The organism is Bacillus sp. AR13-1 (assembly GCF_008042285.1).
GTDB lineage: Bacteria > Bacillota > Bacilli > Bacillales > Bacillaceae_G > Bacillus_A > Bacillus_A mycoides.
In genome coordinates this window covers 57,672-115,342 of sequence record NZ_QNUA01000034.1, presented here as the reverse complement: position 1 = coordinate 115,342, position 57,671 = coordinate 57,672, and the positions used below count along the sequence as shown (strand labels likewise).

The 57,671-nt window shown below is 31.9% G+C and carries 58 protein-coding genes, 4 pseudogenes, 1 riboswitch and 1 other annotated feature (1 of these 64 only partly in view); of the genes and pseudogenes, 50 read left to right on the top strand and 12 right to left on the bottom strand.

Annotated elements, in window-relative coordinates; all coding sequences use genetic code 11:
• Nucleotides 1–10 precede the first annotated feature (10 nt).
• From DN408_RS22240 to DN408_RS31595, 3 genes are all read left to right on the top strand, one after another.
• Nucleotides 11–778, top strand: coding sequence for a DUF3959 family protein (locus tag DN408_RS22240; RefSeq protein WP_002013140.1), 768 nt, complete (start codon nt 11–13; stop codon nt 776–778).
• A gap of 1,097 nt (nt 779–1,875) precedes the next feature.
• Complete coding sequence (locus tag DN408_RS22235; protein ID WP_033708104.1) at nt 1,876–2,058, top strand: hypothetical protein; 183 nt, start codon at nt 1,876–1,878, stop codon at nt 2,056–2,058.
• 39 nt (nt 2,059–2,097) lie between these two features.
• On the top strand, nt 2,098–2,235 hold the full coding sequence (locus DN408_RS31595; RefSeq protein ID WP_002127659.1) for a hypothetical protein: 138 nt from the start codon (nt 2,098–2,100) through the stop codon (nt 2,233–2,235).
• A gap of 38 nt (nt 2,236–2,273) precedes the next feature.
• On the opposite strand, the gene DN408_RS32195 is transcribed toward DN408_RS31595, so the two are convergent.
• The 3 genes from DN408_RS32195 to DN408_RS22220 form a co-directional block, all read right to left on the bottom strand.
• Nucleotides 2,274–2,465 (bottom strand): hypothetical protein, encoded by a 192-nt coding sequence (locus DN408_RS32195; RefSeq protein ID WP_000369808.1) that lies wholly within the window; start codon nt 2,463–2,465, stop codon nt 2,274–2,276.
• 171 nt (nt 2,466–2,636) lie between these two features.
• Nucleotides 2,637–3,092, bottom strand: a complete 456-nt coding sequence (locus DN408_RS22225; protein WP_078179265.1) for a MarR family winged helix-turn-helix transcriptional regulator — start codon at nt 3,090–3,092, stop codon at nt 2,637–2,639.
• A gap of 237 nt (nt 3,093–3,329) precedes the next feature.
• A complete protein-coding gene (locus DN408_RS22220) occupies nt 3,330–3,542 on the bottom strand; it encodes a hypothetical protein (RefSeq protein ID WP_002127657.1) in 213 nt (70 codons plus the stop codon).
• A gap of 286 nt (nt 3,543–3,828) precedes the next feature.
• On the opposite strand from DN408_RS22220, the gene DN408_RS22215 reads away from it, so the two are divergent.
• From DN408_RS22215 to DN408_RS22185, 6 genes are all read left to right on the top strand, one after another.
• On the top strand, nt 3,829–4,833 hold the full coding sequence (locus DN408_RS22215; RefSeq protein ID WP_078179124.1) for a DUF1835 domain-containing protein: 1,005 nt from the start codon (nt 3,829–3,831) through the stop codon (nt 4,831–4,833).
• A gap of 155 nt (nt 4,834–4,988) precedes the next feature.
• Complete coding sequence (locus DN408_RS22210) at nt 4,989–5,393, top strand: hypothetical protein (RefSeq protein ID WP_002127656.1); 405 nt, start codon at nt 4,989–4,991, stop codon at nt 5,391–5,393.
• A gap of 160 nt (nt 5,394–5,553) precedes the next feature.
• Complete coding sequence (locus DN408_RS22205; protein WP_078179123.1) at nt 5,554–6,789, top strand: cytochrome P450 family protein; 1,236 nt, start codon at nt 5,554–5,556, stop codon at nt 6,787–6,789.
• 267 nt (nt 6,790–7,056) lie between these two features.
• Complete coding sequence (locus DN408_RS22195; RefSeq protein ID WP_078179122.1) at nt 7,057–8,340, top strand: MFS transporter; 1,284 nt, start codon at nt 7,057–7,059, stop codon at nt 8,338–8,340.
• Nucleotides 8,330–8,959, top strand: a complete 630-nt coding sequence (locus tag DN408_RS22190) for a Vat family streptogramin A O-acetyltransferase (protein WP_078179121.1) — start codon at nt 8,330–8,332, stop codon at nt 8,957–8,959. Before DN408_RS22195 ends, DN408_RS22190 begins: the two co-directional genes overlap by 11 nt.
• 73 nt (nt 8,960–9,032) lie before the next feature.
• The gene (locus DN408_RS22185; protein WP_000046089.1) at nt 9,033–9,188 is read left to right on the top strand and encodes a DUF1540 domain-containing protein; all 156 of its coding nucleotides are present in this window, start codon (nt 9,033–9,035) and stop codon (nt 9,186–9,188) included.
• 102 nt (nt 9,189–9,290) lie between these two features.
• Here DN408_RS22185 and DN408_RS22180 read toward each other — a convergent pair whose 3' ends face one another.
• Together DN408_RS22180 and DN408_RS22175 are read right to left on the bottom strand one after the other, a co-directional pair.
• Complete coding sequence (locus DN408_RS22180; protein WP_087946218.1) at nt 9,291–9,695, bottom strand: PadR family transcriptional regulator; 405 nt, start codon at nt 9,693–9,695, stop codon at nt 9,291–9,293.
• A gap of 218 nt (nt 9,696–9,913) precedes the next feature.
• Entirely contained in the window at nt 9,914–10,435 is a 522-nt protein-coding gene (locus DN408_RS22175) for a DinB family protein (RefSeq protein ID WP_000568385.1), read from the bottom strand.
• Nucleotides 10,436–10,692: 257 nt separating this feature from the next.
• Between DN408_RS22175 and DN408_RS22170 the strand changes: the two genes are divergently transcribed.
• The 8 genes and pseudogenes from DN408_RS22170 (at nt 10,693) to DN408_RS22135 (ending at nt 20,207) form a co-directional block, all read left to right on the top strand.
• Entirely contained in the window at nt 10,693–10,995 is a 303-nt protein-coding gene (locus DN408_RS22170) for a hypothetical protein (protein WP_000717614.1), read from the top strand.
• 93 nt (nt 10,996–11,088) lie between these two features.
• Nucleotides 11,089–11,955 (top strand): annotated as a pseudogene (locus DN408_RS22165) (cytochrome P450); the annotation flags it as partial.
• A 114-nt stretch (nt 11,956–12,069) separates the two neighbouring features.
• Nucleotides 12,070–12,648 carry a cysteine dioxygenase family protein gene (locus tag DN408_RS22160; protein ID WP_078179279.1) on the top strand — a complete coding sequence of 193 codons (579 nt, stop codon included), beginning with the start codon at nt 12,070–12,072 and terminating at the stop codon, nt 12,646–12,648.
• Between the two features lie 177 nt (nt 12,649–12,825).
• Complete coding sequence (locus DN408_RS22155; RefSeq protein ID WP_033729352.1) at nt 12,826–13,677, top strand: Cof-type HAD-IIB family hydrolase; 852 nt, start codon at nt 12,826–12,828, stop codon at nt 13,675–13,677.
• Between the two features lie 353 nt (nt 13,678–14,030).
• Nucleotides 14,031–15,818 carry a PAS domain-containing sensor histidine kinase gene (locus DN408_RS22150; RefSeq protein WP_002127645.1) on the top strand — a complete coding sequence of 596 codons (1,788 nt, stop codon included), beginning with the start codon at nt 14,031–14,033 and terminating at the stop codon, nt 15,816–15,818.
• Between the two features lie 219 nt (nt 15,819–16,037).
• Nucleotides 16,038–18,164: a peptidoglycan D,D-transpeptidase FtsI family protein gene (locus tag DN408_RS22145; RefSeq protein WP_003189518.1), complete on the top strand. Its 2,127-nt coding sequence runs from the start codon at nt 16,038–16,040 to the stop codon at nt 18,162–18,164.
• Between the two features lie 77 nt (nt 18,165–18,241).
• Entirely contained in the window at nt 18,242–18,772 is a 531-nt protein-coding gene (gene lepB, locus DN408_RS22140; RefSeq protein ID WP_003189520.1) for a signal peptidase I, read from the top strand.
• 256 nt (nt 18,773–19,028) lie between these two features.
• Nucleotides 19,029–20,207, top strand: a complete 1,179-nt coding sequence (locus DN408_RS22135; RefSeq protein ID WP_002168270.1) for a macrolide family glycosyltransferase — start codon at nt 19,029–19,031, stop codon at nt 20,205–20,207.
• 49 nt (nt 20,208–20,256) lie between these two features.
• On the opposite strand, the gene DN408_RS22130 is transcribed toward DN408_RS22135, so the two are convergent.
• Entirely contained in the window at nt 20,257–20,940 is a 684-nt protein-coding gene (locus tag DN408_RS22130) for an aspartate/glutamate racemase family protein (protein ID WP_078179126.1), read from the bottom strand.
• 150 nt (nt 20,941–21,090) lie between these two features.
• Nucleotides 21,091–21,206, top strand: a riboswitch (SAM riboswitch).
• A gap of 139 nt (nt 21,207–21,345) precedes the next feature.
• On the opposite strand from DN408_RS22130, the gene DN408_RS22125 reads away from it, so the two are divergent.
• The 4 genes from DN408_RS22125 (at nt 21,346) to DN408_RS22110 (ending at nt 24,632) form a co-directional block, all read left to right on the top strand.
• Nucleotides 21,346–21,894 (top strand): ECF-type riboflavin transporter substrate-binding protein, encoded by a 549-nt coding sequence (locus DN408_RS22125; protein ID WP_002168272.1) that lies wholly within the window; start codon nt 21,346–21,348, stop codon nt 21,892–21,894.
• 10 nt (nt 21,895–21,904) lie between these two features.
• Nucleotides 21,905–23,605: an ABC transporter ATP-binding protein gene (locus DN408_RS22120; protein ID WP_002168273.1), complete on the top strand. Its 1,701-nt coding sequence runs from the start codon at nt 21,905–21,907 to the stop codon at nt 23,603–23,605.
• Nucleotides 23,598–24,398 (top strand): energy-coupling factor transporter transmembrane component T family protein, encoded by an 801-nt coding sequence (locus tag DN408_RS22115; protein WP_078179268.1) that lies wholly within the window; start codon nt 23,598–23,600, stop codon nt 24,396–24,398. Before DN408_RS22120 ends, DN408_RS22115 begins: the two co-directional genes overlap by 8 nt.
• A gap of 135 nt (nt 24,399–24,533) precedes the next feature.
• The gene (locus DN408_RS22110; protein ID WP_000007808.1) at nt 24,534–24,632 is read left to right on the top strand and encodes a YjcZ family sporulation protein; all 99 of its coding nucleotides are present in this window, start codon (nt 24,534–24,536) and stop codon (nt 24,630–24,632) included.
• A gap of 99 nt (nt 24,633–24,731) precedes the next feature.
• Here the strand turns inward: DN408_RS22110 and DN408_RS22105 are convergent, their stop codons facing one another.
• Together DN408_RS22105 and DN408_RS22100 are read right to left on the bottom strand one after the other, a co-directional pair.
• Entirely contained in the window at nt 24,732–26,051 is a 1,320-nt protein-coding gene (locus DN408_RS22105; protein WP_002127637.1) for a sensor histidine kinase, read from the bottom strand.
• Between the two features lie 46 nt (nt 26,052–26,097).
• A complete protein-coding gene (locus DN408_RS22100) occupies nt 26,098–26,979 on the bottom strand; it encodes a protein kinase family protein (RefSeq protein WP_147740399.1) in 882 nt (293 codons plus the stop codon).
• A 126-nt stretch (nt 26,980–27,105) separates the two neighbouring features.
• Between DN408_RS22100 and DN408_RS22095 the strand changes: the two genes are divergently transcribed.
• The 15 genes and pseudogenes from DN408_RS22095 to DN408_RS22025 all read left to right on the top strand — a co-directional run bounded on the left by DN408_RS22095 (nt 27,106) and on the right by DN408_RS22025 (nt 42,840).
• The gene (locus tag DN408_RS22095; protein WP_003189540.1) at nt 27,106–27,615 is read left to right on the top strand and encodes a GrpB family protein; all 510 of its coding nucleotides are present in this window, start codon (nt 27,106–27,108) and stop codon (nt 27,613–27,615) included.
• A 119-nt stretch (nt 27,616–27,734) separates the two neighbouring features.
• Nucleotides 27,735–28,265, top strand: coding sequence for a hypothetical protein (locus DN408_RS22090; protein ID WP_147740398.1), 531 nt, complete (start codon nt 27,735–27,737; stop codon nt 28,263–28,265).
• A gap of 12 nt (nt 28,266–28,277) precedes the next feature.
• The gene (locus DN408_RS22085; protein ID WP_002032425.1) at nt 28,278–28,952 is read left to right on the top strand and encodes a response regulator transcription factor; all 675 of its coding nucleotides are present in this window, start codon (nt 28,278–28,280) and stop codon (nt 28,950–28,952) included.
• On the top strand, nt 28,949–30,367 hold the full coding sequence (locus tag DN408_RS22080; RefSeq protein WP_033729364.1) for a HAMP domain-containing histidine kinase: 1,419 nt from the start codon (nt 28,949–28,951) through the stop codon (nt 30,365–30,367). The genes DN408_RS22085 and DN408_RS22080 overlap by 4 nt, the downstream gene beginning before the upstream one ends.
• Nucleotides 30,368–30,511: 144 nt before the next feature.
• On the top strand, nt 30,512–31,501 hold the full coding sequence (locus tag DN408_RS22075) for a zinc-binding dehydrogenase (protein WP_002168276.1): 990 nt from the start codon (nt 30,512–30,514) through the stop codon (nt 31,499–31,501).
• Nucleotides 31,502–31,774: 273 nt separating this feature from the next.
• Complete coding sequence (locus DN408_RS22070) at nt 31,775–32,374, top strand: undecaprenyl-diphosphatase (protein WP_002168277.1); 600 nt, start codon at nt 31,775–31,777, stop codon at nt 32,372–32,374.
• A 237-nt stretch (nt 32,375–32,611) separates the two neighbouring features.
• Entirely contained in the window at nt 32,612–34,750 is a 2,139-nt protein-coding gene (locus DN408_RS22065) for a penicillin-binding protein (RefSeq protein WP_147740397.1), read from the top strand.
• 190 nt (nt 34,751–34,940) lie between these two features.
• Nucleotides 34,941–35,198 (top strand) — a binding site (T-box leader).
• A 65-nt stretch (nt 35,199–35,263) separates the two neighbouring features.
• Nucleotides 35,264–36,502 (top strand): MFS transporter, encoded by a 1,239-nt coding sequence (locus DN408_RS22060; protein ID WP_033734007.1) that lies wholly within the window; start codon nt 35,264–35,266, stop codon nt 36,500–36,502.
• 111 nt (nt 36,503–36,613) lie between these two features.
• Entirely contained in the window at nt 36,614–37,639 is a 1,026-nt protein-coding gene (locus DN408_RS22055; protein ID WP_033734008.1) for a serine hydrolase domain-containing protein, read from the top strand.
• Between the two features lie 68 nt (nt 37,640–37,707).
• Nucleotides 37,708–37,833, top strand: a pseudogene (locus tag DN408_RS22050) (GNAT family acetyltransferase); the annotation flags it as partial.
• A 143-nt stretch (nt 37,834–37,976) separates the two neighbouring features.
• Nucleotides 37,977–38,444 carry a DUF1453 family protein gene (locus tag DN408_RS22045; protein ID WP_003189557.1) on the top strand — a complete coding sequence of 156 codons (468 nt, stop codon included), beginning with the start codon at nt 37,977–37,979 and terminating at the stop codon, nt 38,442–38,444.
• A gap of 79 nt (nt 38,445–38,523) precedes the next feature.
• Nucleotides 38,524–39,030 (top strand): DUF3189 family protein, encoded by a 507-nt coding sequence (locus tag DN408_RS22040; protein WP_003189561.1) that lies wholly within the window; start codon nt 38,524–38,526, stop codon nt 39,028–39,030.
• A gap of 197 nt (nt 39,031–39,227) precedes the next feature.
• The gene (locus DN408_RS22035) at nt 39,228–40,034 is read left to right on the top strand and encodes a DegV family protein (protein WP_002127627.1); all 807 of its coding nucleotides are present in this window, start codon (nt 39,228–39,230) and stop codon (nt 40,032–40,034) included.
• A gap of 164 nt (nt 40,035–40,198) precedes the next feature.
• Nucleotides 40,199–41,422 (top strand): methyltransferase domain-containing protein, encoded by a 1,224-nt coding sequence (locus tag DN408_RS22030; protein ID WP_003189564.1) that lies wholly within the window; start codon nt 40,199–40,201, stop codon nt 41,420–41,422.
• A 113-nt stretch (nt 41,423–41,535) separates the two neighbouring features.
• Nucleotides 41,536–42,840 carry an MFS transporter gene (locus DN408_RS22025; RefSeq protein WP_002168282.1) on the top strand — a complete coding sequence of 435 codons (1,305 nt, stop codon included), beginning with the start codon at nt 41,536–41,538 and terminating at the stop codon, nt 42,838–42,840.
• A gap of 50 nt (nt 42,841–42,890) precedes the next feature.
• Here the strand turns inward: DN408_RS22025 and DN408_RS22020 are convergent, their stop codons facing one another.
• Nucleotides 42,891–43,589 (bottom strand): hypothetical protein, encoded by a 699-nt coding sequence (locus DN408_RS22020; protein ID WP_002168283.1) that lies wholly within the window; start codon nt 43,587–43,589, stop codon nt 42,891–42,893.
• 505 nt (nt 43,590–44,094) lie between these two features.
• Here DN408_RS22020 and DN408_RS22015 point away from each other — a divergent pair.
• Together DN408_RS22015 and DN408_RS22010 are read left to right on the top strand one after the other, a co-directional pair.
• Nucleotides 44,095–44,895 (top strand): annotated as a pseudogene (locus tag DN408_RS22015) (GNAT family N-acetyltransferase).
• Nucleotides 44,896–44,941: 46 nt separating this feature from the next.
• Nucleotides 44,942–45,817 (top strand): glycerophosphodiester phosphodiesterase, encoded by an 876-nt coding sequence (locus DN408_RS22010; RefSeq protein ID WP_078179277.1) that lies wholly within the window; start codon nt 44,942–44,944, stop codon nt 45,815–45,817.
• A 133-nt stretch (nt 45,818–45,950) separates the two neighbouring features.
• Here DN408_RS22010 and DN408_RS22005 read toward each other — a convergent pair whose 3' ends face one another.
• From DN408_RS22005 to pdxR, 3 genes are all read right to left on the bottom strand, one after another.
• Nucleotides 45,951–46,364: a magnetosome magnetite crystal formation protein family gene (locus DN408_RS22005; protein WP_002141962.1), complete on the bottom strand. Its 414-nt coding sequence runs from the start codon at nt 46,362–46,364 to the stop codon at nt 45,951–45,953.
• 144 nt (nt 46,365–46,508) lie between these two features.
• The gene (locus tag DN408_RS22000) at nt 46,509–46,976 is read right to left on the bottom strand and encodes a hypothetical protein (protein ID WP_016120287.1); all 468 of its coding nucleotides are present in this window, start codon (nt 46,974–46,976) and stop codon (nt 46,509–46,511) included.
• A 207-nt stretch (nt 46,977–47,183) separates the two neighbouring features.
• Nucleotides 47,184–48,617, bottom strand: a complete 1,434-nt coding sequence (gene pdxR, locus DN408_RS21995; RefSeq protein ID WP_078179192.1) for a MocR-like pyridoxine biosynthesis transcription factor PdxR — start codon at nt 48,615–48,617, stop codon at nt 47,184–47,186.
• A gap of 152 nt (nt 48,618–48,769) precedes the next feature.
• On the opposite strand from pdxR, the gene DN408_RS21990 reads away from it, so the two are divergent.
• From DN408_RS21990 to dnaN, 12 genes and pseudogenes are all read left to right on the top strand, one after another.
• Nucleotides 48,770–49,681 (top strand): DMT family transporter, encoded by a 912-nt coding sequence (locus tag DN408_RS21990; protein ID WP_002185732.1) that lies wholly within the window; start codon nt 48,770–48,772, stop codon nt 49,679–49,681.
• A 283-nt stretch (nt 49,682–49,964) separates the two neighbouring features.
• Entirely contained in the window at nt 49,965–50,888 is a 924-nt protein-coding gene (locus DN408_RS21985) for a nucleoside hydrolase (RefSeq protein WP_002127616.1), read from the top strand.
• Between the two features lie 76 nt (nt 50,889–50,964).
• Nucleotides 50,965–51,429 carry a GNAT family N-acetyltransferase gene (locus DN408_RS21980; protein ID WP_002168287.1) on the top strand — a complete coding sequence of 155 codons (465 nt, stop codon included), beginning with the start codon at nt 50,965–50,967 and terminating at the stop codon, nt 51,427–51,429.
• A 183-nt stretch (nt 51,430–51,612) separates the two neighbouring features.
• On the top strand, nt 51,613–52,182 hold the full coding sequence (locus tag DN408_RS21975; protein ID WP_078179191.1) for a DUF4256 domain-containing protein: 570 nt from the start codon (nt 51,613–51,615) through the stop codon (nt 52,180–52,182).
• 372 nt (nt 52,183–52,554) lie between these two features.
• Nucleotides 52,555–52,910, top strand: a pseudogene (locus DN408_RS21970) (NUDIX domain-containing protein).
• Between the two features lie 199 nt (nt 52,911–53,109).
• Nucleotides 53,110–53,385 carry a heterocycloanthracin/sonorensin family bacteriocin gene (locus DN408_RS21965; protein WP_001001869.1) on the top strand — a complete coding sequence of 92 codons (276 nt, stop codon included), beginning with the start codon at nt 53,110–53,112 and terminating at the stop codon, nt 53,383–53,385.
• 113 nt (nt 53,386–53,498) lie between these two features.
• Nucleotides 53,499–54,527, top strand: a complete 1,029-nt coding sequence (locus tag DN408_RS21960) for a serine hydrolase domain-containing protein (RefSeq protein ID WP_002127614.1) — start codon at nt 53,499–53,501, stop codon at nt 54,525–54,527.
• Nucleotides 54,528–54,558: 31 nt separating this feature from the next.
• Entirely contained in the window at nt 54,559–54,702 is a 144-nt protein-coding gene (locus tag DN408_RS31590) for a hypothetical protein (protein WP_002013225.1), read from the top strand.
• Nucleotides 54,703–54,980: 278 nt separating this feature from the next.
• Nucleotides 54,981–56,189, top strand: coding sequence for an L-lactate MFS transporter (locus tag DN408_RS21955; protein ID WP_078179189.1), 1,209 nt, complete (start codon nt 54,981–54,983; stop codon nt 56,187–56,189).
• A gap of 180 nt (nt 56,190–56,369) precedes the next feature.
• On the top strand, nt 56,370–56,786 hold the full coding sequence (locus tag DN408_RS21950; RefSeq protein ID WP_002085307.1) for a GNAT family N-acetyltransferase: 417 nt from the start codon (nt 56,370–56,372) through the stop codon (nt 56,784–56,786).
• Nucleotides 56,787–56,970: 184 nt separating this feature from the next.
• The gene (locus tag DN408_RS21945) at nt 56,971–57,414 is read left to right on the top strand and encodes an NUDIX hydrolase (protein WP_002085308.1); all 444 of its coding nucleotides are present in this window, start codon (nt 56,971–56,973) and stop codon (nt 57,412–57,414) included.
• Nucleotides 57,415–57,444: 30 nt separating this feature from the next.
• A protein-coding gene (gene dnaN, locus DN408_RS21940; protein WP_078179169.1) for a DNA polymerase III subunit beta crosses the window boundary here: on the top strand, nt 57,445–57,671 show its 5' portion. It continues 904 nt past the right edge of the window; the window shows 227 of its 1,131 coding nt (coding positions 1–227); it begins with the start codon at nt 57,445–57,447; its stop codon lies off the right edge, out of view.

Sequence of the window (57,671 nt, the reverse complement as noted above, 5' to 3'; positions counted from 1 at the left end):
ATGGGGAATTGTGAAGAAATTAGATGTATTATTAATGCTACTGAGCGGCCTCTTTCCAATTGCAGGAATGTTAAAGCAAATCCCTCTTGAACAATCTTTATTTATTGGAGGACTTTTATTTTTTACTAGTTTCGGTAGTTACTTTGCGAAAAAGATATATTCACGTATATGTAGCTGGATAGCGTATGCACCATTTATAACATTACTGTTAGTCATTTGGAATCAGGATATTTCAATAAGTTCAATAATAGCGAACGCGAAAATCGCCGCTTGCATTGCGTTAATTCCGTGTTTATTCCGGTTTCGTACATACGGGCTTACTTTGGGCTTATTCTCATTATGGACCGCCTTACTATGGGATATAAAAGAAGTACAGTCGTTAGTCATACTTGAGCGTATGACTAGTTTAATGACAAGCCATTACTTATATATTCTCCTTTTAGTTGGAGGACTTATATTAGGTGGATTACTTGCGATGTTATTACATCGAAAAGAAAAAGATAATAAAGTTGAAAATACAAATATATTTAAACAAAAAAAGAAACGCAACAAACCAACATTTAAAATTCGTATTCCTAGATTACCAAAGTTTAAGATAAAATTATTAAAGTTTGGTGGGAAATCTTCTAAACGAAAAACACCAGAAACAATTTATGAGCGTAATTATGATGAACCGGCTCAATCAAATCAAATGATAGAGCAAGAACCGCAATATAAAGTAGAAGCTATCCAAGGACAAACAAGGATGGAACGTCGAAGAAATAGGCATAATGCATAGTAAAATTAGTTAACCCCTTAATGATTTATCGTAGAATTGATAAATCATTAAGGGGTTTTATATATTCCTCTGTGTGCTTTTTTATCTCTCACATGTTTATTAGCAATTATCCAGTGAAATATATAAACTACTAGTAGTTACATAATACATTTTAGTAATGAGAAGAAATTAATACTTAACAAATCTTTATGGCGGTTTCTGGGTAATCAGAAACTGCCTATTTTATATGGTTGCAAACATCGACTATTTGGAAAATCCCTTTGTTTTATTTGATGGAGATATAGTACCGCATATTGGTCATTCTTATTTAGGGCTATTTATTTCGATGAAGAGGATAGAGTGATTCGAAGCAGTCAAAAAAGAGCGTATGAAATATAAATAAAAAAGGACAAGCAGTCGTACCTACTGTCCATTAAAGGAGAAACACATTTTGGTTTAGAACTACGAATAAACAGAAAATCTGCTTGTAATTATTGTTAACCTAAGTGTATTTATCTATACAATAAAAAAGGGATAAGTAAAATATACTTATCCCAAGAAAGGAAATTCAAAACACCAAAATGGCTCGTATTGGTCTACAGGTTCAAAACTAGTATATGTAAAATATAAAATCTCATACACAAAGCAGACAGCAATTTTAGTTGTCTGCCAGTTAGTCGAATGAGTTAGTCAATTGTGATAATTTGCTTTCCCATTACAAGAAGAGTGAAGTTGATAGTTCAAACAGCTTGTAGGTAGTGTTTACGATGTTTTTAAAAATATACAGAGAAAGCAGATAAGTGAAGAACCTATCTGCTTCGCTGTAACAAAAGAAAGAAGTACCAGCCGTGGATACAGCGGCTTGAAAATAGTATGTATTGTTTTTTTGAAAAGTATTCAAGGAGTGAAGTCTCGTGGAATATATTCTATATGGTGTATATGAAATCACTCAGTTAATCAGTGAAGCAAAGGGGAAAAAAATAATGAATATCACACAATTACGTGGAATATAAAAGAGGCTAACTAATCGAAAGCACTAAATATGGCGATCAAGGTAGCCTTGTAGATGAATGATATGAGACTAATAAAAGAATAAAGAACTCAAGTCACATACGAAATTGACGATATCATCGAGCGAAAAGATAGACGTTGTTATTACAGTCATTCAGCTAATGAATAAAGCGTGCCCAACTGGTGAAGAGTTACACCAGTTGGATAGATCCCTTGATATACAGCCGAAAAAAAGAGGTGGACAAGAAAAAATACCGATTTGGGAAGATAAAGAAGAAGTGGACAAGTGAAGGGAAACGGTATGAGAGAAATTAAATAGGATGAAGAAAATGCCTGAAACCGTTGACGTGAAAGTTATGTCGGATGATGAGTTTCTAAAGAAATATAAGGGCACATTTAAAAAGGAAAGACACCAATTCAAAAACTACTATAAAGATTGCAAACAGAAACATAACGGTTTGTTATAGAAATTTCATTTTGGTCAGATAGATTTTTGTTTGGAGTTTTAAGACTGTTGCATTTTTTTTATTTTTTTTGTTCCCAAAACACAACTAATAATTGCAAGTAATGCACTTGAGGAGATGAAATTTACGGTCCAATAAATTCCTGTTCCAGTAATTAAGTCGATAATTACAAATTTTTTAATTGCCGAACTTTTTATTGTATGAAAAACAAATTGATTGTTATTGTTATCCAATGTTGTCACGTCCCTTATCTTTTTTAAAACATATGACAAGGTATGCTTGTTCTAGTCATTTAATCTCAAGAGAATGATAAAGAACCATAAAAAGAACAGCTAGCAAAAGCTAGCTGTTTCATAAATCAAAAACAAAAAATCAGATTGGTTTTGAAAAATGATTGAGACGAATTATTTAAAATGTTGTAGAGAATTTAGTAAGTCATTATGGATACGTAATAAGGTTTGGATATCTTCTTCAGACAGTTGTTCTAGTGCTAGTTCCATTGCTTTATAAGAAGTAGAGTTTTCAATGGATCTCTTAGATATTTCTTGTCCTTTTGTTGTTACTTTTAATTGTATTTCTCTACGATCTTCATGTGATTGTTTTCGCTCAATTAATCCTAAATTAACTAACTCATCTACATTTACACTCGTTGTGCTTTTAGGAACTGAAAGGCGTTCTGAGATATCTTTAAGAGTAGTATTAGGAGTTGCATAAATTGAATTTAAGATGCCCATTTGTTGAACTGTTAATCCTAACGTAGAAGCGTTTTGATGAGTAAACTTTATAATTTCTTTGTTTATTTTTACAAATGAATGGACAATTTCACTGGCTTGTTTGATACCTTGTTTATGTAGACTCAAAGTAATAACTTCCTTTCATTTTAAAATAATTCAACTCGAAATTGTTCATTGCTGAACTATTTTATTTTGAATCAAATTGTAGGGAAAGTCAATAAACGATATTGATAAAAAACCTAATAAAAAATTCATTTTGTAGAAATAAAAAAAGGTGATGAACGTCGCATCACCTTTTGATAAAGCAGAGCACTTTCAAAAATAAAGTATTCAAAATTAAAACAGAAGTTATCATAAATTTCTTTAATCTTTGACTTGAAACTTATCTTTAATATTAATAAATAATAAAAATAATATTATGGCAGATATTAAATTAGACAAGTAGAAATCTTGGTGGAACAGTAGTTCAAAGATGACATCGAAAGTGTATAATAAAGCAACAGCAGGTAATATGCAAATGAACATAAATCTCCAATTTTTTAAATAATGTTTGTAATAAGTATGTACTTTCTCCATAGATATTGCTCCTGTAATTTTTATTTTCTATATAAATATACATTTAAATAAAAGAATTTACAAAGCGTTTTAAAAATAAATAAAAAATATCGTGAAAGTGATGTGTAATAGAAGAAGTGTACTGAAATGTTAACATCTATACGAAATAAACATAAATTAACGCTAATATATCACTGTACTAATATGAAATTATAATTAGATATAATCTATAAAAAACTTTAAAATACCGTTACTAAAATGATACACTATAATCTACGTTATTTTAGTAATGAATAGAGGGATTTACATGATAGATAAAATCAAAAATGTTGTAGAGGATATGTACGAAGATGAAGCAAAACATTTACTGCAAAGCATTCTTATACAATTAGATTTATTAGAAGAGAACTATAGTGAAGATACGATTAAACACTTGATAAGTATACCTAAGCAACTAACGAGTAATACATCTTATAAAAAGAATGTAAAAGAAAGTACACACATTCATATCGCTTTTGATGATTCAACAACTGGGTGTTTAAAATATATGTTAAGTCAAGAAGAACTATTTGAGGAGAGTGTTGTTGCATTCTCTGAATTCTTTTCAATTGGACCGATTAATCAATTACATACGAATAAAGGGCAACTCGCAAGACAGCAATGGTTATTAAACAACTTAACTTCTTATGATAGTTATTTTGAAGAAGAATATTTACCAAAATTTATGGAAACTTTAGAAGAGCTACATTCTATTCCTAATGAAACACCGATTACCATTTGGAAGGCAGATAACGCACATGAACATGTAGGCCTTTGTTTTGTAATGGCGAAATTAAAAGGTAAGAAAAATATTCGAATCATTAATACATCTGAAATGAGTAGAGAAATATTAAACCAAGAGTATGATATACGTGGAACGGGAGAATTATCGCCCGAAAGTTTAGCTACTTTCCAAAATAGTTTTGCAGAATCACCGTTTTTAACTAAAAAAAGTAGAGTGAATCTTGAACACGAGTGGGATAGTTTATCGAATAGCATGGAATTTTTAAGAGTTTGGAAAGACAATGAAGTGCATTCTGTACAAGAAGAATATTTTGACCAATTCATTATTGAGTGTGCGAAAAAAGTAGGTGCTGATAAAGACTTCCTTAAAGCTCCGAGAGTAATTGGTGAAGCGCTTGGCCTTGTAGAGCAATTAGTTGGGGATACTTTCTTAGAGTATCGCTTGAAAGTATTAATTAAACAAGAGGTATTTGAATTTGAAGGTTTATTAGAGGAAATGCGTTTTTATAGTGTGAAGTTGAAAAAATAATAATATATTCCGTTTATAAAAAAGCTCGTATTTTTGAAAAAAAGATACGAGCTTTATTTTTTTAGTTTAATTTGGGCTATACATAAGCTTCCGATAGGTGTCATATCACATATGAATGTTAAAGGTAATGAATGAAAAGAAGGTGATTTGTTAATATGTATAACGAACAAAATTATCCATATGATCAAACGATGTATTATAATCCACAACAATACGGATATGAACCTGATATCGAAGTTAGAGAGGTTGAACTAGAAGATTATAGACCAGATGATGCGGAAGATGCTCCAACGTCACCACCACCGTCACAAGCTCCGTCTTTACCATCCACATTTGCTTCTCCAGCACAAGCAGGGAATATGAAATCATGGATGTGTAACTGTCTAGGAAGATGGGGCTATTTACGTTTGCATCGTCCTGGACCTTTCGGAAGAGACTTATGGTTTTTTCCGACAGAAGTAAGAAGAAGTGGGGTATCCGGCTACACTTGGCAAGCTGGTCGCCGCCGTAAAGTAAGTTATCGATATCAACAAATTAGTAATTTTATGTGCTTTGCATAATGGGAAGTGAGAGGGTAGAATGATTTTACTCTCTCACTTTTTTATTTTTCAATATTAGAAGTAAGATTTTAATTGAAAATTTACAATTTTTCAGTTCTTATTGAAGTATAATTCAAATATTGGGTTGATTTTTAAAAATAATTGAGAGTGAGGGAATGTAATGTCAATTAAAAATAAGGTTGGCCGAAAAATAGAAGATGGCATTAATTTAGCTTCTGCTCAGTTTAAAGAAGATGCATATGAAATTTATAAAGAGTCACGAAAAATGCAACCTATATTATTTGTAAATGAAGTTGAAATCGGTAAAGAATGGCTCATTACAAGATATGAAGATGCTCTGCCACTTTTAAAAGATAATCGTTTAAAAAAAGATATGGCAAATGTGTTTTCTCAAGATACAAAGAACATGTATCTTTCTGTTGACAATAGTGATCATTTAACAACGCACATGTTAAATTCAGATCCACCTAATCACAGTCGTTTACGATCTTTAGTTCAAAAAGCTTTTACACCGAAGATGATTACACAATTAGACGGAAGAATTCAGAGAATAGCGGATGATTTAATAAGTGAGATAGAGCGAAAAGGTACATTAAATCTTGTGAATGATTATTCATTCCCATTACCAATCATTGTAATAAGTGATATGCTTGGCATTCCAAAAGAGGATCAAGCAAAATTTAGAATTTGGTCTCATGCTGTCATTGCATCGCCAGAAACACATGAAGAAATAGAAGAAACCGAAAAACAACTATCTGAGTTTATTACATATCTTCAATATATAGTTGATGTAAAACGAAAAGATCCAAAAGAAGATTTGGTTAGTGCGCTAATCCTTGCGGAAAATGAAGGGCATAAACTTAGTGCTCCAGAGCTATATTCAATGATAATGTTACTAATCGTAGCAGGACATGAGACAACAGTGAATTTAATTACGAATACGGTATTAGCACTTCTTGAAAATCCAAATCAATTACAGTTATTAAAAGATAATCCAAAATTAATTGATTCTGCAATTGAAGAAGGATTGCGTTATTATTCTCCAGTTGAGGTTACAACTGCAAGATGGGCAGCTGAGCCTTTTCAAATTCACGAACAAACAATCCAAAAAGGGGATATGATTGTCATTGCATTAGCTTCGGCAAACCGCGATGAAACAGTATTTGAAAACCCAGAAGTATTTGATATTACTCGGGAGAATAATCGTCATATTGCCTTTGGACATGGTAGCCATTTCTGCTTAGGCGCTCCACTTGCTAGGTTAGAAGCAAAGATAGCTATTACTACGCTGTTAAAACGCATGCCTGAACTACAAATAAAAGGCAATCGTCAAGACATTAAATGGCAAGGTAATTATTTAATGCGTTCTTTAGAGGAATTACCATTAACATTCTAGAATATTTATTTTTAGACATGCATACATAGAAAATGATTTACATAGAGTATGTATGTGTTATTTAAATTCGAAACGGAAGGGTGAAAACATCCCAATGATCAACTAATTCTATTTGTAAGAGATCTTCGTTAAAAAACGAAATATTCTTCTGAATAGGATTAGTATGTGCATGTATAGAAAAGGGATGTGTTTCGCACTGCGAATATATAGTCTTTTCATATGATTTGTGCTGCCTCCTGTTCAGAACACGAAATAGGAGGTTTTTTTATGTCGACGACTACAGAAACGAAACAAAATCATGGGGTATCACAAGTATTAAAAAATCGATTTGTGCAAGGGATTCTAGCATCAGCATTATTTTTACAAATTGGAATATGGGTTCGAAACTTTGCGGTATTACTGTATGTAATGGAAATGACGAAAGGTGATGCTTTTGCTATTTCAATGATTTCGGTTGCTGAATTTGCTCCAATTTTTATTTTTTCCTTTATTGGAGGAACTTTTGCTGATAGGTGGAAGCCAAAGAGGACAATGATATGGTGTGAAACGTTAAGTTCTTTATCTGTGTTCGTAGTATTAATTACTCTTATGTTTGGTACGTGGAAAATCGTGTTTTTTGTTACGCTCATTTCGGCAATTCTTTCACAGTTTTCCCAACCATCCGGAATGAAATTATTTAAACAACATTTATCGACAGAACAAATTCAATTAGCGATGTCATTATATCAAACGATATTTGCAATATTTATGGTGTTAGGACCGATTATTGGAACATTTATCTTTCACAGTTTTGGAATCTATATTTCAATAATAATTACTGGTATCGCATTTTTACTTGCTGCAGGTGTATTGTTATTTCTTCCGAAAGATCTTGAAAACGAAGCAGAAAAGAAAGATATCACTCTGTTGCAGGAAATGAAGGATGGTATTAAATACGTCAAAAAGAAAAAAGCATTAACTTTGCTTGGATTATGTTTTATGGCAGCAGGACTAGGTATAGGCTTAATTCAGCCACTAGGTATATTTATTGTGACTGAGCAGTTAGGGTTATCAAAAGAGAGTTTACAATGGTTACTAACAGTAAATGGTGCGGGGATGATTGTTGGCGGAGCTCTAGCGATGGTATTTGCGAAAAACGTTGCTCCGCAAAAAATGTTAATTGTAGGTATGCTTGGTCAGGCAATTGGAATTGGTATTATAGGCTACTCTACAAATTTATGGGTGACACTTACAGCACAACTTTTCAGTGGTTTAGCCCTACCTTGTATTCAAATAGGGATAAATACACTTATTATACAAAATAGTGATACGGATTTTATTGGTAGAGTAAATGGCATTTTAAGTCCACTATTCACCGGTTCAATGGTAGTAACGATGAGTATAGCTGGTTCATTAAAGGAGATGTTTTCATTAGGTACGATGTATGAGGGGACGGCTCTACTATTTGTTATTGGATTATTGTTTATTTTGCCTATATACAATTTAAAGCCAGTAATAGCAGTAGAAAGTGAAATGAATGGTAAAGGAAGTGCTGTGCAACATGAATCCTAATCCAAATGTTAAATACCCTATTGAAGGAAATCAAAACGTTCATTTTATAAAAAATACAATAACGAAATCTAATATATTTGTTGGTGACTATTCTTATTATGATGCGAAAGATGGAGAAACATTTGAAGATCGAGTATTACATCATTATGAATTTATTGGAGATCGTCTTACCATTGGAAAGTTTTGTTGCATTGCAAATGGAGTTACCTTTATTATGAACGGAGCGAATCATCGGATGGATGGATTTTCGGCATATCCATTTAATATATTTGGAAATGGGTGGGAGAAGTATACACCTAGTTTGTCTGATTTACCTTACAAAGGTGATACAGTTATAGGAAATGACGTTTGGATTGGTATGGATACAACTATTATGCCCGGAATAAAAATAGGGGATGGTGCAATCATTGCAGCTAAATCTGTTGTGACTAGAGATGTCGTACCATATACAATTGTTGGCGGAAACCCTGCAAATAAAATAAAGGAACGATTCACAAATACAATAATAGAAGAATTATTGCAAATTCAATGGTGGCATTTTGACATTGAAAAAATAACCGAAAATATAGATGCTATTGTACAAGGAGATATTGAACCATTAAGAAAGTTAAAAAGGTAATAAAAAATGCATGACAAAGAGTATCATACCTCCGAATTTTGTTAATGATAATAGAACAAGGAGGTGTGATACTATGGCACAAGACGTTTTATGTGAAGTAAACAACTGTAAATTTTGGGCTAACGGCAATAAATGTAGTGCAGATGCAATTTATGTAGTAAGTCATAAAGGTAAACATGCATCTACAACTGAAGAAACAGATTGCAAAACTTTTGATCCAGAAGTATAAATTTTTGAAGGGTAGCCAAATCGTGGTTGCCCTTTTATTAATTATAGTATTGATAATAAATCTCATTTTCATTCATTGTTTTTAACTTTTCTTTTTATTTTTTCATATTTTCTTCATAAGTGATGCAATCCAGAGCAATTCATGTTCAATACGTGATTTACTAAATTCAATGACTTCTGTAATAAAAGGTGAGCTAACATGCAAAGATTGAATAGCAGTAAGTTGTTTATGTAGTACGTCTTGGCGTATTGTTAAAATTTCTTTTCTAGCTTCGTAATCAAGTTTTTCAAATAGCGCGATACGCACAAGGAACTCAGCGTTATTTGTCGCAATCTTTTCGGGAAACTCTCTTAACATTTCAGAAAAAATTTCTTCTCCTGTTTCAGTTATGTCGTACATATTTCGGTTTGGCTTTCCGACTTGTTTATGTATTTTTTTCGTTATAGCACCCATATTTTCGAAGCGCCGAAGAGCGGGATAAAGTGTATTATGGGGTTCAGCCGAGATACGTGTAAAAACGGGTCATAAGCTGTAATATATTTCCATTATTGGTTTTTTAGTTAAAAATATCTACCTCATGATTAACAAAAAGCTGATTACCTATGCGCTATAAATGAACTGCCCCCAATTGTTAAACAAAACCTAGCAATTGGGGGCAGTTCATAGTTATCATTTGACTCTTCTAGTGACTTTCTCAAGTAAAGCACCCTTTGGTTGAATAAGATTTATTTATTCATTCCCATCAATCGCTTAATTGTTCTTATTTGTCCACGATGATTAATTTCGTCTTCCATAACGTGAAACCACAAGTAGTAATTATTATAAGGCACACCATTATCCCACTTGTTTTCCTCGAATAACCAGCTATCTTGTTTTGATTTCAGATATGTTAGTGTATTTTCTCTAACTTGTGATAATTCATTCAAATAATAATCTAAAGATTGCTTTTTTATTCCTTCCCTTGCTTTGTCTCCAAGTTCTAAAGAAATTCGCCACTTTAGATATTCACTTTCAGTTAAATCTCTTTTTTCAAACGAGATAACTTGATGAACAAACTCCATCGCTGCAATATGTGATAAGAGAGAACCAATAGTGTTTGAACTACCGTTTGGTAAGAAATCTAAATCACTTTGGTTTAAATTGGAGATTTCGCTCAATGTAACATCTCTTGTATGTTCAAGCATTGTTACAAGCTCTCCAATCTTATTTGAATAGTTTTCTCTTGAAATTATTCTATAATCTATCATATATATCCCTCCAATTCATGCTAAGCATAAGTTTACCAATAAAATAAAAAAAACAAAGTCTGAAAATTCATGTAAAATAATGATATAATTTAATTGAATATAAAGAAAAAGGAAACCTGTTTTTATCAGTGTTACCTTATCCAAGACTAAATTTTACCCATACATCATTTTTTTGATGTAGCTCTTGAAGATAAAAACTATTTAATTTTCAAGGAACAGTTATTAACTTAAAACTTATTATACGAGGAGGGTGTATCATGAAAAAAATATGCTTTGTATTAATTGTCGACGCTGGTATAAATTATGGTTCAATATTTTCTCTACCATTTTTAAGGAATCAGGATGATTTGAAGGAATATTTTTCTAAGTATTATGATGTTTCAATTAATTATATTAGGGATAAAAACTCAGTTGACTATTTGGTAGTTCCCAAACCGTGTCCACCTTTTGATAATGAAAATAATCTTCCAATAATTGAAGTACCAGCAATCTTATTTATGGAAAAGGATTTTGAAAAAATAAAGACTTATATAGACAATTATTTTTCTAATAACTCATAAAGAAAATAAAAGTACAGTAAAAAGAAGTCCGATAAAAAACGAGTGGCGTAGAATATTTCTATTAATCATTCGTTTTTTATTATATTTACATATCAGTCTATCGCAAATGAACTTGTACAACATATCGGAAAATATAGTGAGGTTAATATCGTTGAAGAGTTTGCTGTAGCTTTACCTGTTACCGTCATATCCGATTTATTAGGAGTACCAACAACGGATCGTAAAAAAATTAAAGAATGGTCTGATATTTTATTTATGCCGTATAGTAAAGAAAAATTTAACGATTTGGATGTAGAAAAAGGAATTGCGTTAAATGAATTTAAAACATACCTTCTTCCAATTGTCCAAGAGAAAAGATATCATTTATCCGACGATATTATTTCGGATTTAATACGAGCTGAATATGAAGGCGAAAGATTAACCGATGAAGAAATTGTCACTTTTTCATTAGGACTATTAGCTGCCGGTAATGAAACGACTACTAATTTAATTATTAATAGCTTTTATTGTTTTTTAGTGGATGCGCCTGGAACATATAAAGAATTACGAGAAAAACCGAATTTGATTTCAAAAGCGATAGAGGAAGTATTACGATATCGCTTTCCTGTTACATTAGCTCGTCGTATAACTGAAGATACGAATATCTTTGGACCTTTTATGAAAAAGGATCAAATGATTGTTGCGTGGGTTAGTGCAGCAAATTTAGATGAGAAAAAGTTCTTACAAGCTTCTAAATTTAATTTACACAGAATAGGAAATGAAAAGCATTTAACCTTTGGTAAAGGTCCTCATTTTTGCTTAGGGGCGCCACTTGCACGTTTAGAAGCTGAGATTGCATTAACTACCTTTATAAATGCCTTTGAAAAAATAGAGTTATCTCCATCGTTCAATTTAGAAAAATGTATATTAGAAAATGAACAAACATTAAAATACTTACCTATTCTTTTGAAAACTAGGTAAAACGTTCAGCAAGGTACAAAATTACTGTACCTTGTTTTTTTATTTCTCAATTGTAAATTTTTAGTAGTCTATTTAGTATGGAAGTGTGTGAAAGAAGAGTGGAGGAGGATGCTTATGTTAACGTGTAATGGAAGTAAAACGTTTCAAACATTTATTAAAGCTGTAACGGATTTAATTGATAGTAATTTATTAGAAGATCAAATTGTTTGTGCGATTGAAAAATTACTAGAAGAACTTTTAGAAAAAAAAACATGGCTTCCGCTAGAAAAACAGAAGGCGAATTCGGCTCAATATGCACGACACTTGTTATATGAAGATCCTTTAAAGCGATTTGAAGTATTAGCTCTTGTATGGAAAGATGGACAATCTACACCTTTACATGATCATGATGGTACATGGGGAGTAGAAGGCGTTTTTTCAGGAAGGATAATGGTGCAGAACTTTATACAAACTAAGCAGCTTGAAAATTCACTTGTTTATTTAACCCATACAGGAAATCTTTATTTGGGAGAAGGAGAAACAGATAAAGTCATTCCACCAGCTGATTGTCATATTCTTAAAATAGCTGAATGCGAAAGCGTTGTCACGATTCATATTTACGGAAAACGTTTAGAAAAGTTTAAAGTATATTTCCCAACTGAAGAAAAGAATGTGTATATGTGTGAGGCAAAATATATTAGTTATAGTTCATAGTTTAAAATCAAAAGCTTTTCTTTAAAGAGAAAAGCTTTTGATTTTATTTTTAATTATTTCTTGACCTGAAACGCTTTTCATAAATTATAAATAAGAAGTACTTAACGAGCTCAATATGAAAACGATACCTTTTCGTTAAATAAATCTCGTGTATTTATAGAAAGTGGTGAAGAAATAATGAAATTAATAGCAATTGACTTAGATGGAACCCTTCTTTCCGGTAATAAAATGATAAGTAAAGAAAATGCAGAAGCAATTCAAAAATGTCAGGAAGCAGGCCATGTTGTAGCTATTTGTACAGGGCGTTCTATCGTTGATATTGAACGATTATTGTTAGAAGTTAATTTAGAGTGTCCAATTATTGCGGAAAATGGTGCCCTTATTTATAAAGATAAGAAAATGATGAAGAGATATCCAATTCAAAATATGCAGGCACTTGAGATTGTAGAATATCTTGAAGAGAATGGCTTGTATTATCAGCTTTATACTAATAAAGGTGTGTATGTACCGGATTATGGCGTAGAGAGTGTACGAAATGAAATCGAGTATGTAAAGAATTCAAAAGAAAATTTCAACTTGAAAGAGTTAGAAACGATTGCTGCATTATACCTTGAGCATACAGCATTTCATAGTACAGAAAGTTGTAAACCAATTGTAGAAATGGATATACATGTGCATAAACTTTTACCGTTTTCTTATGACATAGAGAAATTAAAAAAATTAAAAGAAACATTTCTGCATAATACGGATTTAGCTATTACATCTTCCTATTGGCATAATTTAGAGATTAATCATCGAGATGCTCAAAAAGGAAATGGATTATATACTTTAGCAGAACATCTTAATATTCCAGTTGAAAACACTGTAGCAATAGGCGATGGCTTAAACGATGTTTCTATGATGGAGAAAGCAAATATATCAATTGCAATGGGAAATGCAGTTGAAGAAATAAAAGTGATGTGTCAATACGAAACGTTAACAAATGAAGAACATGGTGTCGCACATGCTTTATATAAATATGTAATGTAATAAAAAAAGAAAAAAAGAATCCAAATAGATTCTTTTTTTCTTTTTATTAGGGGTAAGGTATTCTATGAGATTCATAGAAGCCTTATTACAACTCATTATATAGAATATATTGGAATAAATGTTTATATTTTTCATGAAAGTTGTGAAACTTTTGTGAATTTTACGGTTATTGTATTTTTATACTGCTACTAGCAGCGCGTAACAATCCCATATTATTTTCTGTTTTTAATTGAAAAATAGAATTTGTTTGAATAATTATTCGACAGCTATATACCTAGGGGCACTTTCTTCGTATAATGAAGAAGTATGAATTTTGAATTTGTATAAATTTTACATATCGAGGTGAAAAAGGAATGAATGCGCGGCTAATGGAACTTATTGATGTGAGTACAATAGAAACCATGGCAGAACAATTTTATAAATTAACCAACATATCACATCAACTTCTTGATGCTGAAAACGAATGTATATTTTCATTTGGAATTAATGAAATGAAAGTATGTAAACTTCCCAAAATCGAAATCCCCCTTTTCTTATACAATCAATATTTAGGATCTTTTGTTGTATGGTCCAAACGAAGCGAAATTTTCAATTGCCAAAAATATTTTGAAATGCTTTCTAACCTCATTATAGCTGGGGTGAAAAAAGCAGTTCAAAGTAAAAATACATCGTTACTTTCTCGAAAAGAGGAAGAACTACATACGATCTTACAAAACATGCCTGTTATGGTTGATGCGCTTGACTATAATGGAGATTTTGTTTTGTGGAATCGAGAATGCGAGATTGTAACAGGTTATACTGCTGAAGAAATAATTGGGAATCCAAACGCTCTTCAATTACTGTATCCTGACCATAATTATCGCCATCAAATACAAAATAAATTTTTGACTCGTGGAAAAAATTTTAGAGATTGGGAAATGAGTTTAACATGTAAAAATGGTGAAATTAAAACGATAATGTGGTCCAATATATCTGAGCAGTTTCCTGTAACAGGATTTAGTTACTGGGCTGTTGGGGTAGATATTACACATTTAAAAACGATAGAAGGGCAATTAAAACAACAAACCTCTGAATTAGAATTAATTTTTAAAGCTTTACCAGATTTATGTTTTTTAACAGAAGACGATGGGACAATTATAGATTATAAAGCAGGATCTCCTACAAAATTTTACGTACCCGCAGAAGCTTTTATGGGAAAAAAGTTTTACGAAATATTACCGTCTCCAGTAGCACAGCAATTTCAAGAAGCAATTCGCCAATTGAAAGAAGAAGGAAAGAATGTAATTGTAGAATATCCTCTAACAATTAATGGAAGTATCGATTTCTTTGAAGCTAGATGTTTACCATTATTACAAGATAAAATTATGATCATTGTCCGCGATATTACAGAGCGGAAAAAGGCAGAAGAATTGCTAAATAAATCAGATACACTTGCGGCAATTGGTCAATTAGCAGCCGGTGTAGCTCATGAAGTGAGAAACCCATTAACGGTAATTAAAGGATTTATACAGTTATTCCAAATTAATAAAGAAGATCAAGAAAAATATTTTGACCTTATGCTTTCCGAAATAGAAAGAATAGAAGCAATCCTCCAAGAGTTTTTGTCGATTGCTAAAACTGATGAAATAAATACAGAAAAGAAAAATATTTATCAAATTTTTAAAAATGTCGTATCATTAATTAATACAAAAGCAATCATGACAAATATTCAAGTTGAACTATTTACAGATTCCAAAGAGATAATCATTGAATGCTCAGAAAATCAATTGAAACAAGTATTTATTAATATTTTGCAAAATTCAATTGAAGCAATGCTAAATGGGGGGGGAATTTCAATCCATATAAAAGAAATACATAAAAATGGTGTCGTTATTAGTGTAATAGATGAAGGAATAGGAATACCTGAAGAAAGAATTAAAAGATTAGGTGAACCTTTTTATAGTACGAAAGAAAAAGGTACCGGTATTGGATTGATGTTAAGTTATAAAATTATTGAAAGTCATCAAGGAACAATAAGTATAATGAGTGAGGTTGGTGTCGGGACAACTGTAACGATGTACTTGCCGAAAATTCAGAGTAAACAATCTCTATCAAATTGTGATGATAGATGTATTTCAATACGTTCTAATATTAATTCCTAAAATACCTAATACCCAATAACAAAGCTAAGCTTTTGTTATTGGGTATTTTTATATTTAATTTAGTAAACTTTACTTTTTCTTTATATTTGTTTTAATTTCTATTAAGTTTTAAACGTTATATTAATATACGTACAAAGTAATGTGTGGAAATTGTACATTACTTTTAATATAGAGAGCTAAAAAATATTTAAAATGTTGTAAGGAGGAGATTATGACAAGGTGAAAAAGAAAGAGAAAAAGAGTGGTAGAGCACTACCTATACGGTTAAATATTTTATTCTTTTGCGTATTTTTATTATTTTCTGGAATTATAATCCAGTTAGGTAAAGTACAAATTTTCGATGGAGAAACATATAAGAATGAAGTAGAAAAAAGAGAGAATGCAACTGTTAGTCTTACAGTACCACGCGGCAAAATTTATGACCGTGAAGGGAATCCAGTAGTGGACAATAAGTCTTTACGTACGATTACATATACAAAGGTGAAAGGTGTAAAATCGGAAGAAATGCTAAAAACTGCAAGACAACTTGCAGAAATAATTGAAATGCCGCAAGAAGATATAGATAAGTTAACCGAGACGGATAAGAAAGATTTTTGGATGCAGTTAAATCCAAAACTTACTCAAGATTTAGTATCTAAAAAGGAAATAGATAAGTTTAGAGAAAAGGATATTAACGGAAAAGAGTTAGACAGAAAAATAGAAGAGTTAAAAAGAAAGCGAGTTACAGAAAAAAATCTTCAAGAATTAACAGCAAAAGACATAGAAGTGTTAGCTATTAAAAGTAAAATGACTTCAGGTTATCAAATGGCACCTCAAATTATTAAAAAAGATGTTAGTGAAAAGGAATATACTGTGATTAGTGAAAATTTAGCAAATCTCCCAGGTGTAGACGCATCAGTTGATTGGGAAAGGCTCTATGTAAATGATGGCTTATTCCGTTCAGTTCTTGGAAATGTTTCGAATGCTGATGAAGGATTACCACGTGAACGATTAGATTATTATTTAGTGCGTGAGTATAGCCGGAATGATCGTGTTGGGAAAAGTTACATCGAACAGCAATACGAAGATGTACTTCATGGTACGAAAAAAGAAGTAAGAAGTATTGCTGATAAACAAGGTGATACAATTAGAACAGAAACAGTTTCTGAAGGGAAAAGCGGCAAGAATTTAACTTTAACAATTGATATGGAATTACAGAAAAAAGTAGAAGAGAGCATAGAAAAAATATTAAAGGCCTATAAAGGTTCAGAATCGATGTTGGACCGTGCTTTTGTTGTAATGATGAATCCGAAAAACGGCCAAGTATTATCGATGGCTGGGAAAAGACTTGTAGAAAAAGACGGAAAAATGGAAGTAGAAGATTACGCTTTAGGTACGCTGACAAGTTCATATGAGCTTGGATCAACTGTTAAAGGTGCTACAGTATTAACCGGATTTGAAACAAAAGCTATAACACCGGGAACACATTTTTATGATGCACCTATGAAGTTTAAAGGAACTAAGGAGAAAAAGTCATGGAAAGATTTTGGAGATATAGATGACCTAAGAGCTTTACAAGTTTCCTCTAACGTTTATATGTTTAACACAGCATTAAAAATTGCTGGTGTGGATTATGTAAAGAACAGTTCACTAGATATTAAACAAGAATACTTTGATAAGATGAGATATTATTTCAGACAATTTGGTTTAGGTGTTCCAACAGGCATTGATTTACCGAATGAAACAGCGGGGCAAATTGGGAGAAAAGATAATCAGCCAGGTTTCTTATTAGACTTTTCCATTGGCCAGTATGATACGTATACACCACTTCAGCTTGCACAATATATTTCAACTATTGCAAATGGCGGGTATCGTATGAAACCACAAATTCTTCAAGAAATTAGAGAACAAACCGTTCAAAAAGATGAGGTCGGTAAAGTAGTACAATCAATAGAACCCGTTGTTTTAAATAGAATTGATATGAAAGAAGAATATATCAATCAAGTAAAAGAAGGCTTTAGGAAAGTATTCCAAGAAGGGGATGGAACGGGAGTAAAGGCGTTCCAAAAAGCACCCTATAAACCAGCTGGAAAAACAGGAACTGCACAGACTGTATACGGTGGAGAAAGTGATATTGGGAGAAATGAGAAAGGCGACCGTAGAGAATGCTATAATTTAACATTAGCAGGATATGCGCCATATGACGATCCAGAAGTAGCATTTTCTGTTGTTGTGCCATGGGTTATAAATGATAAATCAGGTATTAACTCTGATATTGGAAAAGATGTTTTAGATGCTTATTTTGATTTGAAAAATAAGCGATTAACTGGCGAAGCACCAAAAATAGATGACTCTAAAGAGAATTAAAATATACGAAACGTCTCTAGCAATTATATGAACTAGAGACGTTTTTTACATACGAATAGATTAGAAATGAGGTATCTATGAAGCAATTGATTCTAAAAGATTGGAGAAAAATATGTAGCTATATTTTAATTATAATAGGAATTATTTTTATTAATAAGTTATTTTTATTTTGTATGGTAGAAGGAATTTCGATGCAACCTACTTTGAATGAGAATAATCGCATACTAGTTAATAGGGCTAGCATCTATTTTTCTTCTTTTCATCATGGTGATGTTGTAATAATAAAAAAAGAAGACTCGCCTACATACTACGTGATACGAATTATTGGATTACCAGGGAATAACATACAATTAAGAGACGATGAGGTATATATTAACGGTAAAAAGCGTGATGAGTCGTATATACAGTTAGATATGTCACAAGTATCAAATCGTTTTTCAAACTGTAGAGAAATGAAAGTTCCCACGCATAAATTATTTGTGTTAGGTGATAATCGAAATCATAGTAAAGATGGTAGGAATACGCTTGGACTAATTGATGAGTCAAATATAATAGGTAAAGTGAAAATGGTATATTATCCATTTGATCAAATAAAATGGATAATATAATTCTATTAGATTTGCACGTTTTATAAAATAAATCATATATTGATAGCATAGGACAAGCAGAAAAGCTTATCCTAACCTCACAGAACACTCCTTATCACAGTTAGGCATCTACATTTTATGTAGATGCCTTTTTCAATGTCTGATAATTATTTATCAACCTAAAGTAGTAAGTATATTGGGACTATTAAGGGAAGGTTGCTTGTAATAATAACAGTACGATTAATAAGAAGATTGAATTGTAAGGAGTGAGAAATAAGTGATGAATATTTTAATAGTTAATTTCCCTGCAGAGGGACATGTAAATCCTACATTAAGTTTAGTAAAGGCCTTTACTGAAAGAGGTGATAACGTACACTATATTACAACGGAAAGCTTTAAGGAAAGGCTTGAAGTTTTGGGAGCCATTGTACATACTCATCCGGATTTATTAAAGGAGATTTCTATTGATAATGAAACTTCATATGGATTAAAATCTTTCTTTCATGTACATGTTCAAACTTCTTTATACATATTAGAAATTACGAAACGATTATGTAAAAGCATTAATTTTGATTTCGTAGTTTATGATATATTTGGTGCTGGAGAGTTAGTAAAGGAATATTTACAAGTTCCAGGCATAGTTTCCTCTCCTATATTTTTAATTCCACCAGTATTATTGGAAACCTTGCCTTTTCATCCAAATGCAGAAATACAATTCCAACCCGATGAACTCTCTGAAAAGTTACTGTATCAAATGGAACATGAATTTGGAGTAAAGCCCAAAAATAATCTTCAATTTATGCATAATAAGGGAGATATTAGTCTCGTGTATACAAGTCGTTATTTTCAACCTAATAGCGATTCGTTCGGAGAAAACAATGTTTTTATTGGACCGAGTATTATAAAGCGCAAAACAAATGTAAAGTTTCCACTTGAATTGCTTTCAAAAAAGAAAGTTATTTATATTTCAATGGGAACACTTCTCGAAGGGCTCGAACCATTTTTTAATACTTGTATTGATGCTTTTTCAAATTTCGAAGGGATTGTAGTAATGGCGATTGGTGATAGAAATGATATTTCAAAAATTAAGCAAGCGCCAGACAACTTTATTATAACCCCTTACGTACCTCAATCAGAAATATTAAGTGAAGCAGATGTTTTTATTACACATGGTGGAATGAATAGTGTGCACGATGCAATCCATTATAATGTCCCATTTGTGATAATACCGCATGATAAAGATCAACCTATGATAGCGCAAAGATTAACTGAGCTGGAGGCAGCACATAGATTATTGAAAGAGCATGTTAATGTGCAAACTTTAAAAAAGGCGGTAACAGACGTTCTTTCAAATGAAAAGTATAAACATGGCATTCGAAAACTGAATGAAAGTTTTTTAGAGTGTGGTGGTTCCAAAAGAGCCATTGCAGTTATTGATGCTCTTTTAAATAAATAGTTCGGATAATATAAAAGCATAGAGGCTCTACCTGTATGCTTTTATATTATTATCCAGCAAATTGTACAGCAGTATTCGCATGTAAATAAGCAGTATCAAAAACAGGAACAGATAGATCATTTTGGGAAATGAGCAAAGGAATTTCCGTACAGCCAAGTAGAATTCCTTCAGCCCCATTATTAATTAATGAATTGGTAATTTGTATTAGTTTTTCTTTTGATGTTTCTGAAATAATTCCTCTACTTAATTCATTTAATATGACGTGATGGATAAAAGTTCTTTCTTCGTCATTTGGGATAATTGTCTCAATGTTATATTTTGCTAGTCGTGATGTATAAAAATCTTCTTCCATTGTTTGTTTCGTTCCTAATAATCCGATCCGTTTTATATTCTGTTCTACCATTTCTTTAGCACTTACATCACCGATATGAAGAAGTGGGATTGATATTGCTTGTTCTACTTCCTCAGCAAATAGATGTACAGTATTAGAACACATTAGTAAACATTCAGCTCCAGAGTATTCTACTTTTTTTGCTACTGCGACTAATTCATTTTTCACTTCTTCATATTGATGATTTTGTAATAATGTAGTTACTTCACCAAAGTCCATACTATATAAAACAAGCTTCGCATTTTGATCATATTGAGAGAGAGTTAGTGTATTAATATGTTTATAATATAACGATGTTGATTCCCAACTTAGTCCGCCAATTAAGCCAATTACTTTCATCATGCATTCCTCCCGTAACAATTTTGAATTCATTATTTCATAATTCCGATAAGAATACAATGATTTAGTTGAACTATTTATCGAAAAATAAAAATAGTAAGAAAAGTATTGAAATTATTTATTGTAAGTGCCATAATACAGATTACAAATACATACTTATCCAGAGAGGTAGAGGGAACGGCCCTATGAAACCTCAGCAACCCCTATGTAATTACATAGGAAGGTGCTAATTCCGCAGAGGACACTATGTGTCTTTTGAAAGATAAGGGGATTCTTGTACGTGAAAGAAAATGACCTCTTATTAAAGAGGTCATTTTTTGTTGTATAGAAAGGAAGTGTCGATGCATAATTCATTTTCAAAATAAATATAGAGTATTAAAAGTTGAATAATACGAGAGGGGAATTGTAATGAACAAATTAACGACAAAGCTAGTAGTAGCTATTGGAATTGGAGCAGCTCTATACGGGGTATTAGGGCTTTGGGGATTTTCTATCGCACCGAATACATTTATTAAACCCGCATTGGCTATTTTAACAGTTTTTGGAGCGTTATTTGGCCCGGTAGCAGGGCTTTTAATAGGACTCATCGGTCATACCGTTACAGATACGATCGCTGGTTGGGGTATTTGGTGGGGATGGGTTATTAGTTCAGGTATTATTGGTTTTGCAATGGGACTCATACAAAAAAGATTTGGTTTTAGTGTAAAACATGGAACGTATAATAACCGTGATATTTCTTATTTTGCAATTGCAGGGTTAATTGGTATTGTCATAGCTATTATATTTGCTGGAGCATTCGATATTATTGTGATGGGAGAACCGTTTGACAAAATAGTTATACAAGTACTAGGCGCAACAATTGCAGACGTTATCGTATTTTTAGTTCTTGGCTTACCAATCACGATCGGCTTAGCGAAATCAAATAAGAAACATACACATTTAAAAATTGAAAAGTAGGGATGAATACATGCAACCAATTATTTCTTTTGAACAATTTACCTTTCAATATAGGCATGCTACGCAGCCTACTTTGAAAGATATTACATTTCAAATATATCCTGGGGAAAAGGTACTTATCGCTGGACGAAGTGGTTCAGGTAAGTCAACATTAGCTCATTGTATAAATGGGCTAATCCCATTTTCTTACGAAGGGATAAGTACCGGTAACATTTTAATAGCTGGAAAGGATCCGAGAAAAGGTAGTGTTTTTGAACAGAGTAAACACGTAGGGACAATATTACAAGATCAAGATGCACAATTTATAGGCCTTACTGTCGAAGAGGATGTAGCATTTGCATTAGAAAACGATTGTGTAAATCAAATAGAAATGAGAAAGATTGTTACGGATTCTTTAAAAAAGGTAAGCATGCAGGACTTTCATACACAAAGTCCGCATGAATTATCAGGAGGTCAAAAACAGACAGTCTCTCTTGCAGGTCTGCTAACGACGAATGCAGATATATTATTATTTGATGAACCGTTAGCTAATTTGGATCCTGCATGTAGTTTGAATACAATAGAACTCATTAAAAATATACATGAGAAATATAATAAAACAATTGTAATTATTGAACATCGAATAGAAGAAATTTTAAACCTTGATTTAGATAAAATTATTTTAATAGATGAGGGAGAAGTTATTGCCGTTGGTTCACCGGATAGTATTTTAAATTCTGATATATTACCAAATATCGGACTAAGAGAACCTATTTATATAGAGGCGCTAAAGAAATTAAATTTTGATAGTAATAATGTTAAGGTATTTCCAATTGAAAATCTTCGTAATGCAGGCGTTCATAGCCTATTAAAGAACTGGATGCATAAGCAAGTTTCATCAAAAAACAAATATATTAAAAAAGTTTTATGCAAGATAGAAAATTTATCATTTACGTACAATAACAAACATACAGCCTTAGAAGATATCAACCTTTCAATAGGAGAGGGAGAAATAATAGCCTTATTGGGTCATAATGGAGCAGGGAAATCGACATTAGCTCATACTCTTATAGGAATAAATAAAACAAAGAATGGGAGAATAACATTCGATGGAGAAAATATAAATTGTTGGTCTATTCGTAAACGCGGGGAAGTTATTTCTTACGTTATGCAAAACCCAAATCAAATGATTACACAGCCTACTGTTTTAGAAGAGGTTTCATATTCATTACAATTAAAAAAGGTTTCTAAAGATGAGATTGAGACAAGAGTCGAAAAAGCTTTAAGAATTTGTGGATTATATCCATTTCGTAACTGGCCAATTCAGGCATTAAGCTATGGACAAAAAAAGAGGCTTACTATTGCATCTGTACTTATAACAAACCCAAAACTTATTGTATTAGATGAGCCGACAGCTGGACAAGATTATTACCATTACAAACAGTTTATGTCGTTTATTAGAAAACTGGCTGAAAGGGGCATATCCTTTATTATTATCACACACGATATGAATCTTGCTTTAGAATATGCAGATCGAGCGGTAGTTCTGCATGAAGGGAAAATTATTGCGGACAATACTGTATCTGCTGTTTTAGGGGATCAAGGAACGTTACAAAGAGCTAATCTACGGGAGATTTCATTAATAAAACTAGCTAAATTAAGCGGAATTCCAACTCCAGAAACATTTGTGAAACTTTATATTGAAGCTAATAGGAGGGAGGAATATGCATAATACGTATTTTTATCGTATGGATGGTGCAATTAAATTATCTTTATTTATATTTTGTATGACACTTACTTTTTTATTTTTTGATTTTCGTATATTGCTAATTTTATTTATTGTTGGATGTATCGGCCTCTTAATTGCAAAAATTCAATTGCGTAAAATTATAGTTATTTTCAGCGTTATATTTACATTTAGTTTATTAAATTCCGTTATGATTCTTTTCATTACGCCCACCCATGGATCGGAATTAACGGGATCGTATACCTCTTTTTTTTATATAGGTTATGCAACAATTACATATGAAACTTTATTTTATGCAGCTACACTTTCATTGAAATATTTTACGTTATTACCATTTACACTTCTTTTTATTTATACAACTCATCCAAGTGAATTTGTGAGCAGCTTAAATAAATTTGCTGTTCCTTATAAAATTACATATGCAATAAATATTGTACTACGTTATATACCAAGCATTCAATCTGAATATATAATCATTAGACACGCACAGGAAGCAAGAGGCGTACCTTTTGAAAAAGGAGAAGCGAGCTTGTGGATTCGTATGAAAAACCGTGTTTTAATTTTTTGGCCACTTATTATTCATTCATTAGAAAGGATTGATACTGTTTCAAATGCAATGGATTTAAGAGGTTTTGGAAAAAAGGATATACGAACGTGGTACTATGCAAAAGACGCACAAAAGGAGGATTACATCACACTTTTTGTTGGTATTATTATTTTGATTATTGCAGTTTACTTAAAGCTGAATGTATTCCAAAGCTTCTGGTACCCATTTTAAAGCACTCTCAATAGAGTGCTTTTACTAATTTTTATGAAGACATGCTCAAAAAAGGGAGATATACATACTGTATAATACGAACCAGTTAAAATGATCAACTACCTATTAGTTTTCAAACCAAAAGGAGGAGAAAATATGAGTTTCGGCGGTTCTTGTGGTTTTGGTGGAGGTTTCGCTTTATTAGTTGTGTTATTTATTTTATTAATTATTGTTGGATGTAGCTGTTGGAGCTAAGGGTACTAATTTCTAATTAGTCTCTTCTAAATGTAAATTAAAAAAACATAGCAGATACTTTTTGTATCGAAATAAAAAAGGAGCCATTATGCTCCTTTTTTATTTATTATGCAACGTGCTCTCATTATTATATTTTGGGAATGTAATAGTTAAAGTAGTTCCTTTATTAACGATACTTCGGATTTTTAAACTGCCTCGCATCGTTTCAATAATTTTAACAGCAACCATCGTTCCTAAACCCGTACCTTTCGTTTTTGTACTAAAATATGGTTCGCCAAATCGATTAATTTGCTCTTGCGACATTCCAATTCCACTATCTTGAATCCGTATTATAACTTTATTATTACTAACAGATGCAGAAATAATAAGATCACCGCCACATGGCATTGCTTCTATACTGTTTTTTATTAAATTTAAAAAACATTGATGGAAGTGCTGTGTATTACCAATAATTGTTCCCTCTGAGAACTCTTTTGTAATATTAATATTATTCATGTTACAAAAAGGTAACATCATATTAATAACTCGATTTAACTCGTGCTCCACTGAAATATGATCTAGTTTTTCTGAAGCCGGTTTGGCAAAAGTTAAGTAATCATCAATAATTGCTTGTGCACGATTTAACTCTTCAAGAATATGTTCAATATACTCATCTTTGGATTGTTGAGTTATATTGGGTGTTTTTAAAAGTTGTGTAAATCCTTTTACAACAGTCAATGGATTCCTTACTTCATGTGAAATACTTGCAGCGAGTTGGCTGACAATCTCCATTTTTTCGACTTTTATTAATTTTGATCGCATAAATATTGCATCTTTTAAAACCTCATTAAAATAGACCATAAATAATATTAAAATAGTTGGTAATAGAATGAAATAAATAATGTACAAATTATTCACTTCAAAATCTGATAGAGTTAAAACAATTACTGTTGTAAATATTGCAAGGAAAAAAGTTAAAAACATAGATGAAGTTACTTTTATTTTCCTATTGTATGTATTAAATTTTGATGATGCGAATGCTGTAATTATTAACATCGTTCCATAAACAATGATTGTTAACAGGCTAAAACCATAAAACATAAAACGTATTATTAATAAAATCATGAGTAATGCAATACCGACTGGAAATCCACCATAAAGTGTACCAATTAAAAAGGGGATTTGTCTTAAATCGTGAATATAATTTTCATCCATATAGATGGGATACCGCATACATAAAATTAGTGGGATACTCGTACAAAGAATGATAAGTAGTTTCTTATATTTCTTCCCGAAGTACCCACTATCATAAATAAAATAAAAAACAAATATACTGCTTAAAATATAAAGAAGATTATTTAAAACATTTTGATTAATGTAAACAAAGTTCATAATACATGCCCCGTTATCCTGAATTTCAATCCCATATGTATTATACATTATAAAAGTACAAGTTTTACATGTACTTTTACAATGTATGTAGTTTTTATAGATTTTCAGTGTTATAGGCTTTTAACCATGCATTATTAAACTCTTCCATTGACGCATAGCGCTCACTACGATTTTCATTTACAGCACGGTATGCTACTTCATATAAGCCTTCACTAGCTTCCCATTTCATAAAGGAACGATCTTGCCCGCCACCTAGTAGTGCAAAAGCCATAGCCCCCATATTAAATACATTTGTTTTTCCGTCTATTATAGAGTTAAGTTGAAACTCTTCAGGTGACATAAAACGAGATGATCCCCACATTCGTCCCATCTTATTTACATACGGTTTGTTACTGTATAAATCAATATCACAAATTTTTGTTTCATTAGTTTTAAAGTTGTACAAAATACTACCGTCATAAAAATCAATAGCTACATAGTTTTTGTGTTCAACGTAAGTATGGAAATTAAAAATAGAATTTAATGAAATTAGCCTATTTTTAACGGATAATTTCTTATATTTATAAAATGGTGAGTTAGGATCATTGTATTTTGCTGGGGGTGGGAAACTCCAGTGCGGGTGAAGACATTCACCGTCAAACCAATCGAAAATTAAAACATATCCATGTTGTACAGGGTAGTGATCAATTAAACTGATAAGAGAAACGTGTTTTAATTCATTGTATATAGTAACTGAGCTTTTTAATCTTTGTATTGCTTCATTTGTAGAAGCATTATATGCGAGTGTTTGTGCCCCTGCATATTTTATAAAGTTCTTTTTCCTATTCTTTTCAACACCAAAACTTATATTACCGGAATCTTGTTGGTCAAAAACCGCAAATACTGTACCTAGTTTTGTAAGCCAATCAAAATTATGATGTTTTTTTAGTTGGAATGTTATAGTATCTAACTGAATTTCAACTGGAATATCTTTCATAATTCACCTCAAATTTAATATAATTAAGTTGTCCATTACAGTATTCGACATATTTTGTGAAATCCCTATATTTATAAACTTAAATTTTATAAATATAATAATATACAGTTATAAGGAGGAAAGCAAATGGATGGAAAAATCATAATTAAACCGTACCAACAATATTGGCATACAGAGTTTTTAAATGAAAAAAATAAAATTGTGCCGTTACTCCATGAAGAAATTATTGCTATTGAACATATCGGAAGCACAGCCGTAGAAGGGTTAGGGGCTAAACCTCTTATTGATATGATGATCGGCGTAACAAATTTACAAATTACCGAAAATTGGAGGGAAGCCCTAGAAGAAATTGGCTATGAATATGTTCCTAAAAAAACACCTAATTGGCGTTTTTTTAGAAAAGGTAAATGGAGAGCTGGTACCCACCATTTACATGTTTATATTTATAATAGCGAGGAATGGAGGAACAACCTTTTATTTCGAGACTTTCTAATAAATCATGAGTGGGCACGTGAAGAATATAGAAAATTAAAAGAGATGCTTGCTGCTACCTATCCTTTTGATCGTGTTTCATATACAAATGCAAAAGCACCGTTTATTCAAAATATATTAGAAATGGCTAAAAAAGAAAATTAACTTACTATAAGTGGTTTACAAATTCTCATTTTATTTTAATCTTTCTTTCATGTTCCTTTCTTTTTCATTTGATACACTGCTGATTATAGAGCTTTTGAGTCAAAAGGAGATTATATAAAATGGAGAAAATACTTAGAAATAAATATTTCCATATATATGTTAAAATAATTGGTATTACTATTATTGTTTGTAGTGTAGAATTGCTATTTATTAATGTTTTGTACGGGAATGTATTAAATGTACAATGGCTAAATAAGAAATTAGGTTCTTTAGGTGAATACGGGGTAATTATAGCTGCATCATTATGGTTCTTACGTCATATATGGTTATTTTTAAAGAAGAAACATATTCACGGATTTAAAATAATTAAAGAGCTATATCTTTTTATAAAACATTTTCACGTATTAATTGGATACGCTGTAATAGCTGTTGCGACTACTCACGGTGTTTACTTTTTAATAAAAGGAAGTCGTCATATAATACTAATATACAGTGGTATATTTTCTCTTTTAACCTTAATAACATTAGAGGTTGCGGGATTTGTTTTACAGAAATCTAATCAGAAAACAAAATTGAAGATGTATCGAAAAGCACATCAAATTATTGCAGTCATATTCGGAATAGGATTACTTATTCATTTAATCGTATAGGAGGAAGTATCGTTGCAACATATACTAATTATTGAGGATGAGGAAAGCTTAGCAGATTTTTTAGAATTAGAATTAAAGTATGAAGGATATATAGTAGATATACAACTTGATGGAAGAAAGGGATTAGAAGCAGCACTTGAAAAGAATTACGATCTCATATTACTTGATTTAATGTTACCAGGATTAAACGGACTGGAAGTATGTCGTCGACTAAGAGCAACTAAAAGTACACCTATTATTATGTTGACTGCTCGTGATAGTATTATGGACCGTGTGACAGGGTTAGATAGTGGAGCAGATGATTATCTTCCAAAACCGTTTGCAATTGAAGAACTTTTAGCACGTATGAGAGTGATTTTTAGGAGAGAAGAAAATACAGAGCAAAAGCACGCATCATTTCTTTCGTTTAAAGATCTACAGCTTCAGATTGAATCTCGAACTATAACTAAAGGAAATGAAGAAATTGAACTTACAAATAAAGAATTCGAGCTACTGCTTATGTTTATGAAAAATATTAATCGAGTTCTTACCCGTGATATTTTACTGGACCAAGTATGGGGTTATGATGCAATGGTTGAGACGAATATAGTCGATGTATATGTTCGTTATTTACGTAATAAGTTACATAGTGTGGATAAGGAGGAGTATATCCAAACAGTCCGCGGTGCTGGATATATAATGAAATGATAAAAAACATTGTGTACCGAATTCGAAATTTACCTATAAAGTGGAAATTAACACTTTGGTCCACTACACTAGTATTCATTTTGTTTATTTTGTATAGCACGTTACAATTCATTGTAATTAATAAGTGGACTATAGATTATGAACAGAAACAAATAAACAGACAATTGACAGAAATAGCGGCATATTTTCAAGATAAAAACGAAACGCTCTCGAGCAAAACATTTGAAAATAGTAAAGAATTTCTAAATAATATGATTGATAAACATCAAATGATTCGTATTATCGGAAATGATGGAAAGCCCATTGTTACTGTTTCTCGAGGTTTTAATGAAGCTTGGATAAAACCAAAACAGGTTACCCAAGATGAATCCTTAATAAAAAGACATATAGAAGATCGAATATTAGTTGAGCGCATACCAATTCAAACAAAAAAATTCACGGGAACTATTGAACTTACGAAAAACTTAGAGACATTTGATCATTTATTAAAAATTATCTTAGTGGTAATGGTCTTTGCAGGGATATGTGGATTAGTGTTTAGTTTTTTAGGCGGAATACTTATAACGAAAAAGCTTTTATCAAGTGTTCAAAACATAACGGATACGATGAAGCGTATTAAGAAAAACGGACTAAATGAAAGAGTTCCAGTACGAGAAAATAATGATGAACTCGCAAAATTATCGATTCTTTTTAATGAAATGATGGATGAAGTGGAAACTTCTTTTACACAGCAAAAACAGTTTGTAGAAGACGCATCGCATGAATTAAGAACACCATTAACAATTATTCAAGGGCACTTATCAATGCTGAATCGATGGGGGAAAAATGATCCAGCTATATTGGATAAATCTCTTCAATCCAGTTTAAAAGAAGTAGATCGATTAAATAAATTAGTTTCAGAATTGCTAGAGCTATCAAGGGCTGAATCAGAACAGATATATCCAATAGCAGCTGAACGAGTCCATGTTAATAGCGTATTAAAACAAATTACACAAAACTTTGCAATACTGCAAACTGACTTTCAATTTGATATGAAATTGGATGCAGATGAAGCGTATGTTTCAATACCATCATCTTACTTAGAACAAATAATTATTATTGTAATGGATAATGCAGTGAAATATACAAAAGAAGCTAATAAGTATATTTGCATTGAATCAAGTATACGGTCAGGAAAAATTAAAATCCGAATAATAGATCATGGGGCAGGAATACCTGAAGCAGATTTACCATTTGTTCTTAACCGTTTTTATAGAGTTGATAAAGCGAGAAGCCGAAAACAAGGTGGAAATGGGCTAGGTTTATCAATTGCAAAAAGGCTTGTAGAAAAATATAACGGAGCTATTCAATTAGAGAGTAAAGAAAACGAAGGAACAATTGTTGCAATTACATTTCCGGATACTACACATGAATAGTTAAAGGTAAAAAATTCTTTTTGAAAATACTATTTAAAAGGAGGAATACATTTTGTATTTCCTCCTTTTTGATGCTTAGTAATCAAATTATTTTATTTATTTCGATATTTAAAGTACATTGAAAGGATTAAGGGGGAATAATTAATGAAAGCTATTGTACATCAACATAAAAAAGGATTAGAAGGTTTAGAATATAAATTATCACCTGAGATAACTCCTAACATTGGAGAGGTTAAAGTGAAATTAAAAGCAGCAGGTTTAAATCATCGTGATTTATTTATAATGAATAATAGAAAAGAAATGGAACTACCATTAGTTTTAGGGTCAGATGGTGCAGGTATTGTTATAGAACTAGGAGAAGGAGTTTCAAATATTTCACTACATACCGAGGTTATTATTAACCCTAGTATTGGATGGAATAATACTCATGAAATACCAGAGTTACCTGAAGTACTAGGTGGACCAGCAGATGGAACATTTGCTGAATATGTTATTGTACCAGCAGAAAATGTAGTGGAAAAGCCATCATATCTTACGTGGGAAGAATCTGGCGTTTTATCTTTATCGGCATTAACTGCATATAGAGCGCTTTTTACAAAAGGTAGATTAAAACCTGAAGAACATGTCCTAATTCCGGGAATCGGCGGTGGTGTAGCTACTTATGCTATGTTATTTGCTAAAGCAATTGGAGCAAAGGTGAGTGTTACTTCAAGGATAGAGGACAAAAGAAAGGCTGCTGAAAAATATGGAGCAGACTTTTCTTTTAATAGTTCTGGTAATTGGGACGAGTGCCTACATGGAGAAAAAGTGGATTTAATTATAGATAGTATAGGTCCGGCGACTTTCTTAAAATATTTTGATATATTAAAACCAAATGGAAGAATCGTTAACTTTGGTGCAAGTTCAGGAGATAAAATCGAATTACCGTTACGAGCATTATTTTATAATCAAATTGATATTATGGGAACATCAATGGGAAGCTGTGAAGAATTTAATGAGATGGCTCATTTTATAGAGAAACATAATATTAAACCAATTATTGATAAAGTATATCCATTAGAAGAAGCAATCCAAGCTTTAAATCGAATGAAGCAAGGAGAACAATTCGGTAATATTGCCCTTCGTATGGAATAAGAATATGATTTCGTAACTAATATATTTAAATGAATATGTTATGTATTATATCCATGCATAGAGTGTTCACCATACTATTTAAAATGGTTTACAACCTTTATACATATTTAGCTCGTGTAAATAGTTACACCATTGTCAAATGAATAGTAGCAAAATGAGAATTTGATGAGAAAAGTTTAAACCCATTTTCATATTGATGTTGTATACTGTGTAAATCAAGAACACTTGTATCTTTATTGAAAGTACAATGAGAAAAAATAAGGAGAGAGTAATATGAATTACACAGTATTTCAATGGATTAATAACTTTGCTGGATCATCCAAGCTATTAGATACGCTAATGATCGCTATTACAAATAGTGCTGCATATGTAGCTATTCTATTTATGCTTATCCTATGGTTCAATAATGGAAAGAAAGAGAATGCAATTAGAAAACAATATACAATGTTATATACGACACTTTCAGTTAGTATTGCATTATTAGTAAATGTTCTTATACATGCGGTATATTACCATCCGCGTCCTTTTATAACACATCATGTCAATCAATTAGTACCGCATGCAGCAGATTCATCATTTGTAAGTGATCATTCTGTACTCGTATTTTCGATTGCTTTCGTATTTATTCTTAGAGGAGAAAAACTTAAATATATCGCGTTAATATGGGCAATATTAGTCGGTGTATCACGCATGTACGTAGGCGTTCATTATCCTCTAGATATACTTGGTGCTGCGTTCTTAACATTTATTACAAGTGGATTAGTAATGCAAAGTGCACGTATATTTGAACCGTTAGTTCGTTTTATTTTCAAAATGTATGCACTAGTAGCAAAACGAGTTCCTTTTTTAGCGAAATATAACCATATAGCTTAATAAAAAGAACCTACAAAAAGTAGGTTCTTTTTATTTGAAAATTCTTAAATTTCACTTACCGTATTTTATGTTAAAAAACATAGAATTAATAAAAAACAAGTAGCAACAGAACTGGTTTTCTTATTGTTATAGAGGAATTAGTAAAAAAACTTCGAAAAATATAGTATCTACTATATTAAAGAACATATTTAGTAGCGCATCTTCGCATTAATGCATTGTAAAGGAAAGGAGATTAGTATGCATAAACTTCAAACGAATAAAGGCGCTCGATATATGATGATTGCTTTTATTGTTTTGTTTCTTACTATGCTTTTACGTATGTTTTATATTCAAGCGGTAGGAGTCGTGCATAATGTTAATGTAAAGGATCTTGCGAAGGAACAACAAAACAAAAATGGAGTTTTAGAGGCAAATCGCGGGACAATTTATGATCAAAACGGTAAAGTATTAGTCCAAGACTCAACGACATATCGCATCGTTGTAAACCTAAAAGGAAAAGATAAATTAAAAGATAAAGAAGATACTGCACAACGTTTAGCAGATGCGCTTGAAGTTGATAAAGAGGAGATCATGAAAAATTTTCACGAAGGACGTACGCAAGTTGAAATTGGTAAAATTGGACGTAACTTATCTAGAGAAGCGAAGGAAGAGATTACTAATTTGAAAATACCAGGTGTATCTTTCACAACAGAAAAAGCCAGAGTATACCCAAATGAAGATTTCGCCTCGTATATACTTGGTTTTGCAAGACCAGACGATAAAGGTAATGCGGTGGGGAAGTTTGGGCTTGAAGAAAGTTTGGATAAATATTTGCGCTCTACAAATGGTAATGTTTCATATGTAGGTTCAAGAAAAGGAATCCCACTTACAAATGATATAGGAAAAGTAGAACCTGCTAAAAATGGAAATAACGTATATCTTACGCTTGATAAACAAATTAATAGTTTTTTAGAAGACGCGATGAATAAAGCGGCGCAACACTATGATCCTTCTATGTTAGTAGGTATTATTGCGGATCCAAAAACAGGTAAGATTTTAGCAATGTCTAGTAAGCCTAGTTATAATCCTAACAAAGGAGACATTGAATATTTTTTAAACGATCCAATTGCGAATGCATTCGAACCAGGGTCTACAATGAAAGTTTTTACATTAGCTGCTGCAATTAATGAAGGTGTATATAACGGGAAAGAATATTTCCAATCAGGAAAATATGCAGTTGGTTCAGCAGAGATTAAAGATCATAATGGCGGCTATGGATGGGGTTCAATTACATTTGATGAAGGGTTTGAACGGTCATCGAACGTTGCTTTTTCTATTTTAGAAGATCAGTTACTGAAACCAAATAAATTCAAGCAATATATGAATTTATTTGGTTTCAATCAAAAAACAGGGATAGATTTGCCTGGAGAAAGTAAAAATACATTATTGTTAAATACTCAAATTCAACAAGTTACTACATCTTTCGGCCAAGGCTCAACTGTAACTCCTATTCAAATAGTACAAGCGGCCACAGCTATAGCAAATGACGGGAAAATGATGCAACCTTATATTGTTGATAAGGTTGTAAATCCAACAAATAAACAAGTTATTATGGAAAATCAACCTAAAGAAATAGGGAATCCGATTAAAAAAGAAACCGCAGATAAGGTAAGGAACTTAATGGAGCGTGTTATAACATCATCTAAAGGAACGGGAACGATGTATAAAATTGATGGTTATCCGATTGGTGGTAAAACAGGGACAGCGCAAATTCCGAATCCTGAAAATGGACGATATATGGAAGGGAAAGATAATTATATTTTTTCATTCTTAGGAATGGCTCCAATTGATGATCCGCAATTAGTCGTATATTTAGCCATTAAGCAACCTAAATTAAAGGGGAATGAATACGGTGCTCAGCCTCTTGCTGAAATTTTTAAACCAGTTATGAAAAATAGTCTAGAATATTTAAAAGTGAAACCATATACAGAACAGAAAATGGCAGATGCAACAAAGCAATCTGAAATAAAAGTACAAAATTATGTAAATCAAACAATGGATACTGTAAAAAATATTGCAGAAAAAGAGAAACTTCAGCCGGTATTATTAGGAGAAGGAAAGATAATAAAACAATATCCAGAGACTGGCGAAGTAATGAGTGAAGGAGATCGCATATTTCTAGTAGGAAGTAATGTGAAAATGCCTAACCTAAAAGGTTGGTCAATGCGTGATGTTATGTATTTCTCTAAGTTGTTGAAATTAGATTTAAAAACAACAGGTACAGGGTATGTAACGAGTCAAAGCATTGAAAAGGGAGAATATATACAAGAAGGTGATACTTTAAAACTAGATTTGGAACCGCCTCTAGAGCCATTAGCAGAAGCGAGTACAAATTAATATCGAATTTTGTAAGAGTCTATAGTATAATAGGCTCTTTTTTTTAGAGTTACAAGCAATTTCACGCACCGTATTTTTTAATAAATAAAAAATAAAGTTACAAAATTATAAAGGATGCTCACTTTTAAAAAAACTGATTATTCTTTTTAATTATTTACAATATAAAACCTATGTGATAATATGGAAAAAACCAAATGCAGTGAAGAGAAGAGTAAATAAAATGAATTTTTCACAGAGAGCTCTATTTAGCTAAAAAGGAGCAAAAATTCTTTATTGAACCAAGCCTCTGAGCAGTACATCGGAACCTTTTAAAAGTGGATGGTGTGACGGGAGCTCCCGTTATAGAGATAAGGTATAAGCATGAAAATAGTGCAGTACCTGATAAGGTTAATATGGTGACATATTAACAAACTAGGGTGGCACCGCGATGATAAATCTCGTCCCTAAGACTAAAAGTCTTGGGGGTGAGATTTTTTTATTGTTTTAAAACAATTTAGAAAGCGGGTGCCTAAAGTGAAAAAATTACTTGAAGATTGGAAATATCCTTTATTACTATTGTCCGGAGTTGGTATTGCGAATTTAGGTGCATGGATTTATTTAATCGCACTGAATGTACTTGTCTATAATATGGGTGGCTCAGCCTTAGCTGTCGCTACTTTATATGTGATAAAACCATTAGCCACTTTATTTACAAACGCTTGGTCAGGAAGTATGATAGATCGTTTAAATAAACGAAAATTAATGATTCACCTCGATATATATCGAGCAGTATTTATCGCTATTTTACCCTTGGTTCCATCCCTTTGGATTGTCTATCTCTTAGTATTTTTTATAAGCATGGCCAGTGCGATTTATGAACCAACTGCTATGACATATATGACGAAATTAATTCCAGTAGAGCAAAGACAACGTTTCAACTCACTACGTAGTTTAATAGGATCTGGTGCATTTTTAATTGGTCCAGCAGTAGCGGGGATATTATTAATAACTGGTACACCAGAGTTTGCTATATATATGAATGCTATAGCATTTTTGCTATCAGGGTTCATTACATTACTTTTACCTAATCTTGATAAAAAAGACGATTCTAATACATCCAATGATAAATTATCACTAACTGTATTAAAGAAAGATTGGAACATAGTTTTAAATTTTAGTAAAAAATCTATGTATATTGTTTGTGTTTACTTCTTATTTCAAGGGATGATGGTATTAGCTACCGCTATTGATTCACTTGAATTATCATTTGCGAAAGAAGTTTTATTGTTAACAGATAGTGAGTATGGCTTCCTAGTTAGTATCGCTGGAGCGGGTTTTATTTTAGGAGCCATAACAAATACAATTTTATCAAAAAAATTAGCACCTTCATTTCTAATTGGGATAGGATCATTATTCATTGCAATCGGATATTTGATTTATGCTTTTTCAAGTGAGTTTTTAATAGCTGCTATCGGATTCTTTGTTTTATCTTTCTCTATGGCATATGCAAATACGGGATTTTACACATTTTATCAAAATAACGTTCCGGTTCATATGATGGGACGAATCGGGAGTATATACGGGCTCGTTATAGCTGTTTTTACAATTTTTATAACGATTCTGTTCGGCGTTGCAACTCAATTCACTTCTATACAACTTGTAGTCATTGTAGGAGTATTGGTAATGCTACTTATTACTATCATATTGTGCGTGTTTACTTTATTACCATCGCGGTCTAAGGTATATTCCGCTGAATCAATAAATTCGAAATAGTTCCCTTGGTTTTTATTTGAAAATTAGGGGGTTGAATAGGAGGTTTCTTTCCCCTATATATGGAAAAATAATAAGAGGAAAGAACAATACCAATAAATAAGGGTGGTTATTATGATAAAAACAAAAGATCAAATAGAGAAAATTGTAAAAGAAATACATCGGAATATAGATTTTTCTGGGGTAGTCTTAATAAAAAAAGATGATGATATTATTTATGAAAATTCATTTGGATATGCTAACCGAAGTGAATGTATAAACAATACACTACAAACAAGATTTGGAATTGCCTCAGGATGCAAATTATTTACTGCTATCAGTATCTGTCAACTTGTTGAAAGAGGTGTAATTACTTTTCATACAAAGTTAAAAGATTGTCTACATATTAAATTCCCAAACTTTAATGAAGATATTACAGTACATCAACTTTTAACGCATAGTTCGGGTATTCCAGATTATTTTGATGAAAGTATCATGGATAACTTTGAAGACCTTTGGAAAAAAACTCCTATGTATCTATTAAAAAGTTTAAAAGACTTTTTACCATTATTCCAAAACAGTAATATGATGTTTACACCAGGAAGTAAGTTTTACTATAATAATGCAGGTTTTATTATACTTGGATTAATTATAGAACAGCAGACAGGACTTGAATTTACGGAATATATAGAAAGAAACATATTTGTTCCAGTTGGTATGAATGATTCAGGCTATTTCTCTTTAGATAATTTACCAAAACATACTGCTCTCGGATATATAAAGGATGTAAATAGTCAAAAATGGAGAACAAATGCATACTCTATACCCATAAAAGGAGGTTCTGATGGCGGTGCTTACATTACTGCACCAGATATGGTGAAATTTTGGGAAGCTCTATTTAACAACGAAATATTAAGCTGCGAATATACGAAGTTACTTTTAACTCCTCATATTTTGGTGAATAATAGCCAGTCTTACGGCTATGGAATATGGATTGAGAAAAGACAAGAAAATATTTTTAAATATCATGTAATGGGATATGATCCAGGCGTGAGTTTTCGCTCGGCCGTATACCCGGAATTAGGAATTACATTAGTTATTCCATCAAATAAAGGGGCAGGACCTGAAAAACTAATGGTGGAAATAGAAGGAGCTTTTTAATTACATGGATATAAAAAAAAATTAGAGCATATAAAAAAGAAGACGAAATAGGCTAGGTACGTTGCCGTGTGTTATCTTTTTTAGATACAGCATATTATGACAATGTACTTAGAGGGAAAGAAAAATATGAAAATCCCGCAATTGAACTAGTTGCTATACATGAAGAACAAGTAGTAGGAGACGTACGAGTAAAAAGTACGTCTTTTTACTTTTATAAATAATGCTTAAGGCTGATGGGAAATCACATTCCATATTATACAAATTAAAGTAGCTATCGTATTTCAAACAGAGACGAATATAATTTTCAAAGGTAAACAAGTATATAGGAGGACTCTAAATGGATATTCTATTTGTTATTCTACTTGTTATTCTTATAATTGTATTAATTCAAGGTAAGGAATACAAAGTGAATATTAATCGTATTTGGCTCATTCCGGCTTTGCTGTGCTTTGTAACAATCCAGTCCATTATTCATATGGGACAATTAAAGATATTGCACGTACTACTATTCGTTGCAATGCTCGGAATGGGATTGGGTCTAGGAGTTATTAGGGGAAAAGCTTTAACATTTCGATTAGATAGTGAAACAGGTCATGTATTACGAAAAGGAAATTGGTTAAGTACAATTATTCTCCTTGTTATTTTAGGTGCAAAGGTTTTGATTAAGCAAAGTATGTTTCCTGGCAGTACTCACCACACATTAATGGTTGTAACAAATGCCTTTTTATGTATCACATTAGGTACCGTAATTAGTAGACGCTATTATATTTGGAAAAAATATAATGAATTAACACAAAAAGCGTAAATACATTCGTCCCTTGTTTAACAACGTTGTGAACGGTAATACTAAATAATATTGAACTTTTACAACAAGGGATGATAATATGATATTCATTTACACAGATTTCGGTGGAACGCATACAACCTCGCTAGCTGCAGCTTATCATTTGAATAAATTACCAACGGATCGGAAGTTAACGAAAGAAGAAATTTTAAATGTAGAGTACTTTAATAAACTGAAAACAGAAGATATGGGGAAAATTATTTTTCATGGACAAGATGAATATGGGAATCCAGTATATACAATTGGATGCGGGGCATCAAAGGTCGTTGTACCTGCCATGAAGCATTTAGGAGAGATTCTGCAAAAACATTATCAAAACAATGATAAGATTATTTTTTCTAATACATCACCAACAGTTCCATTGCCAATGACTTTAGGCGGTTTGTTTTCTAGAAGATTTCATATTGATTTTATTGGTGTACCGTTACTCGTATGGGGAGCAAAAATTTGCTGTGATAACATCCAGCGGCTTGTCAGTTATACGAAAGAAGCGGGGCAAATGACGAATGATTATGTTGTTATTTTAGATAACGAAACATTTAAGTAATGTAATGTTAAAAGAAGGCCGGAAAATTTTGTGGTTTTCTTTTTTTTTGATAAATAGACAAAAAACATTCACATTTATTATACATCTACTATAGCCAAAATAATAAAGTCCTGTTACTATTACAGGGGATATTCTCTTTTCGTAAGATAAATATATAGAAAAGTCAGAAAAGAGGAACAGAATAAGGGAGGAACAACATGAAGCGTGTTGCTTGGTTTACTGATAGTACAACTGCGAGTTTTACAACAGATGGTGATAACTTTGTTATCCCAATTGAAGTTATTATTGATGGAGTGTCTTATAAGGATTGTGAAGAAGGAGTTCATAAACGTCTTTATGAAGCGTTAAATGATGGAAGAACCGTTACTACTTCGCAACCTAACATAGGGGAAATGGTAGAATTATTTACTAAATGCAAAGAAGAATATGAAGAAGGCTTTGCAGTTGCTATTAGCGGAAAAGTAAGTGGGACCTATCAAAATATGAAGTTAGCTGCTGATATGGCAGGTTTCCCTTTAACTGTATTAGATAGTGAAACGACAAGTTATCCAATGGATGAACTTCTGAGAAAAGCTAAAACGTTATACAATGATGGTATGACTTTACAAGATATACATAAAACATTAGTAGATGAAAAAAGAAGGCCTTTTTATGTATTTCCAAAAAGCTTAAAAGGTTTATATGCAAGTGGTCGAGTAAAGGGAGTTCAATTTTTACTTGGAAGTTTATTAAGTGTCAACTTAATCTTAGAAGTAAAAGGCGGAGAACTTTTACTTGAAAAGAAAGTGCGTAAAATCCAAAAATGTAGAGAATACATTAAAAATGAGCTTGAAAAAGAATTACCAAAAGTACTTCATATGTTCTATGCTAACGATAAAGATGGAGCTGAAGAATGGATTTCAGATATTAAACAAGCATTCCCTGAAATGGATTTCAAGCTTTATCCATTGCCAATTTCATTTGCTGTACATGCAGGTGAAGGTACAATAGCAATTAGTTATTAAGAGAAAAACCCGTGAATAATTCGCGGGTTTTTTATTTTTTTCTACAACAAATATGAAGTATCCATTGAATCTACCCCATACTAGATAATTATGTATAGATAAAAGGATTTCCTACTATTAGAAAAGAAGTATTTATAAACAAATACTAAAATGGTAGTGATATTATGAAAATCGGTAAATTTGGAGAAAAAAATAATTTAAGTATAGATGCGATTAGACATTATATGGATCTCGGGCTAATTATCCCCGAAAAGAAGGGTGGCCATTATTTATTTGATGAGTATTGTCAAAAAGATGTAGAGCTTATATTAGAGTACAAATGGCTAGGATTTAGTTTGAATGAAATTAAAGAACTTTTTCTTTATAAAAGTTTAGCAAAATCTATAAATTATGAAAAAGATACTTTTTACCAATCTTTATTTAAATTGAAATATGAAAAGGTAGAACATGAAATAAAAAATTTAAAGGAAAGAAGAGATAAATTAAAGGCAGCGTTAAATGATTTATCTATAACAACTCAGATTTCTAATTCAATTTTAGGGATAGATTTAAGGGTACTTAATTTTCTTACATGTTTTAAGTGTAGCGGGAATTTAATTCTTCAAGATGGAATTATTAATAGCAATCAAATTACGGAGGGGAAATTAACTTGTAATTGCGGCGAAGAGTATGTTATTAATTCAGGGATTTTAACAGCAGGTAAATCGTTTGAAACGTCTGACAGGGCTTCTTTTGAAGATCCTATTTCAAATTATATCCATGAAACTGATTCTTCTTATTTGGAGAATATACATAGAGTAGGAGAATGGGCGAAAAAGAAACTAAAACAACTAGATTTAAATGACAAGGTAATACTTGATATAGGATCAGGTCTTGGATTCTTTTTACGAAATATTTATGAAGAGCTGCCAGAGGATTGCTTATATATTGCTGTTGATCGAGATTTGAATAAACTTCTATTTTTAAAAGATGTAATTGAAAGAAGAAATTCCAAAAGAAACATTCTTTTTATTTGCGCTGATTTTTTAAGTATACCTATTCAGAATCATTCTGTTGATATTGTAATTGATCAGTCTGGTACAAGTAATTACAGTTTTGAGCATGAAAATTTTTTATTACATGAATTAAATTCCCTTTTAAAACCTGATTGTTATTTATTAAGTTCATTTATTTTATTTAAAAATTTCAGCATAAATAGCCAAATTACAACTAGATTTCGAGATAATTTTACGTCTTCAAAAGTGAAGAGAGAAATCCAAAAGCTACAGTTTAATTCCATAGATGAAAGAACTTCAGAATATATAGAACGAGGAGGAAAATACGAGGATTTCTTTGTTCAAGGAGAAGAAATTTATACATATTCATTTTTCGGAAAAAGATGGGGTTAACCCCATCTTTTTTAATTTTTCTTTTAAAAGTTTTTAATACTAGCATATTGATATTGGGTTGACCCGAGAACTTACACTATACGTAATACAAAGTTAAGTGGGAGGGAAAAGTTATGGAGAGTTTACGAATACATTTACAAAATGAAAAAAGCAATCAAGAACTAAGAAATATTTGTCTCTATGTAATTGGGAAAACAGTATCAATATTTGGTAGCTCTATTTATAGTTTTGCATTAGGATTATATGTTTTACAAATAACCGGATCAGCATTAAATTTCGCAATTACACTCATTTTAGGAACGATTCCAATGATTGTTATGAATCCATTTGCCGGCGTAATCGCAGATAAGGTTGATAAAAAGAAGCTGGTTATTTGTATGGATCTACTAAATGGATGCTTATTAATTGCTGTTTATATAGTAAGCAGCAATTATGGATTAAACTTATTCATCATTTATGCTACTACCTTTCTTATGTCGGTATTTACAACATTCTTCGGAATAGGATTAGAAGCCGCAAAACCAAATATCGTCTCTAAAGAGAAGCTAATGAGTATTAACTCTATAAGTAAAATTATCGATTCTGTATCTTTGATTCTCGGTCCTATGTTAGGTGGCATCATTTTTGCTGTATTAGATATAAAAACTTTTATAATTATAAATGGTATTTCATTTATTCTTTCGGGCATATCCATATTGTTTATTCACTTTAAATTGTTCGAGTACAACATAAAAGATGGATGTTCAAAAAGAGAAATTAATTTTATTAAAGATATAAAAGAGGGGTTTTCTTACTTAATTGAAAGGGAAAGCTTAAAAAATACGTTTCGTATTTTAACTGTACTTAATTTCTTCCTAGGTTTTGCTGTAATCGTCCCATTACCATACATAATAAACACAGTTCTCAATCTTAGTTCGAAGCAATTTGGCATGATTCATGGGACTTTTCCAGTAGGAATGATAGTTGGTGCAATATTAGTAAAAAAGATAACTGATCGTTTTTCTTATTCCTATCTTTTAAAAAAATCAAGTTTTATGTTGGCAATTTTTATGATAATTTCAGGGATTCCAATTTCATTCAAAAGTATTGAAGTAGATAATTTTGTATACGTTACTACGTATTGCATTATTATGTTCTTTTTAGGGCTAATGATAGCACTAATTGATATTCCTTTAACTTATTTCATGCAAAAAGAGATTCCCGATGAATATAGGGGAAGAGTGCTCAGTATTGGATTAAGTATAGGTAAAATGATGCAGCCAATAGCACTAGCATTATCGGGTCTATTATTAAATTATATTCCAGCCTACATGCTTCCAATTGCAGGAGGGATAGTATTTCTTATTTTAAATAAAGCTTACTCAAATAAGTTGAATTTAGAAATTCATTCAAAAGATTATAGTGTTTTGCGTAGCTAAGTGATATTGTTAAATGTTTAAAAAGCACAGGAACATCATCCTGTGCTTTTCTATCGTAATTCAGCTGTCTTTCTAATGACAATCTTATCAATATCATCTTCTTCTTCACCAATAAATAACCCGCGCTCTTTTAAATATGTTTCAAAGTATAAATCTGCTTCTGCACGTTCATCATATGGCTTTACAGATAGAACGAAACCTAATTTATTTTGCTCCTCTAAATGAGAAGTGGAGATGTAAGCCGGTACATTGTGGCGTAAAAAGAGCTCTTTAACAGGAATGATCATATCTTTCATTAACTTCGTTAACATACCCATTTCAAACTCAAAATTAAAGCGATCTATACTAGATAAATCCGCGAATACTACACCAATAAAACCTGTATTAAATACTTCTTGATATTCTACTTCTTCGTTACCGTAAAAATTCTTTTCGATTAAATAATTTATAAAGTAAGCAACGCCATCACTTTGTTCAAACGGTTTTGTTGAAAGAACAAAGCCGATTTTCTTTTGTTTATGTAAATACACACATGACATGTGTGCGGATATATTATGTTCTTTAAATAATGCACTCGTTGCCCCAGATAGACCATCTAGTACGTGATGAACAATTTGAAGTTTTTTACGAGCGAAATAATAGGATTTCTTTTGTAACTCCAATGTATCAATAAAGACAGAGCCGATAAAGCCTGTATTTGAAATAATAGGTGTTTGCTTTTTTCTTCCTCTGCGCTTTGCTTGAGTCATTGTTGAAATCATCCCTTCATGTACAAATAAATTAAAAGAACGTTTGTTCGTATATTTATATTTTACTATTAAAACGCACTAAAGTAAAGGGTTTTTGACGAAAAAACAATAAAAAAGACACCTATAAAAGGTGCCTTAAACGTTGCAGGGAAGAGGTTTCATCCCATTATTTATATTAAGATACAGATACAATCTCTTCTGTATCTTCTACATCTAAATGACAGTCCATAGTACGAACATCTTGATCTTCATGACTTCCGAAATAAATAGTAATTTTCATATGTATCGCTCCTTTATTCTAGGAATACCTAAAATAATTACTAGTAATGTTAATATTTATTATATACCACTTTTTTCATTCCGACAACGTTATATCATTTTTAATTCTTTTAGGGCGCAAAGAGTGATTTATAGAGATATTTTTATAGAAATAGGTACATTTCTTATATGATATATTTAATACTGAAGGATTCGAATACGAATTTTTATGAAAGGAGCAAAATGAATGAATTATAAACAGTTACTAATAGACAATTTTACATATAAAACCTCATATATTGCGCGGCAGGTAAATGGAATGGATGTAAAAGAAACGAAGGATTACATTACTGTCGACTGCGGATTACCTGCAGATACATTTAATATTATCACACTACTAAATAGTAATGTAACGGAAGGAATCGAGAAATTATATAAGGAGGTAGAATACTATAATCAAAAGAAATTTCCAATGAGTGTTTGGTTTTGGGATGATAAGCAAGAACAGACTATAAAAAGCGAATTAATCAAACTTGGTTTAAAAGAAGCTGAAAAGAATATCGCGATGGTAGCAGAATTAAAAACAATTCATCCAAGAATAAACATGCCAGTAGGTTTTACGATACAAAAAGCATCTTCTTCAGGACAAATCAAAAAGTTTGGAGAAACGTTAGCTAATCTATTTGGTACATCAGAGGAAGGTAAAAATGTACAAGCATACTATAATCAAATTTCTTCTTTAAGTTTATGGAATAGCGATAACATGAAACTATACTTAGGTCTTTATAAAGGTGAGGTAGTATCTGTTGGCTCTTTAGTATGTACGAAAGATAGTGTCGGTATTTATGATATAGCGACTAAAGAAGAAATGAGAGGACAAGGATTCGGCTCTACTATGTTTAATTTCTTGCTGCAAGAAGCTGAACAACTAAAAAATACGTATTGCGTATGACAAGCTTCACCTGATGGAATAAATATTTATAAAAAATCCGGCTTTCAAGTTGTAGGACAAATGACTGTTTTTGAAAATCGGCATTTATTTGAGTAAATCATCCAAGTCAAATTGTTTTAAATATAGGAGTTAACATACCGTTATGAAAAAAACAGCTATAATTACAATCATTTGTTTCTTCATAGTAATAAGCATCTTTGTTTTTCAACAAGTAAATGAACATAATTATATAAAAGCTACTAATCAATCAAATCATCTAAAAAACATTGCGCATAGAGGTGCTTCTGCATATGCACCAGAACATACAATAGTTGCTTATACATTAGGACAACAATTAAAAGGTGACTATATAGAAATAGATCTCCAAATGACAAAAGATGGACATTTAATAGCTATGCATGATGAAACATTAAACCGTACAACAAACGGTGCGGGCTTAGTAAAAGAGCATACATTAGAAGAAATAAAGAAACTAAATGCAGGATCTTTTTTCAATAAAAAGCATTCTAATTTAGCAAAGAAAGAATTTGAAGATGCTACAGTTCCAACAATAGAAGAAATTATTGAAACGTTTGGACATAATGCTAACTATTATATCGAAACAAAATCGCCAGATAAATATCCTGGAATGGAAGAAAAACTATTAGAAATTATTAATCATTACCAAATAAATGATAAAGTTATTATTCAATCATTTAGTGAAGAAAGTCTGCGAAAGATTCATAATTTAAATGCCAATATACCGCTAGTACAATTATTATCACATAAAAAAGCAGTTCAATTAACAGAATCAGAAATAGAAAAGTATAAAACATACTGCATAGGTCTTGGTATGAATTACAAATATATTGATGCAACCTACGTAAAAAAAATAAAGAATTATGGATTAGAAGTTCATCCATTTACAGTAGATAATGAAAAAGATATGAAAAAGTTACTAGTATGGGGTGTAGACGGCATGTTTACTAATTATCCGGATCGTTTACATTCAATATTGGATTTGAAAAATCATAAATAAAAAGAATTACCCGATAGGAAATGATGTACGGCTGTTTTCCTGATGACAACATACTTGAATACATTGAGCCGAAGTTTAAATAACTATGCAAAAGAGAAAACAAAAAGAATCCAATAAAAATATTGGATTCTTTTTATTTAGTTCTATGCACCCATCGTGAAACAATAGGATAATGAAATTCTTTATTTTGTAATTCATATAAAATCCCTTTAAGTGGTCCTAAAATTACGGCGGCTAAAAGTATTATATATAGTGGAATTGTTCCAAAAATAACAAATAAGGAATTTGTACTCAAGTCAATGTGTAATAAGGAAAGCATGATCGTACGGATTACTACGAAGTTCCAAAGAAATACAGCGAGCCATACTCCAAATTGGAAAAGGGCTGATTCTAGATTCATCTCTTTTATACTTTGTGATTTGAAAACGAAATAAAGTATGAGCGGTATAAAGAAAAGTGTATTACCAAAGAGGAAAAAGGCCAAGAAAGATAATAAAGTAATTGCATGTATCACTAGTTTAATGTTTTTATCTTGTGATAGTATCATTAAAATCCTCCTATATTTAATTTAGATGGTAAAAAACAATATAACCCATTATATCATAGGAAACATGAAATCTAAATAATCATACTATTCTCTGTATTGAGCATAATTTTTCATAAGATTACTCAGAAAGTAATCAAAATGCAACTAATTTTCCCTCTGTTTTTTATATTTTTTTGATACACTGGCTACGAGAGGAATGCCAATTAAGGTAGGTAAAAACCAAAACCATATAGGCGGCAGTAAATTAATAATTGGAATATGAATTCCGACGTTTACTAAAAGTGCGGTTACGGCACCGATATAGGAGCCTAACATACCTCTAATATGGTGATGAACCCAATTTTTCCAACGCTTTTTTCCTGCAAGATAGCCATAAATCGCAAATGAATAAGAGAAAATTGCTACATAAAATAAATATGCGATTTTATCCCAGTTTATAATGGACAATATAATTGCAGTAAGAGTTATTACAACGTAAGATGCATGATATATTTCTCCCCATTCTGTATGTTTCCCTTTCTTTTTTTGAGCAAGCATCGCTACAATTCCCGTAATTAAACATATGGTTCCAAATAATATGTGAATGGTCAAAAGGATATTGAAAATGCTCATATTAATTTCTCCTTTTTATTCTTATAGTATTGCAGTATAGGAGAAAAGTTGAATAATATTGTTAGTTCGACTTAATATATTGAAATAAGGGTATCCGCTAAAGATTGACGGTGATTCTTATGAAGAACTCATTTTATTAGGAAACGAAATGCGATTGTGGTAAATAAGATATAACAAAAATCCTCTTTACATTAAAGAGGATTTTTGTTATTCCATCAACCCACGGATCAATTCACTTAATATATAAATTCCTCGATTGATTTCTTCAGGGGAAGCATATCCATACGATAAACGTATATATTGATCTGATTCTTCTTCATAAATACGTCCTGGATTTAAAAGAATGCCCTTCGATAATGCTTCTGAAAATAGTTTTTTCATCGAAATGTTAGGCACTACCCTTAGCCATATAAAAAATCCACCTCTAGGAATATCCCATGTAGTAATGTCAGCACAGTACATATTTAATGCTTGTATCATTATTTGTCTTCGTTCTTTTAGATGAATCCTTACATTGGCTACGTGCTCCTCATAAAAACCTCTACTCAACCATTCTGCAGCAACTCTTTGAGATAAAGAACTTGACCCATAGTCAGTTTGCATTTTTATGTCTGATAATCTCTCAATAACAGGCTCTGGTCCGATAATCCAACCAATCCTAAGTCCTGGGCTAAGTGTTTTAGATAGACTACCGATATATAAAACATGTCCATATTTATCCATCGACTTTAAAGGAGGGGGCGGTAGTTCATCCATCCATAACTCACGGTAAATATCATCTTCAATGATAGGCAATTGTTCTTTTTCACATATTCTTAGTATTTCTTTTCGTCGATCCTTGGACATTAATACACCCGTCGGATTTTGAAAACAAGGAATCGAATATAAAATATTTTTCTTTTGACTATAATTAATTCTTCTTAACAAATCATTAGGGATAATTCCATGTTGATCCATCTGTATTCCAGAAAGGTGAATATTAGCCGATTGAAATACGTGAAGAGAATATAAGTAAGAAGGTCGTTCAAGTAAAACAGTTGACTCTCTATGTAAAAGACCGATTGATATTAATTGTAATGCCTGTAATGCACCAGAGACTATTAATATAGAGCTTGGTGATGTATTTATTCCAAATGATTTTACATAATTACTTATTGCTTCACGTAAAGGGAGATATCCTTTTTGTTCTTCATATCCGAAATAATCTAGTTCCTCACATACGTTACGCATAATGAATTGCATAGTTTCTAACAGGAAAAGATGAGGTGCAAGTTCTCCTTTACTAAGATGAATCAATTTTTTATTTGCTTCTGCTTCATTTATTTCTCGTACCATTAACTTGCTTGGTTTATGAATACCAGCCTTTACATATTCACTCCAATCGGGCGGGGGATTGGTGGCTAATAATGACCATGTATTATTCGTTACAATTGTTCCTGATCCGATTTTCCCTTGAATTAAGCCATCTGCCATAAGTTCTTCTAGTGCAATTATTACAGTACTACGATTTACATGAAATAATTTCGCTAACTGCCGCTGGCTAGGAACCTTACTTCCAATCGGCCATTCTCCGTATTCAATTTTTTCTTTCATATAGTCTATTATCTGCCGATATTTAGGCAGTTTTTTATCAGTAGACATATTAAAAACTCCCTCATTCATTTTAAAAATGCAAATTGGTTGGTTTTTTCGAGGATTAACTGGTTGAAGACATTGTATCAACTATTAAATATGATGAAAAGAAATAATTGGTAATTAGAAAATGGCTGGTTTATTGGAGAGGGAGAGAATATATGCATAATAAAAAATGGGATTTTCGTATTGTATGTGCTCACGCTTTTACGATTCTTATATGGGGAACAGCTTTTCCAGGAATTCGGATGGGGCTTGAAGCTTACACCCCTGAACACCTTACTTTGCTACGATTATTAATCGCTTCTTTGATTCTTTTTCTGTTTTCACTTATATACAAGTTACGTTTACCTGATTTGAAAGATATTCCAGTAATTTTTATATTTGGTGCTCTTGGATTTACAATTTATCATATTGCACTGAACTACGGTGAAAAGAGTGTGAATGCTGGACCTGCTAGTTTAATTGTATCAGTAACACCTATATTAACGGCAATTCTTGCTTCTGTTTTTTTGAATGAAAGAATGAAATTAAATGGTTGGATCGGTGGTGTAATTAGTTTTGTAGGAATTGCTTTTTTATCGTTAAGTCAAGGAGATTCCATTCAATTGAATAGTGGGGGATTACTAATATTATTGGCGGCAATTTCAGAAAGTCTATTTTTCGTTTTTCAAAGGCCATACTTAAAAAAGTACGGTTTCTTGCCATTTACAATATATACAATTTGGTCTGGTACTGTATTTATGCTTATTTTTTTGCCAGGGATTTATCAAGAAATCGTAACAGCTCCTATAGAAATTACTTTGAGTGTTATATATTTAGGTGTGTTCCCGACAGTACTACCGTATATTGCATTAGCATATATTACATCCCATGCCAGTGCTTCTGAGGCAACAAGTTCTCTATATTTAACACCAGTAACTGCATGTATTATCGCTTGGATATGGTTAGGTGAGGTGCCAACCTTTGTTTCGATAATTGGAGGGGGAATTACTATACTTGGAGTTGTGATTGCTCATTTAACATTTAATAAAGATGATTATAAGCAAATTGAGAGTGAAAAGGTATGGTAAGACATCCCTACGAGTATTTGCAATTTGAATGCAAAATTTCGGATTAATAACAGGTTTTCAATTCTATAAATATAGTGAAAAAAATCTATATTAAAATCAGTTAGTCCAATATTTGTACGAGATTTAATTAAACTGGTAGATTATTTATCTGCAAAAGAACTAGCATAATGCTAGTTCTTTTTTATCAATACATTACTCACCATTAATATTTGCTTAGAACTGTATAGATTTAATTTTTTTCCACATATACATAATTATCTTACCTATGAAAGGAGTGCATTTCTTGGAGAAGGTTTTATTTTTTGGAGACCCAGGTATTGATGATTCGTTTGCAATTATGTATGGCTTACTGCATCCTGAAATTGAAATTGTTGGTATCGTAACTGGATATGGAAATGTTGAACATATACATGCCGCTCATAATGCCGCATATATTTTACAGTTAGCAAACAGACAAGATATTCCTGTAATTAGCGGTGCAACAGGCCCACTTACAAATGAAATTACAACGTATTACCCTGAAATCCATGGACCAGAAGGATTAGGGCCCATCCATGTACCGGAAAGTGTGTTATCTATTCCTATATACAATTTTGGTAGTATTGCTGCGATTCTTGTAAAGTATGGAGAAGATTTAACAATTGTCGATGTAGGAAGATCTACCTCGTTAGCGATTGCTTTTAATTTATGGAACGAATTGATGTTAAATATAAAAGGAATTTATTTTATGGGTGGTGTCTTTTTAGAAGCAGGGAATGTTACTCCATTAGCAGAGGCAAACGTGTACGGAGATCCTATAGCAAGTCAAATTGTATTTCAGCAAGCGAAAAATATAACGTTATTCCCTTTAAATGTAACAAATAAAACGGTTTTAACCCCAAGTGTATTTACTTACATTTTAGTTAATACACAAAATCCATTTAAGTCGATTATGAAACCCATGTACGATTATTATTTATCAGCATACCAAAAACTCAATCCATCTATTGAAGGGCCATTATTACACGATGTACTTGCTATAAGCGGTTTAGTGAATCCTACATTTTTAAATTATACATCCCGAAAAGTGACTGTGGATATATGTGGCGAAACGAAGGGACAAACTTTTGCTGATTTTCGCCCACACTCTAAATCTGAAGGGGCGCGTATAGCGTTACAATTAGATGAGGAAAAATTTATTCAGGATTTTATGAAAATCATGTTATAAGTTGATGTCGAAAAAGGGAATCATTTCACTCCGTTGAATATAAAAGATAAATTCTCTTTTAAAGGAGCTTAAAATAGTGAACGTTCAATTAAAAATTGTTACGAGAGAAAATTGGGAAGACGCATTAAAGTTACGAGTTAAAGAAAATCAAATCCATCTTGTTCCCGCAGTGGCAGTATCACTTGCTAAAGTATACATAAAACCAGATGGTGAAAATGTCGAATATATTCCATTCGCTATATATGATGGTGACCTTATAGTTGGTTTTATTATGCATGCTTTTGTACGAGAGTCAACAGATATGTATTGGATTAACGGATTTATCATTGATGAAAAAGAGCAAGGAAAAGGATATGGAAAAGCAGCATTACAGGAAATCATTAACTTAATAAAAAATAACTTTAAAGAGTGTGAGGAAATTAGATTAACTGTCCATAAAGATAATATTTCTGCAAAGAAACTATATGAATGTTATGATTTTAAACCATTAGGAAATGTATATGACGGTGAGGAAGTATATCGCTTATTGTTGTTGAAATAAAGATGTACTGTTTTGAAACAATAAGTTGTTCCGTTAAAGGGTCATATTGCGGAGAATTGGTTGTACTAATTCATATAAATTATCGCAAACTCAATTCACGCAATTATTTAAACATTTTATTATAAAACAGTATTTATATATACTTAAACTATCATTAACAAAAACATCAATGGAGGAACTAATATGAAAGAAAGCAATAAAAAAGAGTTGTCACTAGAGCAACGTGAAGAATTACTACAAACATTGAAAGAGCGTTTTGAGAATAATATGAACCGTCATAAAGGTTTAGAATGGGCTAATGTTCAAGAAAGGCTGGATGCTAATACTGAAAAGTTGTGGTCGCTCAACGAAATGGAACGAACTGGTGGCGAACCTGATGTTGTTGATTTCGGTAAAGAAAAAGGCGAATATATTTTTTATGATTGTTCAGCAGAAAGTCCTAAAGGTCGTAGAAGTGTTTGTTACGATCTTGAAGCGCTAGAATCAAGAAAGAAACATAAACCAGAAAATAACGCTATTGATATGGCAACTGCCATGGGTATTGAACTATTAACGGAAGAAGAATATCGTACATTACATAATCTTGAAAATTTCGATATGAAGACGTCGAGTTGGGTGCAAACACCTTCTGATATTAGAGAACTTGGCGGTGCCCTTTTTTGCGATTATCGCTTTGGACATGTCTTTGTGTATCACAATGGAGCAGAATCCTACTATGCCGCAAGAGGTTTTCGGGGTTCGTTAAGAGTCTAAAATTTGTACAGGCAGGTAAATTTGAAGTAGAGAATAGATTTGCTTAGGGAATAGTAGTGATTGCATACTTTAGCTACGGCTTCGATTTTGAGGCCGCAAAGAATAGGGCTAATCAAACCTTATTGTAAAAGAATGAATCAACTAAAAATATTAAGAGTATGTTTTGATAATTTTCTTCATAAACATACTCTTTTTTAGAATCATTTACCAAAATTATTAGTTTTAATTAACGTATAAACGAGAACTTGTAAAAGGTACTCTTGCAATTATCAATGAAATTCACCCATATGAAACACCTATGATTTATATTATCCCGCTTTTAAATGAAAATTTTCGAGCAAGTATAAAGTGAATGATTAGGAGGAATACAAAATGAAAAGTAAATTCCATCATATTGTACGAGCTATCATGATAAAAGATGAAAAATTACTAGTTGCTGAATACATAGGCCATCACTATTTTTTACCCGGTGGTCATGTTGAAATTGGCGAATCAGCAGAGAATGCACTAATAAGAGAGTTACGAGAAGAACTTGGAGTAACTTACAGTATAAAACAATTTTTAGGCGTCATAGAAAATCAATGGCAAGCCAAAGAAACCCTCCACCATGAAATTAACCACATTTTTGAAATAGATTCAAATCAATAATGCCGACACCTTCAGTAAAAGAATTACTAGAAAAAAAATTAAGTGATGAACTATTAACTTGCTGGATTAGTAATTTTTAATTGTCTCTATTTATATTAATTCCGTCCACTAAAAGAATATAAAGAAAATAGGCTCATAAACAAGGTACATCACCTAGTGTAAAGTCATATTTTGTTGATGTACGCATTTAGTCTATAGCCTTATTTCTACTTTATTTTTAAAAGTAAATAAACTCGAAAATTTGGACGGAATTTACATTTGTAAATGGAGGGTTTCATAATGAATGAGTTTCAACAAGAACTACAAGCGTTAAACCTTAATGCTTATCAACCTGGTAATGTTGTGTATTGGGATCAGCAACAAAATCAATATCCATATTACTACATTCAAGACGATGCACGTCGTTGTGGCGGATGCGGTGGCGGCGGACGTTGTGGCGGTTGTGGTGGTCGCTGTGGTGGTTGTGGCGGCGGACGTTGTGGCGGTTGCGTAGGTTGTGTAGGCTGTGTTGGTTGTTTCAGCTGTTCTAATTGCTGGAACTGGTGGTTTATTTAAGTATTATAGATCTATAATATTTCACATGAAAGAAAAGTGCAGATGCAAAGTTATAATGTATTGAAACTTTTCTTTCATGCTGTTATTTTTATATGTTTTAGGGGGATATTTATTTGTACAAATATGAAAAATTAATTTCATGGGTAGAAAGCATTAAAGAGACCAATCAAAGTTCTGCGGCAGCACTTTGTATTATTAAAGATAATAAGATTGTACTAGAGCATTATAGTGGAACGCATTCAAATACTCCTACTAGTAAAAAAGTAACTATATCTTCACAATTCAATGTCGCTTCCGCAAGAAAAAGCTATTTAGGATTAATGGTAGCTTATGCAGTTTATGAGGGGAAAATAAAATCTCTTGATGACGAGGCTGTAAATTATTTTAAAGAATATGATCCTTCATTACTTGGAAAGACAACGATAAGACATTTAGTAACTCATTCACACGGTTTAAATGAAACCGATGATGGGACAGCTTTTCGTGAATTTGAGCCGGGACAAGCTTGGGCGTACAGAGATATTAATGTAAGAATGGTGACGCAGCTTATTTATCAACTGTATAATAAGAGTTTTCCTGAACTATTAAAGGAGCGTGTATTCACACCTGCTGATTTCAAAAAAACTGGATGGAGAATAAAACAAGATGATAATTTAGTTAAGGTTGTTGTAAACCCAGATGAAGATGCAATAAGTAGTGTTGGTGCAGTAGATGACGGCTCCGAGAAAAATCTTTTTGTCTCTGCGAGAGAATTTGCATTTTGGGGTAACCTTCATTTAAATAAAGGGTTTTTAAATGGTAAACAAATTGTGCCAAAAGAAGTTATAGCACTTGCTACGAGCTTACAAAGTCCAGAGTATACAAATAAAGAACTACCTCAAAACGGGTTGTTTTGGTTCGTTCAAAATGAACCTGCTTTATTTAGCGAACTTGGTGAGCGAGTTCCTAAAGGTTCCTATCAAATATTAGGAATTACAGGACCAACGATATTAGTCATTCCAGAATATAATGTCGTCGTTGCTAAAATGTACAATAAAAGATACAACTATGGTGGGGATAATTATTTATATTATTTACGTGAATTTAGCAATTTAGTCGCTGATACATTTAGTAGCAGTAAAAATACTATGGTTAGGGTATAACTACTCCTATAATAAAAAGGAGTGAACTTTAATGAAAAATGAAGTGAATAAAAATAAAAAGCAAAATATAAAGGATGTAAACACAGAACAAAACGCGATTTATAGCGATCCGAAAGATGCAGCTAATATGCAAACTGTACCGCAGCCGAAAGACTTTGAGGAAATTGAATATTAATTTTCTCTCCGACTTATTTATGAAAGAAAAATACGTCTTAAGTCTCATCACTTTCAGCAAATTATTTGATAACATATATACATAAGCATTCGAAAATGTCTTATCTTAACAAAGCTTTCTTTAAATGCTGTATATAACCTACAAAAAGGCACTTCTTGATGAAGTGTCTTTTTGTGTAAGCTAACTCAATTTCCATTTTCCGTACAGTATCTTGCAATTTATCATGGATATACTAACTGTGAAAATTCATGTCATGATAAAAGAAGGGGACAGTTAGCATGAAACAAACATCTATAAATCCATTGCTAATTGTTCTAGGTACAATCATTGTTCAAATTGGCCTAGGAACAATTTACACATGGAGTTTATTTAATCAACCCCTTGTAAGTAAGTTTGGATGGAACCTCAATTCAGTCGCGATCACGTTCTCAATTACGAGTTTTTCTTTATCATTCTCAACTCTATTTGCAGGAAAGCTACAACAAAAATTTGGACTTCGTAAACTTATCGCTACTGCAGGAATTGTTTTAGGACTCGGTTTAATACTTAGTTCACAAGTTTCCTCATTACCATTACTTTATTTATTAGCCGGTGTTGTCGTTGGATACGCTGATGGAACAGCATATATTACATCACTATCTAATTTAATTAAATGGTTTCCAAACCGTAAAGGACTTATTTCTGGTATATCTGTTTCGGCATATGGAATGGGAAGCTTAATCTTTAGATATGTAAACGGAAATCTTATCAACAGTCTTGGAGTATCACAAGCATTTTTATATTGGGGTATTATCGTCTTACTATTAGTGTTGATAGGATCATTCTTCTTACGTGAAGCAATTGTAAGTAACACTGCAACTGAAACATTACACAATGATTATACGCCGCGTGAAATGATGAAAACGAAACAAGTATATCTCTTATTTTTCATGTTATTCACATCATGTATGGGCGGACTGTATTTAATCGGTATGGTAAAAGACATCGGGGTGCAGCTCGTTGGTCTTAGTGCAGCGACGGCCGCTAATGCCGTCGCAATGATTGCAATCTTTAATACAATAGGTAGAATTATTCTTGGAACGTTATCAGATAAAATAGGTCGATTAAAAATCGTCTCGGCTACATTTATTATTATTGGATTATCCGTCTTCACTTTAAGTTTTATTCCACTAAATTACGGAATTTATTTTGCTTGTGTAGCAAGTGTTGCCTTTTGCTTTGGTGGTAACATCACTATCTTCCCAGCAATTGTGGGAGACTTCTTCGGATTAAAAAATCATAGTACAAACTACGGGATTGTTTACCAAGGTTTCGGATTTGGTGCACTTGCAGGATCATTCATTGGAGCACTACTTGGCGGATTTCAGCCAACCTTCATTACAATCGGTGTTCTATGTGTTATATCTTTCGTTATCTCTATAGTAATCCGCCCTCCAAATGCAGAAAAGAAGAAGGAAATCAAATCGTTAAATCGAAAAATAGCTTAATGCTAAGAAAGAGTCCTTATACTAGGGCTCTTTTGCTTTACAAAAAAATGTATAAACAATGAATGACATTCAAAAAATCTAATTTTTTCCCTGTACTTATTTCATAATCTAACATTAAAGAAGATAGGAAATTCCGATTATTAAATTGAATAAATAATGTAAAGGGGCGTGATAGTTAAAATGCAAATAGTAAAGCAATGGGTACAAGAAGATAGTGATTACATAAGAGAAAAAGTAATTGAATATAACCAAAAACAACTTTCAAATGAAGAAAAAACACCTTCAGAAAAGATTAGTTTTATAGTGAAGAATGAAAAAGAAGAAATAGTAGGAGGGATAACGGCAATCACATTTTGGCACCATGTATATGTTGACTTCCTATGGGTTTCTGAAGAATACAGGCATGAAGGTTATGGAAGCAATTTAATGAATCTTATTGAAGAATTTGCAATAAAAAAAGAATGTAGGCTAATCAAATTAGATACTTTTAGTTTCCAAGCCCCTAATTTTTATAAGAAGCATGGATATAAAGTGATAGGGGTAAGTGAAGATTATCCTAAAGGGCATAATCATTACTATTTAGAAAAAAGGTTATAAATGAATCATTAAAGAGTGTATTATGATTAATCTTTTTCAAAATATGCTCTTTTCTTTTGTGTGTCTATGAACACGATATCGTTTCGTATTAGTTATTTACTCAAATTACTTTTTATGAATCAAAACAATTTAATGATAGAATAAAATAAAGACAGAAAATTTTCACCATTCAAGGGGGTTACATATGAAAAAAGTAAATGTTACATACGCACTTCTATATGATGAAACTCATGAAAAGCTATTAATGGTTAAAAACAAAGGGGAAAATGGTTCTTATTACACTTTACCAGGTGGAGCAGTTAAATTCGGGGAAACGTTAGAAGAGGCAGCAATTCGTGAAGTGAAAGAAGAAACAGGGCTAGACATATCCGTAAAAGGGGTTTGTTCCATTAGTGAAGCCTTTTTTGAGGAGAGAGGACATCATGCAATCTTCTTTAATTTTTTAGGAGAAATAACCGGAGGGGAAATCTGTATATCACGGCCAAAAGAGATTGAGGAGATTACCTGGATGGAATTAGATTCAGCAGAACCTTATTTACGTATACCAGAACACTTAAAAAGCCTTTTACAAAAGAAAGAAACAGTTCCTTATATTTTTAATGGAACTATTATTCATCAATCTTCATAAAGATAGTATTTCATTTAAGGCGGGGGAAAAATGGAGTTTATCGTTAATCACAAACAATTTACACAAGCTCTTTCAGAAGTAAGTAAAGCTATCTCAACAAAAACTTTAATTCCTATATTATCCGGAATAAAGATAACAGCAGATCAATCTGGAATTACTTTAATCGCAAGTAATTCGAATATTTTCATTGAAAAATTTATACCTATTTCAATTGAAGACGAACAAATTACAACTATTTTAAAAGCAGGAAGTATTGT

Bases quoted from the DNA above. Each gene is read 5' to 3' on its own strand.
- DN408_RS31595 (WP_002127659.1), top strand. From the start codon at position 2,098: ATGCCTGAAACCGTTGACGTGAAAGTTATGTCGGATGATGAGTTTCTA.
- DN408_RS22220 (WP_002127657.1), bottom strand. From the start codon at position 3,542: ATGGAGAAAGTACATACTTATTACAAACATTATTTAAAAAATTGGAGA.
- DN408_RS22215 (WP_078179124.1), top strand. From the start codon at position 3,829: ATGATAGATAAAATCAAAAATGTTGTAGAGGATATGTACGAAGATGAA.
- DN408_RS22210 (WP_002127656.1), top strand. From the start codon at position 4,989: ATGTATAACGAACAAAATTATCCATATGATCAAACGATGTATTATAAT.
- DN408_RS22205 (WP_078179123.1), top strand. From the start codon at position 5,554: ATGTCAATTAAAAATAAGGTTGGCCGAAAAATAGAAGATGGCATTAAT.
- DN408_RS22195 (WP_078179122.1), top strand. From the start codon at position 7,057: ATGTCGACGACTACAGAAACGAAACAAAATCATGGGGTATCACAAGTA.
- DN408_RS22190 (WP_078179121.1), top strand. From the start codon at position 8,330: ATGAATCCTAATCCAAATGTTAAATACCCTATTGAAGGAAATCAAAAC.
- DN408_RS22185 (WP_000046089.1), top strand. From the start codon at position 9,033: ATGGCACAAGACGTTTTATGTGAAGTAAACAACTGTAAATTTTGGGCT.
- DN408_RS22175 (WP_000568385.1), bottom strand. From the start codon at position 10,435: ATGATAGATTATAGAATAATTTCAAGAGAAAACTATTCAAATAAGATT.
- DN408_RS22170 (WP_000717614.1), top strand. From the start codon at position 10,693: ATGAAAAAAATATGCTTTGTATTAATTGTCGACGCTGGTATAAATTAT.
- DN408_RS22160 (WP_078179279.1), top strand. From the start codon at position 12,070: ATGTTAACGTGTAATGGAAGTAAAACGTTTCAAACATTTATTAAAGCT.
- DN408_RS22155 (WP_033729352.1), top strand. From the start codon at position 12,826: ATGAAATTAATAGCAATTGACTTAGATGGAACCCTTCTTTCCGGTAAT.
- DN408_RS22150 (WP_002127645.1), top strand. From the start codon at position 14,031: ATGAATGCGCGGCTAATGGAACTTATTGATGTGAGTACAATAGAAACC.
- lepB (WP_003189520.1), top strand. From the start codon at position 18,242: ATGAAGCAATTGATTCTAAAAGATTGGAGAAAAATATGTAGCTATATT.
- DN408_RS22130 (WP_078179126.1), bottom strand. From the start codon at position 20,940: ATGATGAAAGTAATTGGCTTAATTGGCGGACTAAGTTGGGAATCAACA.
- DN408_RS22125 (WP_002168272.1), top strand. From the start codon at position 21,346: ATGAACAAATTAACGACAAAGCTAGTAGTAGCTATTGGAATTGGAGCA.
- DN408_RS22120 (WP_002168273.1), top strand. From the start codon at position 21,905: ATGCAACCAATTATTTCTTTTGAACAATTTACCTTTCAATATAGGCAT.
- DN408_RS22115 (WP_078179268.1), top strand. From the start codon at position 23,598: ATGCATAATACGTATTTTTATCGTATGGATGGTGCAATTAAATTATCT.
- DN408_RS22110 (WP_000007808.1), top strand. From the start codon at position 24,534: ATGAGTTTCGGCGGTTCTTGTGGTTTTGGTGGAGGTTTCGCTTTATTA.
- DN408_RS22105 (WP_002127637.1), bottom strand. From the start codon at position 26,051: ATGTATAATACATATGGGATTGAAATTCAGGATAACGGGGCATGTATT.
- DN408_RS22100 (WP_147740399.1), bottom strand. From the start codon at position 26,979: ATGAAAGATATTCCAGTTGAAATTCAGTTAGATACTATAACATTCCAA.
- DN408_RS22095 (WP_003189540.1), top strand. From the start codon at position 27,106: ATGGATGGAAAAATCATAATTAAACCGTACCAACAATATTGGCATACA.
- DN408_RS22090 (WP_147740398.1), top strand. From the start codon at position 27,735: ATGGAGAAAATACTTAGAAATAAATATTTCCATATATATGTTAAAATA.
- DN408_RS22080 (WP_033729364.1), top strand. From the start codon at position 28,949: ATGATAAAAAACATTGTGTACCGAATTCGAAATTTACCTATAAAGTGG.
- DN408_RS22075 (WP_002168276.1), top strand. From the start codon at position 30,512: ATGAAAGCTATTGTACATCAACATAAAAAAGGATTAGAAGGTTTAGAA.
- DN408_RS22070 (WP_002168277.1), top strand. From the start codon at position 31,775: ATGAATTACACAGTATTTCAATGGATTAATAACTTTGCTGGATCATCC.
- DN408_RS22065 (WP_147740397.1), top strand. From the start codon at position 32,612: ATGCATAAACTTCAAACGAATAAAGGCGCTCGATATATGATGATTGCT.
- DN408_RS22055 (WP_033734008.1), top strand. From the start codon at position 36,614: ATGATAAAAACAAAAGATCAAATAGAGAAAATTGTAAAAGAAATACAT.
- DN408_RS22045 (WP_003189557.1), top strand. From the start codon at position 37,977: ATGGATATTCTATTTGTTATTCTACTTGTTATTCTTATAATTGTATTA.
- DN408_RS22040 (WP_003189561.1), top strand. From the start codon at position 38,524: ATGATATTCATTTACACAGATTTCGGTGGAACGCATACAACCTCGCTA.
- DN408_RS22035 (WP_002127627.1), top strand. From the start codon at position 39,228: ATGAAGCGTGTTGCTTGGTTTACTGATAGTACAACTGCGAGTTTTACA.
- DN408_RS22030 (WP_003189564.1), top strand. From the start codon at position 40,199: ATGAAAATCGGTAAATTTGGAGAAAAAAATAATTTAAGTATAGATGCG.
- DN408_RS22025 (WP_002168282.1), top strand. From the start codon at position 41,536: ATGGAGAGTTTACGAATACATTTACAAAATGAAAAAAGCAATCAAGAA.
- DN408_RS22020 (WP_002168283.1), bottom strand. From the start codon at position 43,589: ATGACTCAAGCAAAGCGCAGAGGAAGAAAAAAGCAAACACCTATTATT.
- DN408_RS22010 (WP_078179277.1), top strand. From the start codon at position 44,942: ATGAAAAAAACAGCTATAATTACAATCATTTGTTTCTTCATAGTAATA.
- DN408_RS22005 (WP_002141962.1), bottom strand. From the start codon at position 46,364: ATGATACTATCACAAGATAAAAACATTAAACTAGTGATACATGCAATT.
- DN408_RS22000 (WP_016120287.1), bottom strand. From the start codon at position 46,976: ATGAGCATTTTCAATATCCTTTTGACCATTCACATATTATTTGGAACC.
- pdxR (WP_078179192.1), bottom strand. From the start codon at position 48,617: ATGTCTACTGATAAAAAACTGCCTAAATATCGGCAGATAATAGACTAT.
- DN408_RS21990 (WP_002185732.1), top strand. From the start codon at position 48,770: ATGCATAATAAAAAATGGGATTTTCGTATTGTATGTGCTCACGCTTTT.
- DN408_RS21975 (WP_078179191.1), top strand. From the start codon at position 51,613: ATGAAAGAAAGCAATAAAAAAGAGTTGTCACTAGAGCAACGTGAAGAA.
- DN408_RS21965 (WP_001001869.1), top strand. From the start codon at position 53,110: ATGAATGAGTTTCAACAAGAACTACAAGCGTTAAACCTTAATGCTTAT.
- DN408_RS31590 (WP_002013225.1), top strand. From the start codon at position 54,559: ATGAAAAATGAAGTGAATAAAAATAAAAAGCAAAATATAAAGGATGTA.
- DN408_RS21955 (WP_078179189.1), top strand. From the start codon at position 54,981: ATGAAACAAACATCTATAAATCCATTGCTAATTGTTCTAGGTACAATC.
- DN408_RS21950 (WP_002085307.1), top strand. From the start codon at position 56,370: ATGCAAATAGTAAAGCAATGGGTACAAGAAGATAGTGATTACATAAGA.
- DN408_RS21945 (WP_002085308.1), top strand. From the start codon at position 56,971: ATGAAAAAAGTAAATGTTACATACGCACTTCTATATGATGAAACTCAT.